The organism is Ochrobactrum sp. BTU1 (assembly GCA_018798825.1).
GTDB lineage: Bacteria > Pseudomonadota > Alphaproteobacteria > Rhizobiales > Rhizobiaceae > Brucella.
In genome coordinates, this window is sequence record CP076354.1 from 745,316 (window position 1) to 802,986 (window position 57,671).

A 57,671-nucleotide genomic window follows, 5' to 3' on the forward strand; every position below is an offset into this window, starting at 1 on the left:
ATCATGTCGGACGGTGCGATAACGTCTGCACCGGCTTCCGCCTGTGCGAGCGCACCGCGCACGACCATCGCAACCGATTCATCGTTGATGATTTCGCCATTGCGCAAAATGCCGTCATGACCGTGGGTTGTGAACGGATCGAGCGCTGCATCGGTAATGATACCGATTTCCGGCACTTCCTTCTTGATCGCACGCACGGCGCGGTTGATCAGATTGTCCGGGCTTGAAACGAAAGCGCCGTCCTCTGTCTTTACTTCTGCCTTTTCGCGCGGGAAGGGCGCAATCGCGGGAATGCCAAGCTTGGCAGCCTTTTCGGCCATGCGCACAGCCATATCGACCGAATAGCGCTCAACGCCCGGCATCGCGTCCACAGGCTCGCTGACATTGGTTCCGTAAGTCAGGAAGAATGGCAGGATCAGATCGTCCACCGTGAGATGTGTTTCCTGAACCAGTCTGCGTGACCAGTCGGCCTTGCGCATTCGGCGCAGACGACGCCCACCGGTCACGTCATCGACATAGCCTGAAATGTTGGCAGAAGAAATGTTGGACAAACGATCAGTCATATAAATGTTCCCGAGAGAAGAAAGCTTGGGAATCTAACGGTTCGGAAGCTTGTTATCAGATGAGCACGGTTTATCACGGGAAAAGTGGCTAATCCAAGCACAATGGCCTGCGCAGGATTGACGCGGGGCGTTTCACTTTCTACGCATTGAAAGCATTTCCAGCAAAAGTGCAAAGCAGTTTTGCTTAGGACAATGCGTAGATTAAAAGGGCATTTCCAGCAAAAGTGCGAAGCGGTTTTGCGTGGGATAATGCGCAAGAGGGAATGATTATAGTGGTTCCAACGTTCATTCTTATCCGGAACCGCTTTAATCGCACGGGAGAGACATGATGCAGATCGATTTCGGTGGTGGCGGTGAAATCAGCTTTGAACGCAAGGGAAAAGCGGGCCTCGTGAAGCTGACGCGCTCATCGGCGCTCAATGCTTTGACGCATAAAATGATTCTTGCGCTCGACCGTGCTTTGCAGGCCTGGGAAACCGATCCGGATGTCGCCTGTGTTATTCTGGAAGGCGAAGGCCGGGCGTTCTGCGCCGGTGGCGACGTGGTTGCAGCCTATAAGGCCGGACGCGAAGGCACACCCGCTTTTGATTTTTTCCGCGATGAATATCGACTGAATGCCCGCATCGGACGTTTTCCAAAGCCATATATCTCGCTGCTTAACGGCATCGTCATGGGCGGCGGCGCTGGCATTTCCGTACATGGTTCGCACCGGATCGTGACCGAAAATACGCTTTTTGCGATGCCCGAAACCGGCATCGGCTTCTTCCCGGATGTCGGTGGAAGCGCCTTCCTGCCGCATCTCCATGATAATTTCGGCTATTATCTTGCGCTCACCGGCAACCGAATTCGCTGGGGCGATTGCCTGCAGAGCGGCATCGCGACCCATGCAGTGGCCGCCAGCGATCTCGACGACCTTCGCGATGACCTGGTTGCAAAAGCTGACCTTGATGGTGCTTTGGCCAGTGCTCAGTATCCCGATTTTGAGACAGTCCCCGAAACCCGCAAAGTTATTGCGGAAAGTTTCGCACATGCGACGCTTGCCGAATGCCTAGACGCTTTGGAAAAAGCAGCAGCCACGGGCAATAAACCGGCAACGGATATTCTGAATGTTATCGCCACGCGTTCGCCAACCAGTGTCGCTGTCACATTCCGCCAGATTGCCGATGGTCGCGCACTGGATCTCGACGATTGTATGCGGATGGAATATCGCATCGCGTCGCGTATGCTTGCTGGGCATGATTTCTATGAAGGCGTACGCGCGGTTTTGATTGACAAGGATGGAGCACCTGTCTGGAAGCCAGCTTCGACTGATGAAGTGAAGCCGGAAATGGTCAATGCGTATTTTGCTAATCTTGGCGAGAGGGAACTGAGTTTTTGATGCGTCAGGATGAACTGCACCAGCATATACAACCCAGCGGCACTGAATGGTCCTTTGTCTGGTTTATACGGCTGATCGCTTTAGCTGCTCTTGCGAGCGGCGTTTATTACTGGATTAAGCTGATCGGCGTTTATCCAGGCTTGCTGTGGCGTTTCGACCTCATGCCGTGGCAATGGCAGACGGCTTGCGTGGCCCTTGCTCTGCTTATGCCGGTTGCGGCAACCGGGCTGTGGATGCGTGCGCAATGGGGACCGGTACTGTGGTTCGTGGCGGCTGTCGGTGAGATTGCCATCTATTCTGTCTTTGCGCGCCATTTTGAATACAGACCCCTTATCGTGGGGTTTAACGCCGTTTGTCTCCTCATTTATGTTGTGTTCCGCGTCCTGCTTTACCTCGAGAAAAGACGACTTTCTCGCGTTCGTATAACGGCCTGAAATCGCGCGCCGGTAACAAAACATTAAGTCTGAATCTGCATTTCGCTTGGTAAGCTACTGTTAAGGCTGACTTTTAAGTCGAATTTTATGGATCGCGTCTAAAGTCCTCTCAAGACACGGTGAGAAAATACACCGGACCAACAGGAAAGAGAGTGGCCTCATGTAAGGCTGCTCCGACAGAGAGGCAAAAGAAATGATCAATGCACAGCACAGAATGGATGCATCTGCTCCGCTTTTGAATCCCGAAGCAGCTCTCCGCACACTTTATCTCGAAGCATTGCAGCTGGTTGAACGCCTGCATCGTCGCCTCCTTGATGTCATCAAGGACGAATTCGACCGCGCCGGCCGTAGCGATATCAATGCGACGCAGGCACTGCTCCTGTTCAACATTGGCAATTCTGAATTGACCGCTGGTGAGCTGCGCTCGCGCGGTTATTATCTCGGATCGAATGTTTCCTATAATCTCAAGAAGCTGGTCGAGATGGGTTTTATCCATCACGAACGCTCGAATACGGACCGTCGTTCGGTTCGCGTCAGCCTGACAGACAAGGGCAACGAGATTGCTGATCAGGTACAGGCACTTTACCAGCGCCATATTGCTTCTATCGAGCAGGTTGGTGGTATTCAGGTTGAAGAATTCACCGCGATGAACAAGTCGCTGCAGCGTCTGGACCGCTTCTGGAACGACAGCATTGCTTACAGGCTTTGATATTGCGGATGCCGAAAGGCAGCCGACAACTTAGAAGTTTGTTGCAGAACGGTCACAATTGACCCGGTTTGTATGTTAAAGTTCATTATTGCGAGCTAATTCAGCGAGGCCTGGCTTGAAATCCGGGCTTTGCGACATGAATAAGCCATAAAAACCGACATAAGCGGTTTAATACAGCGCATAAATTAGAGCTATCTGCAGATGCGACGCATCTGGGCGAAACCGGTTAGCCTTTGGGACCAAAACTATGACCAAAACCGACAAGAATGCCGAAGCTTTCAATGTAGGCCGTCGCAGCTTCCTGCGTGGCGCAGCAACGGCCGGTTTGGCTGCTGCTGCAACTGCTATCGCTCCTGCGGCTTTTGCCCAGCAACAGGCTTTGAATGATATTCTTTCGGCGCCACGCCGCGGCAACTGGGATGACCAGTTCGATGCCCGCGCGACCGGCGGTCAGAAAGTGGCAACCAATCAGCCAGTGCTCAGCCAACAGACTGTGGGCAATCTTCAGTCCGCTATCGCACAATACGCCGATCTGGCAGGTCGCGGCGGCTGGCCACAGGTTCCGGGCAATGCGAAGCTGCAGCTTGGCGTTAATGATCCTTCGGTACAGGCTCTGCGCCAGCGTTTGATCGTTTCGGGCGATCTTCCGCGTGAAGCCGGTGTGTCCGGTGCGTTCGATACCTATGTCGATGCAGCGGTCAAGCGCTTCCAGTCGCGTCATGGCCTTCCGGCTGATGGTGTGATGGGCCAGTTTACCTATGCGGCAATGAATGTGGATGCCAATACGCGTCTTGGCCAGCTGCAGACCAACCTCCAGCGCCTGTCCGGCATGACATCTGCAACACAGTCTGAACAGCGCTTTGTGATGGTCAACATCCCGGCTGCTCGTATTGAAGCAGTGGAAGGCGGCAGCGTTTCGCAGCGCCATACAGCTGTTGTTGGCAAGATCGACCGCCAGACGCCGATCCTTGACTCCAAGATTCACGAAGTCATTCTTAATCCTTACTGGACCGCGCCAAAGTCGATCATCCAGAAGGATATTATTCCGCTGATGCGGAAGAACCCGCAATATCTCGCGAATAACAAGATCCGTCTCTACAACGCTCAGGGACAGGAAGTTCCGCCGGAAAGCGTAGACTGGAATACCGACGATGCTGTGAAGCTGATGTTCCGTCAGGATCCGGGCAAGATCAACGCCATGTCCTCGACAAAGATCAACTTCCACAATCAACATGCCGTTTACATGCACGATACGCCGCAGAAGAGCTATTTCAATAAGCTCATGCGCTTCGATTCGTCGGGCTGTGTCCGCGTGCAGAATGTCCGCGATCTTGATGTCTGGCTGTTGAAGAACACCGCTGGCTGGGATCGCCAGAACATTGAAGGCACCATTGCATCGGGTGTGAATACGCCTATTCAGGTTTCCGATCCTGTGCCGCTGCATTTCGTTTACATCACCGCCTGGTCAACAGGCGATGGCGTGGTGCAGTTCCGCGACGATATCTACAAGATGGATGGTGCAACCGCTTTGGCGCTCGGCACCGATACTTGATCCCAATTGACTTACTAAAAAGCCGCCCGAACTCGTTTCGGACGGCTTTTTTGTTTTGGGTGCTGATCCAAGCTACGTCATGCCGCATTTTGGAACATGCTTTTCGCTTAGCGGCCATTGGCCTTGCTAATCGAAGTGTGATACTGCGCCTCATACCATATAGCTATCACCGGCTAACCGGAGGGTGTGAAACATGTCGCAAGCCAATAACGCTTTTTTCAACGCAACTCTTGAAGAAATCGATGCCGATATTTTCGGTGCGATCCGTAATGAACTCGGTCGTCAGCGTCATGAAATCGAGCTGATCGCCTCGGAAAACATTGTTTCTCGCGCGGTTCTTGAAGCTCAGGGTTCCATCCTCACCAACAAATATGCCGAAGGTTATCCGGGCAAGCGCTATTACGGCGGCTGCCAGTATGTTGACGTTGTTGAAGAATTGGCAATTGAACGCGCCAAGAAGCTGTTTGGCGCAGAGTTCGCAAACGTACAGCCAAACTCCGGCAGCCAGATGAATCAGGCCGTGTTTCTTGCGCTTCTGCAGCCAGGCGACACCTTCATGGGCCTCGACCTCAATTCCGGTGGCCACCTGACACACGGTTCACCAGTCAACATGTCGGGCAAGTGGTTCAACGTTGTTTCCTATGGCGTTCGTGAAGACGATCACCTTCTGGATATGGAAGAAATTGCTCGCCTCGCACGCGAACACAAGCCAAAGCTGATTCTCGCTGGCGGTACCGCTTATTCCCGCATCTGGGATTGGAAGCGCTTCCGTGAGATCGCTGACGAAGTTGGCGCATATCTGATGGTCGATATGGCTCACATTGCTGGTCTGGTCGCCGGTGGCGTACACCCATCGCCAGTTCCACACGCCCATGTCTGCACCACGACGACTCACAAGTCGCTGCGCGGTCCACGCGGCGGTATGATCCTCACCAACGATCCTGATCTGGCGAAGAAGTTCAATTCGGCTGTCTTCCCAGGCCTGCAGGGCGGCCCGCTGATGCATGTGATTGCTGGTAAGGCAGTTGCTTTCGCGGAAGCTCTGAAGCCAGAATTCAAGGTCTATGCTCAGAACGTCGTCGACAATGCGCGTGCGCTTTCGGACGAACTGAAGTCGCAGGGTCTCGATATCGTTTCCGGCGGCACAGACAACCACCTGATGCTGGTCGATCTGCGTCCGAAGAATGCAACAGGCAAGCGCGCTGAAGCAGCTCTCGGTCGTGCGAACGTGACCTGTAACAAGAACGGCATTCCTTTCGACCCAGAAAAGCCATTTGTAACTTCTGGTGTTCGCCTTGGAACGCCTGCTGGCACGACCCGTGGTTTCGGCAAGGCTGAATTCAAGGAAATCGGCTCGCTGATCGCAGAAGTGCTCGATGGTCTCAAGGTTGCAAATTCCGATGAAGGCAATGCATCGGTTGAAGCAGCGGTTAAGGCAAAGGTCATTGCACTGACCGACCGCTTCCCAATGTACGGCTATCAGGGCTAAAATTGCTCACAATTTGATGAAGCCCCGCTCAACCCTGTTGAGTGGGGCTTTTTCAATTGTGCCCTAATTATGCATCAACTTAACGATGGGGTATGATCGTCAGGAATCAGTCAATCTAAGGCGTGCCTTTCAAATCGGCGCGCTTGGAAACAAAGAGTGAAGTGCGTCGCGTAAGCTATATGCAGATGCGCTTTCGTAAGTGAAAGAGTGCCATGCGTTGTCCCTATTGCCAGTCTGAAGATACGCAAGTTAAGGATTCCCGCCCGGCGGAGGATGGTGCCGTTATTCGCAGGCGCCGTGTTTGCTCGGTCTGTGGCGGACGTTTTACCACTTTTGAACGCGTACAGCTTCGCGACCTTATGGTCGTCAAGAAGAGCGGTCGCCGTGTACCTTTTGATCGCGAAAAGCTTGCCCGCTCCATCGATGTGGCATTGCGTAAGCGCGACGTGGACGAGGAGCGCGTAGAGCGCGCAATCTCCGGCATCGTGCGCCAGCTAGAGAGCTCGGGTGAGGCGGAAGTGACTTCAGACGAAATCGGTCGTCTCGCCATGGATGCTCTCAAGGGCGTCGATGATATTGCCTATATCCGCTTTGCTTCCGTTTATCGCAATTTCAGCAAGGCCGTTGATTTCCACAACGTCATTGATGAACTGACGGTAACTGAAACTGATCGTGATCCGGACGCATAAAATGAGCCGAATGGAATTCCCGCACGCAAATGTGACGTCGGATGACGTTCGCTTCATGGAAGCGACCATCCGGCTTGCCCGTCGTAACAAAGGCCTCACAGGCACAAACCCGTCAGTGGGTACTATCCTCGTTAAGGACGGCATCATCGTCGGACGTGGCGTCACCGCAATCGGTGGGCGTCCTCATGCGGAGCCTCAAGCGCTCGCAGATGCCGGTGAAGCTGCCCGCAGCGCTACGGCCTATGTCTCGCTGGAGCCCTGCGCCCATCATGGTCGCACCCCGCCATGTGCCGAAGCGTTGGTGCGGGCTGGTGTTGCGCGGGTGGTGGTTGCCGCAACCGATCCGGATGACCGGGTGAGCGGAAAAGGCTTCTCCATATTGCGGGACGCGGGCATTGAAGTGGTGCCGGGTGTTCTGTCGGACAAGGCGGCTGATGACCTTGCAGGCTATCTGAATCGATCTTCTAAAAAACGTCCGGAAGTGATTCTGAAACTTGCACTTTCTGCCGATGGCTACATTGGGAAAAAGGGCGAGGGGCAGGTTCCTATCACCGGTCCGATTGCGCGCGCCCAATCGCATATTCTGCGCTCGCAGACCGATGTGATCCTCATCGGAGTTGATACGGCCATCGCCGATGATCCTATCCTGAATTGCCGTCTTCCGGGGTTGGAACAACGTTCGCCAATTCGCCTTATATTGGACAGCGGATTGAAATTACCGCTCGATTCAAGGCTTATTCGCACTTCGGAAGCCATTCCTTTGTGGCTTTCCTGTTGTGAAAATGTGGCGCCGGAGAGGCGATACGAGATGCAAGCTGCAGGATGCCGCATCATTGCAGCGGAAAGCGATGAGGGACGCATCGCTTTGCCGGAGCTGATGGACGATCTTGCAGCACAGGGTATTTCGTCCGTTCTGGTCGAAGGTGGAGCCAGTGTTGCCACAAACTTCCTAAAAGAAAAGCTGGTTGACCGCCTTGTTCTGTTCCATTCGCCTGTGGAAATCGGCGCGACGAATGGGGTTGCCGTCACGGATCTGCAATCCCATATCGATAGTGAATTTACAATTTTGCGCAATGCGCAGTACGGCGACGATGCCTGTATCGAGTATGTAAGGAAAGCGTGATGTTTACTGGGATTGTCACCGATATCGGTAAAGTGGATCGTATCAAGCCTTTGAATGAAGGCGTTTTGCTGCGTATTGAAACAGCCTATGATCCTGAAACGATCGAGCTTGGTGCTTCGATTGCTTGCTCTGGTGTGTGCCTGACAGTCGTGGCGCTGCCGGAAAAAGGCACAAATGCCCGCTGGTTTGAAGTTGAAGCCTGGGAAGAAGCGCTGCGTCTGACCACGATTTCAAAATGGGAAAACGGCACCCGCATCAATCTTGAGCGCTCGCTCAAGCTTGGCGATGAAATGGGTGGTCATCTCGTTTCCGGTCACATTGACGGGCAAGCTGAAATCGTAGAGCGCAAGGAAGAGGGCGATGCTGTACGCTTTACCCTGCGCGCGCCGGAAGAACTTGCACCCTTTATTGCACAGAAGGGTTCCGTTGCGCTTGATGGCACTTCGCTGACGGTCAATGGCGTTAATGGCAACGAATTTGACGTTCTGCTCATTCGTCATTCGCTGGAAGTGACGACCTGGGGCGATCGCAAGGCTGGTGACAGGATCAATATTGAGATCGATCAGCTCGCACGGTATGCAGCAAGGCTTGCGCAATATCAGAAATAAGCTTAGAGCCTACACTCTAAAGCTATAACAGCATTTTCCGAATTTAGCGTTGACCGCAGGTTTTGCGGTCCGCGATTTCTGCCATGGAGTCTCTCATGTCGAAGCACGAGGCGCACGCGCCGCATTTGCTCATTGTTGAAGCGCGTTTCTATGAAGAACTGTCCGACGCGCTTCTTGACGGCGCGAAGGCTGCTCTCGATGCCGCTGGCGCAACATATGATGTTGTGACGGTACCCGGCGCGCTTGAAGTGCCAGCGACGATTTCTTTCGCACTGGATGGCGCGGAAAATGGTGGCACTTATTACGATGGTTATGTTGCCCTCGGCACAGTTATTCGTGGCGAAACCTATCATTTCGATATCGTTGCCAATGAATCCTGCCGTGCGCTGACTGATCTTTCGGTTGAAGAAGGTCTTGCTATCGGCAACGGCATTCTGACAGTTGAGAACGACGAGCAGGCTTGGGTCCGTGCGCGTCGCGAAGACAAGGACAAGGGTGGCTTCGCTGCCCGCGCTGCGCTCACAATGATTGATCTGCGTAAGAAATTCGGAGCCTGATACGATGACTTCTTCTTCTGAAGGCCGTTCTGCACCGAACGCGCCACGATCTGCAAACAAGCGTGGCGTTGCACGTCTTGCAGCCGTACAGGCGCTCTACCAGATGGATGTCGCCGGTACCGGCGTCATGGAAGTCGTGGCTGAATATGAGGCCCATCGTCTTGGCAAGGAAGTCGATGGCACACAGTATCTTGACGCCGATCCGCAGTGGTTCCGCGCCATTGTCGCGGGCGTTGTCGATAGCCAGCTCAAGCTCGACCCGATGATTCATCAGGCGCTCACAGAAGACTGGCCGCTGTCGCGTCTCGACTCGACACTGCGTGCCATCTTGCGTGCGGGTGCCTGGGAATTGCAGACCCGCAAGGACGTGCCGACAGCTGTCATCGTTTCGGAATATGTGGATATCGCAAAGGCGTTCTACACTGAAGATGAGCCAAAGCTTGTTAACGCCGTGCTGGATCGTCTGGCTTTTGAACTACGCGGCGAAAGCCGTGGTGCAAAGCCGCGTGGCCGATAAACCTTAGTCACTCAGTAAATACTCAAAAAGGCTGCGAGAAATCGCGGCCTTTTTTGCATTCTGGCACAATAAACTACGGCTTGACCTTTGCAGATAGCTTCCGCATGTTGGACATGCGGCATTGAGAATGCTGAAATGCAGAAACATCAGCCAATTATTTGATTTTTGGTCGATGTTTTCAGAATAACAACAAGCCGAAGAAGCCCGGTGAATGGTCGGTTTCAGGCACTTCCATGCCGCTGTTCTTAGGCCCGGGGAGGGGTTTTCGGGCCTTTCATGCGCTGATGTGTGCAGGCAATCGCCACCCTTGTGAGCGGTCTGCTTGTGACTGGCGCGAGCTCATGGGAGTTGGCCTAAATGGGAATTGGAGTTCTTCTTCTCGTCATTGCCTGTGGTGTGCTTTCCGTTCTTTTTGCCGTATGGGCGATCCGCTCTGTACTTGCGGCCGATCAGGGCACACCGCGTATGCAGGAAATCGCTGGTGCCATCCGTGAAGGTGCTGCAGCCTATCTCACCCGACAATATACGACCATTGCCATTGTTGGCGTCGTGGTCTTTCTGGCAGTCTGGTATCTGCTGTCTATTTCTGCCGCCGTGGGCTTCCTCATCGGGGCAGTGCTTTCCGGGCTGACCGGCTTCATCGGTATGCATGTTTCCGTTCGTGCAAATGTGCGAACCGCACAGGCGGCATCCTTGAGCCTCGCAGGTGGTTTGGAAATTGCTTTCAAATCCGGCGCTATCACCGGGATGCTGGTGGCGGGTCTCGCACTGCTGGGCGTCTCAGTCTATTATTTTATCCTGACTGTCTGGCTGGGTTATTCGCCTTCCGACCGCACGGTCATCGATGCTCTTGTGGCACTCGGCTTCGGCGCTTCGCTCATTTCAATCTTTGCGCGCCTTGGCGGCGGCATCTTCACAAAGGGTGCTGATGTCGGTGGCGATCTCGTGGGTAAGGTCGAAGCAGGCATTCCGGAGGATGATCCACGCAATCCTGCAACCATTGCCGATAATGTCGGCGACAATGTTGGTGACTGCGCAGGCATGGCAGCGGACTTGTTCGAGACCTATGCCGTTACAGTCGTTGCAACCATGGTTCTGGGCGCGATTTTCTTCACTGGCTCAGACGTTCTCTCAAGCGTGATGCTCTATCCGCTGGCGATTTGCGGCACTTGCGTCATCACTTCGATTGCTGGCACGTTCTTTGTCAAACTCGGCGTCAATGGCTCGATCATGGGCGCGCTTTACAAAGGCTTGATCGCAACCGGACTTTTGTCCGTGGTGGGTTTGGCGATTGCCAACACGCTCACCATTGGCTGGGGTGAAATCGGCACTGTCGCAGGCATGTCAATCACCGGCACCAATCTCTTCATCTGCGGGCTGATTGGTCTCGTCGTCACCGGTCTGATCGTGGTGATTACCGAATACTACACCGGAACCAACAAGCGTCCGGTCAATTCGATTGCTCAGGCTTCGGTCACTGGCCATGGCACCAATGTCATTCAGGGCTTGGCTGTTTCGCTTGAATCGACGGCTTTGCCAGCAATTGTCATTGTTGGCGGTATCATCGGCACATATCAGCTCGCGGGCCTCTTTGGCACAGCTATTGCTGTTACGGCCATGCTTGGCATTGCCGGTATGATCGTGGCCCTCGACGCTTTTGGCCCGGTTACGGATAATGCTGGCGGTATTGCTGAAATGGCTGGCCTTGATCCGGAAGTGCGCAAATCGACAGATGCTCTCGATGCCGTCGGTAACACGACCAAGGCCGTCACCAAGGGCTATGCGATCGGATCGGCGGGTTTGGGTGCGCTTGTGCTCTTCGCGGCCTATTCAAACGATCTGGCTTATTTTGCCGCCAACGGGGAAGCCTATCCATATTTTGCGGATATGGGGCCGGTGTCGTTCGAGCTCTCCAATCCCTATGTGGTTGCCGGTCTGATCTTTGGTGGTCTCATCCCCTATCTCTTCGGTGGTATGGCGATGACGGCTGTTGGTCGTGCGGGCAGTGCGGTGGTGCAGGAAGTGCGTCGTCAGTTCCGTGAGAAGCCGGGCATCATGACGGGCAAGGATCGTCCGGATTATGCGCGAGCTGTCGATCTTCTGACGAAAGCCGCCATTCGGGAAATGATTATTCCGTCGCTTCTGCCGGTTTTGGCGCCGCTTGTCGTCTATTTCGGCGTGTTGCTGATCTCAGGCTCCAAAGCCGCAGCCTTTGCAGCACTCGGTGCCTCGCTGCTGGGCGTTATCATCAACGGTTTGTTCGTGGCTATATCCATGACATCCGGCGGTGGCGCCTGGGATAATGCCAAGAAGAGCTTCGAAGATGGCTTTACGGATGCTGACGGCGTGAAGCATCTCAAGGGATCGGAAGCGCATAAAGCTTCCGTGACCGGCGATACCGTAGGCGATCCTTACAAGGATACGGCAGGTCCAGCCGTTAATCCTGCCATCAAGATCACCAACATCGTGGCACTCTTGCTTCTAGCGGTGCTGGCTCACATGGCTTGATGAAGCACCAACAAAAAAAGCCCCTCCAAAAGAGGGGCTTTTTTTAATTCTTTGTATTGGATCAGTTGTTCGCGCCGCCAGCAGCACCCGGCAATGATGTCGGAGCTTTGGAAACACCCTGAATAATCTGACCAATGAAGGTCTGGTCCTTGCCGCCAGTTGGTGTGGTGCGCGATACGAAATCGAACAGCTTGCCGTCCTGAAGGCCGTAATTGGCAATATTGCTGACCTTGCCGTCCTTGTCGAAGTAAACGGCAAGGATATGACGGTCGATAATTTTGGGCTTCATGAACTGAGCCGCACGATAACGCTTCTGCGAAATGTAATAAAACACTTCGTTATCGAAGGTCGCCGTAGTGGATGGCGTACCGAGTGCGAGAAGCACCTGTTCACGGCTGGAGCCAACCGGAACCGAATCAAGTGCCTCCTGATCGAGCACGTAACCCTCTGTAAGTGTTTCCGACGGGTTTAGCGTGGACGCAGTGTTGCATCCGGCGAGAGCCGCCGAAAAGAGAATTGCTGTGCCTGCGAGAAGGGCACGCTGTTTGCGTGCGCTTAGGAAAATTCGCTGCAACAAAGACCTCTCCATACATTCTATATCAGCGCGGCACTTTCGCCGTCGGGAGAACTTCGGTAAACCACCTTGCTTCTGGATGCAACAAGTACGGTCGTACGGGAATGATTCTTCGACTTTTTCGCCGCAAATCTAAAGCAAATGAGACAGTTGTGCTTCGCGTTTACGAGACGATCGTGGCGGCGGCGCGGCAAAAGCGTTTTTATGCACAATTTCAAGTGCCTGATACGCCTCTCGGTCGCTATGAAATGCTCTCAGTCCATATTTTTCTCGCTCTTCATCGCATGAAAGGCGAAAAATCTGCATTATTGCCGCTTGCGCAGGACATTGCAGACGAATTTTTCAAGGATGTCGATCATTCCTTGCGGGAATTGGGAATCGGTGATCAGGGCGTTCCCAAGCGCATGAAAAAGCTTGCACGCATGTTTTATGGTCGTGTCAGCTCTTATGGGACTGCATTGGATGCCGGTGATCGCGACATGCTGGCAACAGCTTTGACACGCAATATCCGCCCGGACCTCGAATTATGGCCGCATTCTCACTATTTGAGTGAATATCTGTTTGCTTGCCGTGATCGGCTGGCAAAAATTGAGGACAGTGCTTTGGCGGCAGGCGACATATCCTTTATGGATGCTGACGAGATGGCGTTTGCGCCAATATAGCACTTCCAGCAAAGGTGCGAAGCGCCTCCGCAGGGAAATCAGTTCGCTGGACTGATTTCTTTTCCTGCTGCGATGCGTCGGAAAATGCGTAAAAACAAACAGTTACAGCGGTTCAATATTAACTGGAGCCGCTGCAAATAACGAAACAAAGGCTAAAGAGAATGACTGATAAACCGGCGCTGACCTATCCCGTTCCGGTTCTGCATCTGCCCCCCAAGGGCATAACGGTGAAGATTGGGACCACTGACAAGGAAAGAGCTGCTTTGGCTGCCCAGCATGGCTTAGAGGCCGTGAATTCCTTTGCTGCAGAGTTTTTGCTGACGCCTTGGAAAAAGAGCGGCATTCGTTTGCGCGGAACCGTCAATGCGGAAATCGTGCAGTCATGCGTGGTTACACTTGAACCGCTTAATGCGACGATTGCGGAAGAAGTCGATACGATCTTCGTGCCAGAAAATTCACGCCTTGCCAAAATTCAGCTCGATGAGAGCGGAGAATTGCTGCTGGACGCCGATGGCGCGGATATTCCCGAGACTTTTGCTGGCGACAAAATTGATATTGGCGCTGTGGCTGAAGAATTTTTCGAACTGGCGCTCGATCCATACCCTCGCAAACCCGGCCTGCCTGACGATGCCGAGCCAGCCGTATTTGGCGATGTTGAAGAGGAAGAGAAGCCTGATTCGCCTTTTGCCAAGCTCTCGGAATGGTCCAAGAAGCCCTGATTTAACCGATGCTTGAGAGAATCTGGTTGTGCGCGACCGGAAAAACACTATTTTCGCGGAAAACCCCTATGTTTATAAAGAAGCAAATGGGGCAGGGATCGCACAGGAATAATCAATAGTGATAAAAATTTCGATTGACGCCATGGGCGGTGATTTTGGCCCTGAAGTGGTCATCCCTGGTGCTGCGAAGGCGCTTGAGCGTCATCCTGATATCCGGTTTATTTTCTTCGGTCTGGCTGGTCAGGTCGAGCCCATACTTGCGCGTTATCCAAAGCTACAAGCTGCTTCCGAGTTCCGCGCCAGTCAGGTTGCGATCAAGATGGATGACAAACCAAGTCAGGCGCTGCGCGCTGGTCGGGGCAAGTCTTCCATGTGGCAGGCGATTGAAGCGGTAAAGACCGGCGACGCCGATGTCTGCGTTTCTGCTGGTAATACCGGCGCACTGATGGCCATGTCCAAATTCTGCCTGCGTATGCTGTCTGATGTCGAGCGTCCGGCAATTGCCGGTATCTGGCCTACACTGCGCGGCGAGAGCATCGTTCTCGACGTTGGCGCAACGATTGGTGCCGATGCACGTCAGCTTGTCGATTACGCGGTTATGGGCGCGGGTATGGCGCGGGCGCTTTTTGAGGTTCGCAAGCCGACGGTCGGTCTCCTCAATGTCGGTACGGAAGAAGTCAAAGGTCTCGACGAGATTAAGGAAGCTGCCCAGATTCTGCGCGATACACCGCTGGAGGGTTTGCAATATACCGGCTTTGTCGAAGGAAATGATATCGGCAAAGGCACGGTCGATGTCGTCGTCACAGAAGGCTTTACCGGCAATATCGCTCTGAAGGCCGCCGAAGGCACTGCTCGTCAGATGGCAACGCTTCTGCGCCAAGCCATGAGCCGTACCTTGCTTGCCAAGATCGGTTATATTTTTGCCAAGGGTGCATTTGATCGTATTCGCGAGAAGATGGACCCGAACAAGGTGAATGGCGGCGTTCTTCTTGGATTGAGCGGTATTGTTATCAAGAGCCATGGCGGCGCAACGGCAGAAGGTTTCTGCTCGGCGGTCGAAGTCGGCTATGACATGGTGCGTAATAAGCTTCTTCAGAAGATTGAAGCGGATCTGGCGCATTTCCACCACAGTCATCCGCATTCTGCGTCTAATGACGGCAACGAAACAGCCAAATGATAATTAACCCATAACTGGGTATGAATTTTGACCGGCAGGCGTGGGTCTGCGATGGTCAGGCTAGGACAGGAAAACAAGATGATAAGATCTGTCGTAAGAGGTATTGGTTCGGCTCTGCCTAAGCGGATCATGAAGAATTCCGATTTTGAGGGCGTGGTTGAAACCTCTGACGAATGGATTGTCCAGCGTACAGGTATTCGTCAGCGTCACATTGCTGGCGAAGGTGAAACGACAGTATCGTTGGGTGCGGCTGCTGCCCGCGCTGCATTGGAAAATGCTGGCCTGCAGGCTTCTGATATCGATCTCGTTTTGGTCGCAACCTCGACGCCAAACCATACGTTTCCTGCAAGCGCAGTCGAAATTCAGCGCGAACTCGGCATCACGACCGGCTTTGCATTCGATCTGCAGGCGGTTTGCAGTGGCTTCATCTATGCCGTTACGACTGCTGACCTTTATATCCGTGGCGGACTTGCACGTCGTGTTCTGGTTATCGGCGCAGAAACCTTCTCGCGCATTCTCGACTGGAATGATCGCACCACCTGCGTTCTGTTTGGCGACGGTGCCGGTGCGCTGGTTCTCGAAGCCGGCGAAGGCAAGGGCTTGACCTCTGATCGCGGTATTCTAGCTGCCAACCTTCGTTCCGACGGCAATCACAAGGAAAAACTCTTTGTGGATGGCGGCCCGTCGACGACACAGACGGTCGGTCATCTGCGCATGGAGGGCCGTGAAGTCTTCAAACATGCCGTGGGCATGATCACGGACGTGATCGAAGCATCCTTTGCTGAAACGGGCCTTAGCGCCGACGATATCGACTGGTTTGTGCCGCATCAGGCCAACAAGCGCATTATCGATGCTTCGGCCAAGAAGCTGAATATAGCTGAGGAAAAGGTCGTTATAACCGTTGATAGACACGGCAACACCTCTGCTGCGTCGGTTCCGTTGGCTCTTGCTACGGCTGTCGCTGACGGTCGTATCAAGAAGGGCGACCTCGTTCTTCTGGAAGCTATGGGCGGTGGATTTACCTGGGGCGCAGTTTTATTGCGCTGGTAATAAAAAAATTGATGGGCCGCGAGGAAACTCGCGGCTTGACCACACCGCTTTTATTTGTGTAACCTCCTGTCACTTAAGGATATTATCTGTTCAAACACTAACCAGGTAGGTTCGGTTATGGGAGGTAAGACGGTCACACGCGCTGATCTGGCAGAGGCTGTTTACCGAAAGGTAGGCCTGTCCAGAACAGAATCGGCGGCTCTGGTCGAGATGATACTCGATGAAGTCTGTGACGCCATCGTCAACGGTGAAACTGTGAAGCTGTCGTCTTTCGCGACATTTCAAGTCCGTGACAAGAATGAGCGCATCGGCCGTAATCCGAAGACTGGCGAGGAAGTTCCTATTCTCCCACGCCGCGTCATGACGTTCAAAGCTTCTAACGTTCTCAAGCAGCGTATTCTGCAGGAACACCAGAAGCGTAGCGCAAAAGGCGCCAAGTAATCACCTCATATAGATAAAGAGAGATTTGTCTCTTTATCTCTTCGTCCTCACCGGACGAAGTATTTCCGCTTGCTTATTTATCCAGTGACATCTGTAAATCCGAAAACTGTGCCTCTTTCTGTAATATATGAAGGGGTGCTTATAAAGTTCTGATATTATATAATCGACGGATAAAGCGAGTCGTTTCGCTAATATAACAGACCGAAAAGTAGGGGCTTTTCATCCCAACTTTTTGTGTTAAACGCCGTTAGATTATTATGATATTATGGCTGGCGCTGATTGATGTGCCGATTGCCATTTGAACTATCTGGACTGGCAGGTTCGCCCAAAAGACGACCAAACCACTGGAAAGGGCAAGCAGATGGACAAAAGCCCTGATGCATTCAGGACTATTAGCGAAGTTGCCGAGGATCTCGATCTCCCTCAGCATGTACTGCGTTTCTGGGAAACGCGTTTCACCCAAATAAAGCCTATGAAGCGAGGCGGTGGTCGCCGCTATTATCGTCCGCTGGATGTTGAGCTTCTAAAGGGTATTCGCCATCTGCTTTATGATCAGGGTTACACCATCAAGGGTGTGCAGCGTCTGCTTCGCGAGAACAACGCACAGTTCATCATTGCCTTGGGTAATGGCGATGTGCAGGCTATTGAAGCGATCACGCGCCAGAAACAGGCTGCGGCAGAAAAGCAGGCAATGGAAAATGCCGCTGATCATGAAATGGCTTTGCCGAATGGCATTAAGGCACCACAACCTGCACGCAAGCTGTTCGGATTGCTGAAGGGTGAAGAAGACGGCCCGATCGGTGCCGATGGCAAGCGGCCATCGAAAGACAATCGGTCGCTGTTGCAGGAAGCGCTTTTTGATCTGCTTGAATGTAAGCGACTATTGGATCAGGTTCGCTAGAGCATTTTGCATTTAAGCTGAACCATTCGAAACGCATTATCTTTTTGTTTTACAAACGTCTTTGCCCGAAAACTGGTGTCCGGTTTTGAGAGACATGCTCAAAGAACGTAATTGAATTGAGATAATAAAAAGGGAGGCTTTTGCCTCCCTTTCTTTTTGGGTTATGTCGATGAGAGTTTGAGCCCGACGATGCCCGCGAGAATGAGCGAGACGCTTAAAATCCGGAAGAACGTCGCAGCTTCGCCCAGAATGACAATGCCCACCACGAATGCACCCAAGGCACCGATTCCGGTCCAGATTGCATAAGCTGTGCCCAACGGCAGGCTACGCATGGCAATTGAAAGCAGTGCAAAGCTGCCGATCATCGTTACGATGGTGATGATTGTCGGCGTCAGAAGAGAGAATCCTTCTGACTTTTTCATAAAATAGGCCCAGACGATTTCAAGGCCGCCCGCAAGTACGAGATAAATCCATGCCATTATAGTGCTCCTTGGGTATGGGCCGTCCCATATTTGAAGGAACGAAAGGTCGTCCTTTCGCTCTGGTATTGGGTTTCGAGCGCATCACGAAAAGTGTGAAACAGTTTTCAGATGAAGATGCGCGTTAAAGCTCTAGTGAGAAGGATGCAGGGCGTCGTTTAGATACATGCAGCTTAGCATGGTGAAAACATATGCCTGAATGATAGCCATAAGCAATTCGAGTGCGGTAAGTGCGACAGTCATGGCAAGTGGTAGAACTGCCGACAACAAGCCCATCGTGCCCAAACTGCCCAAGCCCACGACAAAGCCCGCAAAGACTTTAAGCGTGATGTGCCCCGCCAGCATGACGGCAAACAAGCGCACCGAATGGCTGATTGGCCGTGAAATATAGGACATCACCTCGATAGGTACGATAATCGGCGCGAGTATCATGGGGACACCTGCCGGCATAAACAGCTTGAAGAATTTAAAGCCGTGGCGGACCAGCCCATAAATAGTCACGGTGAGAAATACCAGCATCGCCAGCGCGAATGTCACAATGATGTGGCTTGTAACCGTAAAGGCATACGGAAACATCCCAATGAGATTTGCAACGAGGATGAACATGAAAAGCGAGAAAACCAGCGGGAAGAACTTCATCCCGTGTTCGCCTGCATTCTCGCGAATCGTTTTGGAAACAAACTCGTAGAGCATTTCGACTGACGACTGCCAGCGGCCAGGCACAACCCGATTCCGGCGTGAGGCTAAAAACAGAAAGCCAGCAGCAACTGTTACAGTCAGCAGCATGTAAAGCGCAGAATTTGTGAAGACAATCTGTTGGCCACCAAGTGTACCAAGCTCGACGATAGGTCGAATCGCAAATTGCTCAATAGGTCCAGCCACGGAACACCCCTCTTATGGGGCCGTCCCCTATGCGAACACAGACGCGGGTCGTCCCGCGCAACTTTCAGATAGAGACATTTTTTGCGGGCCGCAAGTCTCACTTAATTCAGAACCTACGAAAACTTGAATGGGCAGCTCTGGATCGAGACCGTTTTTGCGCTATTTTTAAAGTAACGCAACTCACTCTGGAGACTGATTGATGGCTATCTCACGGCGAAATTTCATTGTTGCTGCTTCTGCTGCGGGGGGCGGGGCAGCTCTGTCGCCATTCGATAGCTCTCAGGCTCAGGCACAAGGTCAGGCTTCGGTGTCAAAGGTCGAGAATCCAGGTTTTCATCGCTTTCAGTTTGGCGATTTTGAAATCACGACGCTTTCCGATGGGCGCAGAGCAGGCGAAGCGCCTGAAAAAACCTATGCAATCAATCAAGACCCGAAGGACGTGGCGGCACTTCTGGAGGAAAATCTCCTGCCGACTGATCGCTTTGTGAATAGTTTTACACCAGTTCTGATCAATACGGGCAAAGAGTTGGTGCTGTTTGATACCGGAATGGGCGCAGGGGCGCGCGAAGCCGGGCAGGGCAAATTAATCAGCGCTCTTGAGGCTTCGGGCTATAAGGCGGACGACGTATCACTCGTTGTGCTCAGCCATTTTCACCCCGATCATATTGGCGGCTTGATGGAAGATGGTAAGCCGGCTTTCGCGAATGCGCGTTACGCTGCAGGTCAGAAGGAATTTGACTTCTGGACTGATCCGGCGCGTCTTGAGACACCAGCTAAAACCGTTGCGCAAATGGTCGAAAAGAACGTGAAGCCATTCGCCGAAAAAACGACTTTCGTCGATGATGGCAAGGAGGTTGTCTCGGGCATTCATGCGGTGGGTGCTTATGGCCATACGCCAGGTCATCTGGCGTTCCGTGTGGAATCGGGTGGAAAGTCGCTGATGTTGATTTCCGATACGGCCAATCACTCTGTCATCACCTTACAGCGCCCCGACTGGCATGTTTCCTTTGATGTCGACAAGGAAATGGCGGTTGAAACCAGAAAACGTATCTTCGATATGCTCGCGACGGAACGTCTGCCATTCATTGGTTACCATATGCCTTTCCCATCTCTCGCCTACCTTCAGCGCGCAGGTGAGGGCTATCGTTACGTCCCGGAAACTTACCAGATCCGCGCAAGTTAAGTCCCCTTATCTACGGTGCAGGGCTGTTCATTTCTGCAATTGCAGAAATTAGACCTTGCGCCGTAACAGGTTATATTCTACGGCTTTTTCATGGTCCGGAGCGTAGCGCAGCCCGGTAGCGCACTTGACTGGGGGTCAAGGGGTCGTGGGTTCGAATCCCGCCGCTCCGACCATTAAATCAAGCCAATCAATAGAAATTTTTATGGTGCTTTTGCTGACGCTTTTCTTAAACTTCGGCTGAGAATTTCCATCATTTTGAAAATTGTTCTGTAGCGGAACTTAGGCACTCAGTGCCGTGCTACAGTCTGCACAAGCACAAAAAAGCCCCTGTATAGAACAGGGGAAATTTTGTTAACCTAATGCAATTTTGGATAAGAATACGTACGGGGGTAATACGATAAACTGATCCATAATGAAGTTAGTAAAAGAAGTTACGAAAATCTATTTCCACGTTAAATGAAAAAATGCCTGGTAATAGTATATCTTGATTAGATCGCAATTTTAGTTATTGAACAACCGCACTTGTTCGCTCACAATTATGAAGTGGGATTGTCTTATATGATGCAAGTTTGGTTGATTGATATTTTCCAAACGAAAAGAAATTTTACCATTTGGTTTAAAATATTTATTTGTATAATGCGGTGCTTCACGAATGTTATATTCAAGAGGAATCGTTCTTTCATTGCTGAAATTATTGCTGTTATCTGATCTCAAGCGGTATTTATTCGTCTTTTTCAGGTTGATGCTTGATGTGCGAGGCATGTAGTGATGAGTTTGATCATTGATTTCGTCAAATACGTTTCAATCGTCGTGATTGGTCTTTTGCCTATTATGAATCCCTTGACGACAATTCCCTTATATATGTCGCTGACCAAGCGCATGAGTGCTGAAAACAAACGTGTTCAGGCGCGAAAAGCATGTATTTATGCATTTTCGATTCTCACAGCATTTCTATTGCTCGGAAACGGGATCATCTCGCTTTTCAGCATATCCATGCCAGGTATTCGCGTCGCTGGCGGGCTGATCATCATGATCTTGGCGTTGCGGATGATTTTCTCAGGGGAGGATTCGTCATCAGAAGTAGATGCAGAGCCCGCCGATATCAAAAAAGCTGATCTGGATTATTCTTTCTCACCACTCGCAATGCCGAGCCTTGCTGGGCCGGGCTCTATTGCGGTTATTATGAGCTTTGGATCGCAGATTCCGTCTGAGCACACAATCATCGGCCATGGGATTGTCATTGTTGGTATCGCCATCACGATCTGCGTTGCTTATCTCGCACTCTCGTCTGCCTCACTGATTGAAAAGGTGCTCGGGGAACACGGTATGCAGGCTGTGACAAAGATCATGGGCTTTCTGCTGACCTGTGTGGCCGTGCAGTTTCTGGCGTCCGGTATCCGCGATTTCTACATCGAGTTCAGCAAAATCAGCTGATCCAATCAGGATCGTGGGACGAAGAGGATGATGCAGGTACCGACAAAGGCCGTTGCGGCACCAATGATATCCCAACGGTCTGGACGCATTCCTTCTGCAGCCCAAATCCAAACAATCGAAGCGATGATGTAAATACCGCCATAAGCGGCGTAAGCACGGCCAGCAGCGTCACTTTCAATCAGCGTGAGCAGGTAAGCAAAGAGCCCAAGGCAAACCAGCCCGGGAATGAGCCAGAGCGGGGACTTATCGAGTTTGAGCCACGCCCAGAATGTAAAACAGCCTGCGATTTCAAACAGAGCGGCGGCGACATAGATAAGAAGCTGCAAAGCGATTTTCCTAGAGACGGTTAGTTGCAAAAGGCTGAGGTTCAGCAGCTTTGCGTTGATACTTATACTCTAGCCCCGCGCACCCCCAAATAATGCCGAATAGCAAATAGAAATGTCGCCAGTGATCGGTATCAATGACATTGCCAATCAGCACATGCCCTAGATAGGCAGCATAGGCGCACATCAGAAATGGCTGCCACGGGCGGTTTCGAAACATCAGTTTGAAACCAATGCCGAGCGTTAGAAAAGTCAACGTCATAAAGCTTATGAAACCGATCCATCCATAGTCGAGTACCGCTTTTAGCCAGGTATTATGCGTGTCCTCACCAAACATAGGCCCAAACTCAAGCGGTCCAATGCCCAAGGGATGTTCGGTGGCTAACCACATGCCAAGCCAATGACGTGCAAAGCGGCCCAGCCGCGCGCTATCGTAGCTTTGTTCCAGCTGTGCGCGCTCGAGAAAGAAGGAGCGAACATCTGGGATCTGCAGCAACAGCAGCACAGTGAGAACAATCACGACAACAGAGAGGAGGCCAATCGTTATAAGCCGCAGCCGGAACTTGTTGCTTTCACTTTGCAAAAACAGAACTGCGAAAATGCAAATGAAGGAGAGGGGAACCATCCCCCATGCGGCGCGTGAGAACGATACCAATATGCCCAGCACAAGCACGCAACACAGCGGCATGTAAATCAGGAGATCGCGCATATTTCCGCGCATGATACGGTAAAGGCACCATGTAAAAGGCAGAACCAGAAACGGAGCGTAGACGTTAGAATCCTGAAATGCCCCTTTAGCACGATCATAACGCGTGAAGATTTCCGCACCGGGGAAAAGATTGAGATAGCCAGCAATTCCCAATAGCGAAGATACAAGACCGATGAGCAGATAGGCATTGAAGATCGTTTTCAGGCGCCGATAGTCGGCTTCGATGATTGCTGCATAGAAAACCGCTGTGAAGGCCAGGAAGAGCGACACAGCGATGTAAAGCGGCGCATCCTTGGTATCCGCCATCTGCATGACGGAAATCATGCCGCCGAAATTGAACATGGTGAAGATTGCAAGCAGCACCATACTGGTCCGCGTCAACCGCATCCCGAAAAGCAGCGCTACACTAATGAGCGCGACCATATAGAGTTCATACGGCGCGGGCTCGCTCATGACGAACCCAAGCAGAAATACACCGAACCCTATAGCGAAATTACTGATCAGCCTGTTCAGTGCGCGCTTGCCCGCAACATCGGCAGCAGGCAGGCTACGCCGATTTTGAGCCGCATCGTTGACGCTATGGGAAATCGCGCTCAATAAGCATTTTCCGTATTGAGAAGTCGGATCGGCGTGAGAAACAGGATCTTCAGGTCAAACCAAAGCGACCAGTTTTCGATATAAAACAGATCATATTCGGTGCGCATTCTGATCTTGTCGTCATTGTCGATTTCGCCACGCCAGCCATTGATCTGAGCCCAGCCTGTTACGCCTGGTTTCACGCGGTGGCGGGCGAAATAGCCGTCAACCACTTCGTTGTAGAGCACATTGTGCGAGTGAGCAGCCACTGCATGTGGGCGAGGTCCGACGAGGGACAGCGATCCGGTTAGCGAGTTGAAGAACTGCGGCAGCTCATCGATAGACGTTTTGCGGATAAAGCGGCCAACTCGAGTTACACGCGGATCATTTTTAGTGACGGCATTGCGCGCTGTCGGGTCGCTAAGCTCGGTGTACATCGAGCGGAACTTCCAGACATTGATCACTTCGTTGTTAAAGCCATGGCGCTTCTGCTTGAAGATTACAGGTCCCTTGCTGTCAAGCTTGATGGCAATGGCTGTGGCCAGCATGATCGGCGAAAGGAAAATGATGCCAAGCAGACTGAAGGTAATGTCGAAAATACGTTTCGCGACAGAATCCCAATCGTTGATCGGTTTGTCGAAAATATCCAGCATCGGCACGGTGCCGATGTAGGAATAAGCACGGGGACGGAAGCGAAGATGATTGTTGAGGGCCGAAAGACGAATATCGACCGGCAGGACCCAAAGCTTGTTCAGGATCATTAGAATACGCTCTTCAGCACTGATCGGCAGAGAGACGATCAGCATGTCGATATAGGCGATACGTGCAAATTCTATGAGTTCTTTGATGTTTCCAAGCTTGGGATAGCCAGCGACGATAGGTGGAGAGCGTTTATCATCGCGATCATCGAAAATGCCGCAAATGCGAATATCATTATCCGGCTGTTGCTCTAGCGAGCGGATCAGCGCTTCAGCGTTAGGGCCGCCACCGACGATTACGGCGCGACGCTCCATGATACCGTTTCGTGCCCAGCGGCGGATGCGCCATGAAACGAACAAACGGCAAATAATGAGAACAATCAGACCGCTCAAGGCCCAGATAAGAAACCAGGCACGCGAAAAGTCGGACGAAACTTTGAACAGAAAGCCAGCTACGGCGACTGTACCAAGAACCGTCGCCCAGCTGATGATGACGCGTTTCAAATGGCGGCTGGGGCTACGCAGAATATTGATCTGATAGCCGTTGTTTATTTCCATCGAAAGCACATACAAGCCACCGCCAGCGGCCATGATCAGGAAATAATAAAGCAGATGAGGAGTGTTGAAGCTTACATAATAAGCGAAACTGAATACGCCCGTCAGAAAAACAATGCCGAACTCAACGAGCCTGATGACCCCGCTCACCATGGTTGGTGACAATGTGTCACGAGCATATTGCTCGGCCATCTGGCGCGCCATCGGGTTCAGTTCTACCCGTTCGTTCTGCTTGGAATCCTTCGCACCGCTGGCATTGCTTGCCTCAAGGCTGTTTGGAGAAGGCGTATTATTATCCCGCACAGTTTTACCCCCTACTAATCAAAGTGCCGGGCTATCTTTAAAGGCAAATCCTAAGGAATTGCTGATTAAACGGCCTCCATCACGATAAGATCGTTAGGATCGTGCCTCACGGTAAACCAATTCTATAGAATGTGCCATTGTCTGGAGGCTGAAGCGCTCATGCAAGCGCGAGGCGTCGGGCATGGAAGCCTTGAAGCTGTCTTCGTCGTTCATGATGACAAGCAGCTTAGCTGCCAATTTCTCCACGTCGGGTTCGACGAGAGAAGGAGAGCTGGGGCCGAAGATTTCAGGGATACCACCGACATTGCTCGCGAGCACAGCCTTTCCAGCAGCCAAAGCTTCCAGAACGATATAGGGAAAAGCTTCTGCACGCGATGGCACGACCATGACTTTCCCGAGCGCAAAAGCTTCGCGTGCTGCCATTCCAGACATAAAACGGATTTGGTCCGCCATTCCCAGCTCATCTGAGAGCGCCAGAAATTCCGGCTTCTCGGCGCCGTCGCCTATGATTGTCGTGGTGAAGCGTTGGTTGTGTTTGTCGCGAAGGTCGGCGAGGGCGCGGATCAACAGATCAGGGCCCTTCAAGGCACGCATGGTTCCGACAAATAGAAAATCGGTGGCGTCTGGTGCGGTTGCCGTATGAACAAACTCTTCATCGGACAAACCATTATAGATGACCGCATGAAGATCATATGGTCGACCGACTTTCTCTTCATATGTTCGCTTCTCAAAATTTGAAACAAACAGAACAGCGTCGGTCAGCGGCGCCAGCAGTTTTTCGATGAGAAAGACAGCGCCACCGCGGCGTGTCTTTCTGTCGAAATGCAGGCTACCGCCATGCGGTGAATAGATACGGGCTACGCGAGACTTAAAAACCCGTAGGACTGAACCGAACAGACGTGCATAAACGCCACCTTTGGCGCCATGACCGTGCAGGATGTCCGGCTGCAATTTCTTGATGATACGATACGCTTTGAATGCCGCTTTGATATCGCCAGTGCCGATATGTCGTTGCATGGCGATACGGTGGATACCAAGCGTAAGGTACGGCTGTAACTCTTCGAGCAACGCTTCTTCACGCGGACCGCCGGTCGTAGCATCGCAGACGATGCCGACCAGATGTCCATTTTGAGCTTGCGTCGCGACGAGATCGCGCACATGGCGGAACAGCCCGCCGGTTGGCTCACGGAAACAATGGACGATCCGAAGTGGGGAAACGCTTTTTTCATCAGACATTTATCGCCATCAGAACAGACGTTCGCGGACATAGACTGTGTCGCCCGGCAGGATCGGATCAGAGATCAGAACCCGACCTGTCACCACTTCGCCGTTAACGGTGCGCGTGATGTCTACATTCTCCTGATTGGCACGAGGGCTGAAACCGCCAGCCGCAGCAATGGCTTTCTGAACAGTCATGCCCGGCACGTATGAATACTGACCGGAGCCACCGACTTCACCCATGATGAAGATTGGTCGATAGCGATCAACCTCGACACTTACATCTGGATCGCGCAGGTAGCCGCCGCGCAGTTTGGACGCGATAACGCCTTCAAGTTGCTTCACGGTTTTGCCGCTCGCAGGAACGCTGCCAATAAGCGGGAAAGCGATGTAGCCCGATTGATCGACGCTATAATTATTGGTGAGGCTTGCCTGCTCAAAAACGGTGACGCGCACGCGGTCGCCAGAATTGAGCATATAAGGCTCGTTCAGTGCTGCATGAAAAGCCGGAGGAGCAGGGCGATAGCTTGAACATGCGGAAAGCGTCATCGCCGCGAGGCCGAGCGCGATGAGGACCACGTGGCCCGAGCGCTTTTTATGAGTTTTCTGCATTGTCATTGTTGCCTCGGTCTCTTCCGAAAAGCCTGCCGCATTTAGAGATTCGGATCACGAATATCCGAATGCTTATGAGTGATGTTATCGTTTGATTAAGGTTAATGGCTGGTAAAGAACCGCCATTCGGATGAAAAATCTTTATACATGGGCAGCTTATACAGGGCGTATTGAATAAAACCCGTTTGTCCTCTGCTAATTCGAGCGGCGATCCGTGCTGCGTCAGCAATTTGAGCCTTGGTATTAACATTGCGATGCGTGTGTTTAACGGTCTGGTTACCTTGTTCGTTTACGTTTCCTTACAGAATTGGCTGTTTGCCTTTGTATGGGTGAGGGCGGTTGCTCGAGAACCGTTGTCTCGCGGAGTGTCGGAATGACTGAAGTCGATAGCCTGTCGAAAGACGCAGATATTGATATCGGTGCGCTCTTTGCGAGCCTGCGCCGCAATTGGCTTTTGATTATCAGTGGTGCAGCCATCATGGCTGTGCTGGCGTGGATTATTTGTCTGCTTATCACTCCGGACTATCGTGCAGAAACGCGCATTCTGATTGAATCGCGCGAGTCCGTTTTTACGCGCCCCAATGGTGAAGCTACGACTGAACGTCCGGTCATGGACCCCGAAGGCGTTAAAAGTCAGGTCGAGGTTCTAATCTCTGGCGATCTTTTGAAGCAGGTCGCAGACAGGCTCAAGCTTACCCAAAACGAGGCATTTACCTCAACGAATATAAGGCCTTGGACGCGTGTCTTGATTCTTCTTGGGATGCGTAACAACCCAGAAAATCTGACGCCGGAAGAGCGTGTGTTGCAGATTCTGCGTCAAAACCTGCAAGTCTTCAATGTTGCCGGTTCACGCGTGATCGTGGTTCAATATACGTCTGCCAGTGCGCAGGAAGCAGCTGATATCGCAAATGCGGTTGCAGACGCATATATCGCGCTTCAAGGTGCTGCAAAACTTCAATCCAATGACGATGCTACCGGCTGGCTTGCGCCTGAAATCGAGGATCTGCGCGGTAAGGTTCGCGATTCAGAAAAGAAAGTCGCTGATTATCGTGCGGCCCAAGGACTTCTGACCGGACAGACGAACACCACCATCGCCGCCCAGCAGCTCACAGAAGTTACAACCGAACTTACGCGTCTGCGCGCCAATCGTGCCGCTTCGGAAGCTCGTGCCGAGAGCGTCCGTCAGGCACTCGCTTCGGGTGCGCCGGTTGATACGCTGCCCGATGTGGTTGCGTCAGGCATGATGCAGCGCCTTGCTGAACGTCGCATTGAACTCAACGCGCAAATTGCTGATCTATCGGTGACGCTGCTTGAAGGTCATCCGCGTATTAAGGCTCTGCGTTCGCAGCTTGCCGATCTGGATCGTCAGATTAATGCGGAAGGGCGCAAATTGCTTGCGAGCCTCAATAATGAGGAGAACGCGGCGAAACTTCGCGAAGATGAGCTTAACCGCGAGCTTAACCGTGTCAAAGCACAGGCCGCACAGGCTGGTGCGCAGGAAGTGGAGTTGCGGGCTCTTGAGCGTGAAGCCGCGGCTCAGCGTCAGCTTCTGGAAACTTATCTGACGCGTTATCGCGAAGCTGCCTCGCGAACGGATCGCAATTATGTTCCTGCCGATGCGCGCATCTTCTCGCGTGCCGATGCACCTGCCGTTCCTTATTATCCGAAGATTTTGCCTATCGTCAGCGCAACCTTTGTTGCCGGACTTCTCATTCTTTCAATCTTCGTATTGCTACGTGAGCTGTTCAGCGGTCGGGCATTTGTAACTGCGGATGGAAGGCGCATTGCTTCGGTCGAAGAAATTGAAATGCCGGTCATTGAGGCTGCGACCGATATGGCTTTTGTTCCGCCTTCGGAAAATGAACTAGAAGGCGCTCACAGGCCGGTCCGGCATTGGACATCGCCATTCATGACGGAAGCTTTGGTCGAAATCGACCAGAATGCTCCAGCCGTTCCGGAAAACCCGAATGGTGTGAAAGCGGTTGCCGATAGGCTCGTGGCGAACAAATTGAAGCGCGTTATTGCGGTTTCGCCAGAAGGCGATACGGCTTCCGCGGGCACTGTTCGGTTGCTGCGCGAGCTGGCGGATCGTGGCAAGCGTGCCATTCTGATCGATATGACTGCCTATGGTACGTTGGGGCGGACAATGCTGGATGGCGGCAACCGTGCCGGCATTACAGAGCTTCTCGCGGGAGAACGCCGCTTCAATGACGTCATTCACACCGACCACTATTCTCAGGCGCATGTAATGCCGCTTGGTAAAGTTGAGCCGGAAAGCGCAATGCGTTCGGTTGATCGTCTGCCGTATATTCTTGACGCGCTGGAAACGGTTTATGATTTCGTCGTTGTCGAATGTGGTCCTTCGACCTCACGTCAGATACGCCGTATCGCAGATGGTCCGGCATTGGTTATCATGAATATTGTCGATCCTGACGACAACACTGTCGTTATGGCAGCCCTTGATATGGATCAGGGTGGCTATGAAGACGTCATCATTCTGATGGATAATCCGGCCCATGCTGCGGCTGCTTCCAGTTCTGAAACGCCACGGCCGACAGCCTGATTTCGATTCCCGATCAATGAGATAGCGCTTTCAACTGAATCAGATCGGGAAGCGCTTATCTTGAAATCTCAGCGTCGGGCCAATTTGCTCCGCATAGTCTTGGCTAATTGCCATAGGCGCGGATTGCCCTTGATTGCAGCAACCATCTTGCTTCTTGCTGATTGCAATACAGTGAATGCTTTGCCTTTTGCAGTCAACGGAATGATGGTGTCGTAGATGCTGGACTGGATATCGCACCATTCCCGCTTATAGGGCTCATCGCCGATACCGAAACTATAGATGTCTCGTCCGCTCTCGCAGTTTTTCTTGATATCTTCGTAGAACAAAAACTCGCCGGGGCTGGCGGTCATCAATTCATCATCGGCAATGGCGCTGAACTCGACGGTTGGCCCGGCTTTCGTGATGCTCTTGCCAATAAGCGAACGGATTTTGCCGTTCACCTCCAGAACCTGAAGTTCGAAATTTGGAGATTGTTGTTCTGCAGCATGGCTATACAGCTGTTTGAAGAAGGCCTGAATGTCTGCCTCTGCAAAAGGGTCGCTTATTCCCATTTGTTTAAAACGGTGGGCTTTGAGTGCAAAGAATGCGTCGAGCGCCTGCTCAGATTGCAGACGAGATTCAGGCCTATAAATCCGCCATCCGCCAGCTTCTTCATAGCGCCGACCATGCTGACGATGTTTTTTAAGTTTACGCTTGGCGTTGCTGCGCTCCAGCACGCTTTCAAAGCCGCAAGCGATAGATGCCGCAAGAACCGGATTAGGGTTCTCTGCGCTCTTAGTCTGTAGCAACGGATTATCGCGCCCGGATAAGGAGGGTAGCTGCCGCGTCAGTGAAAGCACATCCACGTCTGGGCGCGCTTTGCGTATAGCTGTCACAAGATTTTCGATTGATTTGTAATCAACCTGACCGTCAAGCCATGGGAAATTGCAATTCGCGTGGCTTCCACCGGGATAGCGCAGAACACGTGCGCCATTCATTCTTAGGGCTTCCAATGGCAATAGCATGATGGGCTCGTTGCCAGCAAAAAGACCCGCTACAAAGCTATCCGCATTAACTTGCCTGCGCCAGCAGTCGATCCAGTCAAAACTTTGAGCATTCCCGTGGACGGCATCCTGTTTTGACCAGATATCGCGCAACTGCTCATAATCGGTGATGAGCCGCGGTGTCAGGCTAACTGTTGCCTTGTCAGTCACGTTCGACCCGCCCCCGCAAAATAATCAGTGACGTTTTTGGCGCGGAGGTTGTGCCATCCACCAGATAATACCCATGGCTGGTAAAACCCATAAAAGACCTGTGAGAAGGAAGTAGAGCAGATGTACCCACGCCGGTGAATTGGCGAGCTGGGCTACAGCGATGATCGTTGCAAAAACTGCATAGATAATCACAAGGGCTACCAGCAGAAACGTGCCAATGAGTTTTTTCAGCCGAACGGGCATGTCTTTCTCCTCTGTCCTGTCTTCACTAGCTCGTGAGCACGCGCAAAGGAAGCGAAAACGCGTCGGCATGTCGCGTGAACCTGTCTTGTAACCGCTTCGCCTATGCGGCATGTATCCCTGACTAAATATTGAAGGAAGAGATGGCATGGCGGCAGTTTCCGTTCGACATGAAGGGCAGGGTGCAACAAGATCCCGCGATGATACAAATCGTCGGTTGATCCGGTATTGGCTCTATGCGGTTTTTGTCGTTCTGATCGCCATTGTCATGGTCGGCGGCGCCACCCGCATGACAGGCTCAGGACTGTCGATTACCGAGTGGAAGCCAATCCATGGCGTTATTCCGCCACTCAATCATGCAGAATGGCTGGAAGAATTCGATAAATACCGCCAGATTCCGCAATATCAGCAGATTAACAAGGGCATGGCCCTCGAAGAGTTTCAGTTCATCTTCTGGTGGGAATGGGCACATCGTATGCTGGCCCGCTTCGTGGGCTTTCTGGTAGCCGTGCCGCTTGCGTTCTTCTGGCTTACGGGCCGTCTTAGCACGACACTGAAATATCGTATGCTCGGACTGCTCGCATTGGGCGGTTTTCAGGGCGGAATCGGCTGGTGGATGGTTGCATCGGGCCTGAGCGAGCGCACAAGCGTCAGCCAGTATCGCCTGGCGATCCATCTGACCACAGCCTGCGTCATCATAACGGCAGTGTTCTACATCGCCCGCGGTTTAGTGAAATATACCGAACGCCCGGCGGAACGGTCTATCCAGCGTTTCGCTGGCTGGCTGGTATTTGCGGTGCTGATACAGATTTATCTTGGCGGTCTGGTTGCCGGTCTTCATGCCGGTCTGACTTATAACACCTGGCCATTGATGGACGGCGCGATCATTCCGTCAGATCTGTTCATACAATCGCCTTGGTGGCGTAACCTGTTTGAAAATCCAAAGACCGTGCAGTTCGTTCACCGGATGTTTGCCTATACGGTGCTGGTTCTGGCTGTGCTTCATGCTGTGCAGGTCTGGAAAGACGCAGCTGCAACCACCCATGCGCGCCGGACCATCGTTCTGCTGGGTCTGATACTGGTACAGGCAGCCATCGGCATTGCAACACTTCTGATGAGCGTTCCTCTTGATCTCGGTCTCACACACCAGTTTGTTGCGCTGATGGTGCTGGCCTTTGCTGTGGCACATTGGCGCGCAACGAAGGGCGCTTACGAGGGATAGGCTTCGGGCCTATTATGAATGGGTCCTGACCCTAAGCCATCAGGCGCAGGCTTCGTAGCGCGGAGGCTATTTTCAGCTCCCGCGCTTCATCGGCATCATTGCCGTCTTCACGGTGCCACGCCGCCGAAAGGCAGCCATAAGCAAAAGCATAATCCAGAACATAGGCTGGATCGCATTTGAGGATTGGCGCGAAATGCTCGGCCATGTGCTTTGCGCGTTGAAGATCAAGGCACAGATCATCGCGATCAAGCGGATTGTAGAAGATATTGGCGGCATCGAATGCTGCATCACCTATCAATCCATGTGGATCGATCACCAGCCACCCGCGCGGCCCAAAAATGACGTTCTCGTGGTGAATATCACCATGCAGCGGAATGACGCTATGTGGCGATGACAGAAGGCGTTGGGCAAGGGATGCGGCTTCCGCATAGACCGGGCTTTCATTGGCGACTGCAAACAGACCTGCGAAATGCTTATCCAAAGGCTGCAGATCAGTGGGAACGGCAGCGGGAGAAGGCTGATGCAGTGCAGCCAGACCCTCACCGAAAACTGTCAGGCACTCGCCGTCTTTACCGTTCTTCAGGTGCTGATCAAGATGATAGCTGCCCGCATATTCGAGCAGCATCGACGTGCCCTTGAGATCGTAAAGCTTTGCAGCGCCGTGACCGTCACGCCATGAAAGATAATGCGCGCCACGCAATTCTTCTATGCCTGCAGGCTTCAGCTGCTTGATAACAAAAACGTCGTCTGGATAATCGTTGCGTTCGACTTTCCAGACGAGGCTTGAATGTGTATCAGCCAGTGGCTCAAAAGAGCCGATATTCCATTCGGCAGGGAATATCGGCCTTTCCGTCATTAGGCTTTTCCAAGCATCAGGTTCATGTTCTGAACAGCGGCACCCGAAGCACCCTTGCCGAGATTGTCGAGCAGCGCCACGAGATTGACCTGATTGTCACCTTCCGTGCCAAACACGAACAGCTTCATGCCATCCTTGCCTGCAAGCTCCTCAGCATCGACGCGCGCAAGCTTGCTGCTTTCATCAAGCGAAACCACTTCCACAATATCCTGACCGGCGTAATGTGCAGTCAGAGCGGCATGAATATCCTTGAGCGATGGAGTGCCTTCAAGCTCGGTAACAAATAGCGGAACCTGAACGATCATACCCTGCGGGAAACGGCCCACGCTTGGGCTGAAAATCGGACGACGATCCAGACGGCCATGCAACTGAAGTTCCGGCACATGCTTGTGGTGTAGCGACAAGCCATAAAGAAAATTATTGGCTGCGAGATGCTCTGGATGGTTCTTGTCTTCCATCTGCGCGATCATTTGCTTGCCACCACCCGTATAGCCGGAAACCGCGTTGACGCTGATCGGATAATCCGCAGCCAGCAGGCCAGCGTCGCGCAATGGGCGCACCAGCGCGATTGCACCCGTCGGATAGCAGCCGGGATTGGCAACGAGCCGTGCCTCAGAGATCCGTTCACGCTGTCCTTTTGCAAGCTCTGCAAAACCATAGGCCCAGTCGGCATGTACCCGATGTGCGGTCGAGGTATCGATGATGCGGGTCGAGTTGTGACCTTCCAGCAGCGTGACAGCTTCCTTGGAAGCATCGTCCGGCAGGCAGAGGATCGCGATATCGGCAGCGCGCAGATAGTCGGCGCGCAAATCCTTGTTGCGTCGCTCGGCTTCCGGGATGGAAATAACTTCAAGATCGTCGCGCTCGGCAAGGCGGCTGCGGATTTGCAGACCAGTTGTGCCGTGTTCGCCGTCGATGAAGATTTTCGGTTTCATGCGCTTTGCCTTTAGATTTCAGAAAGTTACATCAATATTCGGAATCGATTTTTCAGCCACTTGAATCAGTTTCTGAGCTTTATCTATCGTCGTCGTGCTTTTTGTTCAGCCAGCAATCCAAGATAATACATTGCGATTGTGGCACCTGCGATTGCCGTTATATCAGCATGATCATAAGCCGGTGCAACCTCAACAACGTCCGCACCCACAAAATCAAGCGAAGTGAGCTTACGAAGCACGGAAAGCATTTTTGCAGACGAAGGGCCACCGGCAACAGGTGTGCCTGTTCCTGGCGCAAAGGCCGGGTCGAGGCAATCAATGTCGAAAGTCAGATAGGTCTTCTTGCCAGCGGTACGCTTGAGAATTTCGTCAGCAATTGCCTGCGCGGACATATCCTCGACTTCGTGACCATAAATGATCTTGATGCCGCAATCTTCCGGCGCATGTGTGCGAATACCGATCTGGATCGAATGTTCGGGGTCGATAATCCCGTCACGAACGGCACGCGCGACGAAAGAGCCGTGATCGATGCGTTTGCCATCGTCGAACCACGTATCCTGATGTGCGTCAAACTGAACGAGCGCCAGCGGGCCATATTTTGCCGCGTGGGCTTTAAGCAGGGGCCACGTCACGAAATGATCGCCGCCAAGCGTTAGCAAAAATGCATCTGATTTGAGGATTTTTGCGGCTTCCCGCTCGATAGTCGCTGGTGTCTTATAGTGATTGCCATAATCAAGCAGGCAATCACCGTAGTCGATGACAGCAAGGTCTTCGAACAGATCGCGCTCGAATGGATATTGCGGATCATTGTCGAAAATTGCCGATGCACGCCGAATGGCCTGCGGACCAAACCGTGCGCCCGGACGATTAGAGACCGCCGCATCGAACGGAATACCCCAGACCACGGCTTCAGCATCTTTCAGCGATTTACTGTAAAGACGCCGCATAAACGACAGCACACCCGCATGGGTGGGGTCGGTGGCAGCACTTGTCAGACTGCGAGCGGTGAAAGCATGGTCAATCGTCTTAGAAGGCATGGCCGGCTCCCGGATGGTGTCTCAACTCTCATAGCGCTTCACGAAGCAAAATGGGAGATTGCTTTATGCGGTTTTAAAGCATGTCGCGGAAAAGTGGGAACCGGTTTTCCGATAACGATATGCTAAAATCAAAAAAGATGGAGCGATCATAATGATTACGATTAAGTGCGACGCGCTCTATCTTCAAACCCGTAAGCACGTTCTACACGCGCAATGCGAACGCAATAAGTTTCATACCACTGCTGGCGACCAAGCTTTTGCGCCACAAGATGATCAACGTCGCGCTTCCATGCGCGGATGCTGTCTTCATCCACCCAGAATGAATTGGTGATTCCGAAACCTTCTGCATCGCGCGCACTCTCAACGCCAATATAGCCGGGCTGCTTTGCAGCAAGCTCCGCCATGCGGTCGGCCATTTGACCATAGCTATCATCATCGCCCAGACGTTGCGACGAAAACGAAACAACGAAGTAGGGCGGTTGGGGTGTATGAGCGAAGCGGTCAGATGTGGTCGTGGACATAGGCATAATCCGTTGGCGAAAAATCTCGGGCTTCCTTCTTCATGACGGCAGAGCCGATTGCTTTCAACTGCGGCGAAGACGCGCTCCTGACAAGATATTGCCCCCGCACAACCATGATTGTTGGAACTCAACGGCTCGTAGCTAATGCCTTCTTTTGAAGAGGGACATTATGAAAAAAGTGATTCTACCGGTTTCAATTATATTTGCTTGCTCTGCGGTCTTATCCGGATGTGTGACCGAGCAGCGTGCGGCGCGCGTACAGCTTGAGCAGCAAAATGTGAGTGCTGTGAACTGGATGCAACAATCTGGCGAATACGAGGCGCTTGCCTATCAGGCCTTTAACAGTGCGCGCAAAGCGTTCGATACGGCAAAGGTTCGCAAGGGTTACAGGAAAGCCGTGATCGTTGATCTCGATGAGACGATGATCGATAATTCAGCTTATGCGGGATGGCGTATCCAACATAATTTGCCTTACACAGAGAAGACCTGGGCGCGCTGGATGGCTGCTGAACAGGCAAGGCCACTCGCCGGTGCTGTCGAGTTTGCACGTTATGTAAACGCGCATGGTGGCACGATGATTTATGTGACAAACCGTGATACAAGATCGTTTGAACATACGACAGAAAACATCAAGAAGCTGGGCTTTCCCGGTGTGTCGGCAAAAACTCTGCTTCTGAATAATGGTCAATCCAACAAACAGGCGCGCTTTGATGCTGTGAAGGCAGCAGGTTTTGATGTCGTGATCTATATCGGCGACAATCTCAACGATTTCGGAACTGCGACTTATCATAAGAGCAATCAGCAGCGCCGCGCATTCGTCGCAGCTAACCGCGAAGCCTTTGGTACAAAGTTCTTCATGTTGCCCAATCCGAGTTATGGTGATTGGGTTTCTGGAATGGCACCCGACTACTACAAACTGCCTGTCGCAAAACAGTTGGACGTCAACCGTAAAGCCATTCGTGCTTGGGCAGGCTAATGCGATTGGCTTTAGCCAACCATCAAAACAAAAAAGCGGACCCGAAGGCCCGCTTTTCTGTAATTCCAAAGCGATAAATATGAATGCTTCGAGAACTGGCCTGAAGCGTATTAACGCTTCGAGAACTGGAACGAACGGCGAGCCTTGGCCTTACCGTACTTCTTACGTTCAACAACGCGGCTATCGCGAGTAAGGAAGCCACCCTTCTTGAGAACCGTGCGAAGGCCTGGTTCGTAGTAGGTGAGTGCCTTGGAGATGCCGTGACGAACAGCACCGGCCTGACCGGAAAGACCGCCGCCAACAACAGTTGCGACAACGTCGAACTGACCAGCGCGGTTCGAAGCAACGATTGGCTGCTGCAGGATCATCTGCAGAACCGGACGTGCGAAGTATGCAGCAAATTCTTTGCCGTTGACTGTGATCTTGCCAGAACCTGGCTTGACCCAAACGCGAGCAATCGCGTCTTTACGCTTGCCGGTCGCATAAGCGCGGCCCTGAGCGTCGATCTTCTGAACGTGAACCGGAGCGGCCTGTTCAGCGGCTACGCTGCCGAGTTCTTCGAGCGAGTTGAGCTGCTCAGCCATGATTATGCATTCCCTTTGTTCTTGCGGTTCAGCGCTGCTACGTCCAGAATTTCTGGCTGCTGAGCTTCATGCTGATGTTCTGCACCTGCGTAAACGCGCAGGTTCTTCATCTGGCGACGGCCAAGAGGACCGCGTGGGATCATGCGCTCGATAGCCTTTTCAAGAACGCGTTCCGGGAAACGGCCTTCGAGAATCTGGCGAGCAGTACGTTCCTTGATGCCACCTGGATGGCCAGTGTGCCAGTAGTAAACCTTGTCGGTGTACTTTTTGCCGGTCAGAACAACCTTGTCTGCATTGATGATGATGACATTGTCGCCATCGTCAACGTGCGGGGTGAAGGTTGCTTTGTGCTTACCGCGCAGGCGATTGGCGACGAGGGATGCGAGACGACCGACGACGAGACCTTCTGCGTCGATCAGAATCCACTTCTTCACCACTTCGGCTGGCTTCTGAGAAAAAGTTGCCATTGAAGTCTTCCTTGACTTAATCCCCGATCTTGCGATCCGGGCTTTTCTTGTTGCTTGTGTTGGTCGTACCAATCGTGACGACGGCCAACCGTAAGAACGTATAAAAGCGGACTTCCATACGTGCTGGGCGGGTCGATACACAAACTCTGACAGGCCGTCAAGCGCTGTTTTTACGGCAATCTTTTAAAAACTCAATAAAAACAATAAGTTATGATATTGGTATTATAATACCGTATCTTTTTATCGTGGTGGAATGGAATAAGTCGCGGTTGCGTGTGCAATAAGCTCACCTGTTGTGGCGCTTGTAAGACTTATATCCAAAACGGCCAAACGCTTTCCGAGCTTGAGAATCCGTGCCACGGCTTCGACTATGCCCGGATCGGCTTTGCGGAGAAAATTGATGTTGAGGTTGGTCGTGACCGCCAGCGCTACAGGCCCGATATGACCTAAAATCGCCGCATAAGCGGCCACATCAGCCAGAGCACAGAGAGAAGGGCCGGATACAGTGCCGCCCGGGCGTAAATGTTGTTTGTCAGCATGAAGATGCATGATCGCAGCACCTTCACTGACCGAGACGATCTTAAAGCTTTCACCAAGCTGCGGAAATTCGCGCCCCATGAAGGTTTGCAAATCTTCAATGCTCATGACGGGACTCAAGCCGGTATGGTGCGGTGCTGATGTTCATCTTCTCTCCCTTGCAATAAGAAATAGGGGGAGTGTGGCCGGTCTTGCAAGCCTGTGTTTCTGTATGCTTACAATAAAAGCCGCAATGGCATTGGAGGAACGTTATGCAGATGTCTTCAGATAACGAGATTCGCGATATTCTGCAGTCCGTCAAAACGATTGCTTTGCTTGGTGCTTCGCCAAAACCAGAGCGGCCGAGCAACGGTGTCATGAAATTTCTGTTGGATCGTGGCTATCACGTCATTCCCGTTAATCCGGGGCAGGTGGGAAAGACCATCCACGGGCAGCAAGTCGTAGCCGAGCTTGCCGACATCAACGAGCCGATTGATATGGTGGACGTGTTTCGCGCGTCCTATTCACTTCCCGGTATTGTGGATGAAATTCTCGCCTTAAAACATCGTCCGGCCGTTCTTTGGACACAGCTTGATGTGGTGCATGAAGAGGCTGCAAAAAAGGCTGAAGAAGCTGGCATGAAGGTTGTGATGGATCGTTGTCCAGCTATCGAGTACCCGCGTCTTATTGGTTGACCGTAAACCACGGAATTAATTTCTTTAATTGTGTCGCTCGGAGCAAATTCCTCCTTTGCTTTCTTTCAAGCAAGGCCTAACGTCCGGACACATTATTTGGCATAGGCTGTCAGGAGGAACTCATGTCTAAGCGCTCACCAGGGATCGAAACACTCGCAGTTCACGCAGGCGCAAAGCCTGACCCAACCACGGGCGCGCGGGCCACACCGATCTATCAGACGACTTCGTTTGTGTTTAACGACGCAGATCATGCCGCATCTCTGTTTGGCCTGCAGGCTTTTGGCAATATCTATACGCGCATCACAAACCCAACTACAGCCGTTCTGGAAGAGCGCATTGCGGCACTTGAAGGTGGTACGGCGGCTGTTGCTACGGCTTCCGGTCATGCTGCACAGCTGCTTGTTTTCCATACACTGCTGCAGCCGGGTGATAATTTCATCGCAGCGCGCCAGCTTTACGGCGGTTCGATCAACCAGTTCGGTCAGTCGTTCAAATCTTTCGGCTGGCAGGTTCGTTGGGCTGATGCGACCAACCCGACCGATTTCGCAAAGCAGATCGATAGCAAGACACGCGCAATCTTCATTGAAAGCTTTGCCAATCCGGGCGGGATCGTCGTCGATATCGAAGCGATTGCCGAAATCGCGCATAAGCATGGCCTGCCACTGATCGTAGATAACACGCTGGCATCGCCTTATCTGGTGCGCCCGATTGAGCATGGCGCGGATATCGTCGTGCATTCGCTGACCAAGTTCATCGGCGGTCATGGCAATTCGATGGGGGGCATTCTGGTTGACGCAGGCACATTTGATTGGGCCAAGTCCGGCAATTATCCGCTTCTGACTGAACCCCGCCCAGACTATGCCGGGCTCGAATTGCATAAGACCTTTGGCAATATCTCGTTTGCCATTGCGGCGCGCGTGCTCGGTCTGCGCGATTTTGGCCCAGCCATTTCACCGTTCAATGCATTCCAGATCCTGACAGGCGTTGAAACATTGCCACTGCGTATGCAGCGCCACGCGGATAACGCATTGAAGGTTGCGTCATGGCTGCATGGGCACGAAAAAGTGTCCTGGGTGAATTATGCGGGACTGCCGCATGACAAATATCATGCGCTGCAGCAGAAATATTCGCCGAAGGGCGCTGGCTCGGTTTTCACCTTCGGTCTGAAGAGCGGTTATGAAGCGGGCGTCAAGTTTGTTGATAGCCTTGAGCTGTTCTCGCTTCTGGCCAATATCGGTGACACGCGTTCGCTGGTCATTCACCCGGCATCAACAACGCATCGTCAGCTGACTGACGAACAGAAGGTTGCGGCGGGCGCAGGTCCTGATGTTGTTCGTCTGTCCATTGGCATTGAAGACGCCGATGACATTATCGCTGATATCGAACAGGCACTCGCCAAGGTTTGATGCGATGAGCCGATTCCTCAGCTTTGATATCGGTGGTGTGGAACCAGAAGAAAGCGCTCCTTTGCCGGAGCGCGTTCTTTCTGGCGATCCGCGGTTTCTTACGTGGAACTTCGAGGAAAGTACCGACGGCAAGCTATTCGCAGGCATATGGGAGAGCTCACCCGGAAAATGGCGCGTAGAATATGACGAATGGGAGTTTTGTCATATTTTGGCAGGCCACTCGGTTCTGACGGAAGAGGGTGGTGAAGCACGCACGCTTAAAGCGGGCGATAGTTTTGTTATTCAACCGGGTTTCAAAGGTACCTGGGACGTTATTGAAACTACGCGCAAGGAATATGTAATCCGGCTTTGAAAGTACCGCTCGATTGTCTGAAACTGAAAGGCCCGGTCGATTGACCGGGCCTTTCTTTTTAAGCACCGTATGGCACCCAAATGTTTTTGACCTGAACAGCTTTTCGCAAATAATCGCGACCTTGCGCTTCGCTGGTATTGTTCCAGTTAGGCAGGCGGCCATTGCTGACCCATGTGGCCTTGAGATTTCCAGCAGAAGCCTTTTCAACCATCGCGCTGCCTTCCTTAGAACCGAAGTACCAAAGGGCTGCCACTTCATCATGTTCAGCCAATGTCTTGGCTAAGACATCACGCTCGCCGGTGACAATGTTGATTACACCACCCGGCACATCCGATGTGTCGAGCACCTGATAGAAATCGCCAGCAATTAGTGGATGACGGCTTGATGGCACGACAACTGCGCGATTACCCATCGCAATGGCAGGCAGCACAAGCGAGACCAGCGATAGAAACGGAGCTTCATCCGGGCAAACAATGCCCATCACACCCCATGGCTCGTTCATGGCGAGCGTCACATGGCGCGACTTGGTGGAATGTACCGCGCCGTCGAACTTGTCGGCCTGTGCCGCATAATAGAAAATGCGGCGCAGTGATGCTTCGACTTCTTCGGTAGCTTTCTTTTCGCTGACGCCGGCGCTCTCAACAAGGCGAGCCACAAATTCGTCGCGGCGTGCATCGAGGTTTTCACCCAGATAATAAAGCACCTGTGCCCGGTTATGGGCGGTGGCGCTGCCCCAGCTTGTTGCTTTAGCCGCAGCTTCAACTGCATTGCGAATATCTTTGCGGTTGCCAATGCCAGCCTGACCGATAACTGCGCCGCCTTTGCCTGTAACCGAATAGCTATAACCACCATCCGGACGAGCCTGCTTGCCGCCAATATAGTTCTTGATCGTGCGGTCAATGCCATCGATGACGATCTTGTCTTCACCCGATGGCGCAGCAGACGGTGCGAAATTTTCGACAGCCTTTGGAGAAGTCAGCGTCTTTTCCCAATCGGCTGCAAGATACTCGTAAAGGCCTTCGCGTGCGCCTTCACGGCCGTATCCGCTTTCGCGATAGCCACCAAAGCCTGCGCCTGCATCCAGCATATTGGTGCAGTTGATCCAGACAACACCGGCCTTCACGCGAGCTGCGAGATCAAGCGCAACATTGATGTTTTCCGACCAGATGGATGCGGCAAGGCCGTAACGCGTGTTGTTGGCGAGTGCCACAGCCTCATCTGGCGTACGGAATGTTGTGGCGGCGGCGATTGGTCCGAAGATTTCCACCTGGCAGACCGTTGCGGCCTGATCAACCTCAGTGAAAAAACCGGGCGCAATGTAATTGCCCTTGGCAGGCAGTGGATTAGGTGTCTGCCAGAGTTGGCCACCTTCATCGATACCTTTCTGGATCAGATCGGATATCCGTTTCACCTGAGTAGGCGAGACAATGGCGCCAACATCGGTGGATTTATCGAGCGGATCACCGACGCGCAGGCTTTCAAGCCGCTTTTTCAGTTTGGCATAAAAGCGATCGGCAATACCTTCCTGCACCAGAAGGCGTGAACCCGCGCAGCAGACTTCGCCCTGGTTAAACCAGATGGCATCGACGACACCTTCAACAGCGGCATCGAGATCAGCATCTTCAAATACGATGAAGGGCGACTTGCCGCCAAGCTCCAGCGAAAGCTTCTTGCCGGAACCTGCAATCTGTTCGCGGATGATGCGGCCCACTTGTGTCGAGCCGGTGAAAGCAACCTTGTCGACGCCGTCATGACCGCAGACGCTCGCACCCGTTGTACCGTCGCCCTGCACGATATTGACTACACCGGCAGGCAGGCCAACTTCGTGGCAGATTTCTGCAAAGGCGATAGCGGTCAGTGGTGTGAGATCAGCAGGCTTCAGCACAACCGTATTGCCAGCAGCCAAGGCCGGCGCGATCTTCCACGCCAGCATCAACAATGGGAAGTTCCAAGGGATCACCTGACCACAAACGCCAACCGGCGAGAAGCCCTTGAACTCATCTTCAATCATCTCCGCCCAACCGGCATGATGGTAGAAATGACGAACTGCCAGCGGAATATCGATGTCGCGGGTTTCACGCAGCGGTTTGCCATTATCCATGGTTTCCAGAACCGAGAGGAAGCGTTCGCGCTTCTGGATATGACGGGCGATTGCATAAAGATATTTTGCACGCTCATGGCCGGATAACTTCGACCATTTCCCAAAGGCACCACGGGCAGCTTTCACAGCCTGATCGACGTCTTCCTGCGTTCCAAGTGTGATCTCGGCAAGCTTGTCACCATTGGCAGGATTGGCCACGGCAATGGTTTTGCGACCTTCCGGTTTGACGAAAGCGCCGTTGATATAGTGACCGAAAGAATGGCCATGCTGTTCCAGCCACTGCTTCACATCGCCGTTTGCTTCAGGGGAAGGTCCATATTCCATGGTCTTCAGAATATCCTTGATGGGTTGCATTTTATGTTCCTTACGAGCATTTCCACCAAAACTGCGTGAGTTTTTTCAATAGGAGAATGCGAAATGCCAAGTTTAAGCAGCGGCGTGACGATTGGCGCTCGAATAGCGTCCGGTCACGAAGTGCTCTAATTGTCGTTCAATATCGCCGAGCATCGATGATGCGCCGATGCGGAAAAGATCGGGTTCAAGCCAGCGATTGCCGAGTTCTTCTTTCATGAGTGTGAGCCAAGCGAGTGCGTCCTTGGCGGTCTTGAGACCACCGGCAGGCTTGAACCCGACGATCTGCCCGGATAGCTCGCCGTAATCCCGCAATGCCCGCACCATGGTAAGGCTGACGGGCAGCGTCGCGTTGACATCTTCCTTGCCGGTTGAGGTCTTGATGAAATCAGAACCCGCCTGCATGGCAACCATCGAAGCGCGATAAACATTGGTGAGCGTGTTGAGATCACCGGTTGCGAGAATGGCCTTCATATGCGCCTCGCCACAGGCTTCGCGCATGGCGGCAATTTCGTCATAAAGCGCGGACCAGTTTTGTGTCAGCACATGCTCGCGGGTAATGACGATGTCGATTTCATGCGCACCCTGCTCAACCGCATAGGTGATTTCTGCAAGGCGCAATGGCAAAGGTGTCAGGCCTGCCGGAAAACCTGTTGCCACAGAGGCAACAGGAACGCCGGAGCCCTCCAGTGCTTTGACTGCATGGGACACCATGGTCGGATAAACACAGACTGCGCCGGTGGTTATGCCTGCATCGAGCAGGCCGAGGGCTTCAAGAATGTCATCGCGCACGGGGCGGCGCGCTTTGGCACAAAGTCTGCGCACCCGTCCGGCAGTATCATCCCCGGCGAGCGTCGTCAGGTCGATGCACTGGATTGCACGGATAAGCCATGCTGCCTGATATTCTTTTTTGATCGAACGTCGCGCTGGCAGCGTTGCAGCGCGACGTTCCGAGGCGCTGCGGTTTACGACAACATCTTCAAACCATTCAGGCTTGAGCGGTGTGCCATTATTGCGGGGAAGGGCTTCGGTCATTGTATTGTCCGTCTGTGAGGTTTGTTGACGTTCAAGAGCACTTAGGCGCGTTCGATCAAAGGCGCGTGGTCACGGCAGAACGTTTCAAATTCATCGGCACTGGCATAAGCCTTTTGAGTGCCGGGTCGGGTGATGGAATGAGCGGCATAAAGGGAGGCTTTGCGAAGGGCCGCTTCCACATCGCCGGTCTCGGCATAAAAGCGTGCAAACGAGCCGATAAAAGCATCGCCCGCACCTGTCGTATCTTTCGGTGTGACTTTGACCGGCGGGATATTGACGATCTCAGTTGCGGTAATCATGCGTGCACCACGTCCGCCCAGTGTCACGATGACCGTGCGGATACCACGCGCAATCAGCGAGCGGGCGGCAACGACAATCTCATCATCCGTGCTGGTCGGAAGGCCAGACAAAAGAGCAAGCTCGCTCTCGTTGGGCACGAGGAAGGTCACTTGTCGGATAAGCTCAGGATCAAGATCCGCCGCCGCAGGTGCGGGGTTCAAAATGGTTTCGATACCATTTTCAGCGGCAAAAGCGATTGTGTGGTAGACGGTCTCGACAGGCACTTCCATCTGCAGGAGGATCAGGCCGCATTCCTTCAGATCATCGGCAGCCTTGTCGACTTCGGCGGGCAGGAGGTCTGCATTGGCACCTTTGACGATCAGGATCGAGTTTTCGCCTGAAGGTTCGACGAAGATAGGGGCTACACCGCTCGACTTGCCCGATACTTTGAGAACGTGTCGCGTATCGACGCCAAAGCTATTGAGATTGCGGATCGTATTATCGGCAAAGACGTCGTCGCCAACGCGCGTTACCATCATCACATCGGCACCGAGGCGTGCAGCTGCAACAGCCTGATTTGCCCCCTTGCCGCCGCAGCCAATTTCGAACGTTGGTGCTTCAAGCGTCTCGCCGGGGCCAGGCATACGGTTCACATAGGTGATGAGATCCACCATGTTGGAGCCGACCACTCCGATCTTTCTGGTCATGAGAAGTTCCTTTGAAATTTCAGAGTGCCCTGATCTTGGCTTCAAATTGTTCGGCGGCAGGCTGATCGAGATAGCCAACGCGCACGGGGAAGATGGCGCGCTCACCCGACGCCAGTATCCGCACATTTTTTTTGGTTTTTTCGGCGAGATAGCCTTCCGGCTCACAAGTGGATGGCAGGGCAAAGGCTGCAACCTGCGCATCACCGTTGACGAGAATCCACCGCACGGTTTTCGGGAAAGCCTCAACCGGATAGGAGATCGCGAAGCCGTCGCCATCGGCTAACTGCATCATCTGATGCGTCTTGCCATCGGCATCGGTTGGTAAGCCACGAATGTAGAAAACCTGCTCGGGATCGTAGCGCTCCGGCTCATCCAACACTTCCATCACGGAAGGATCTGCGGCCAGTTCATCAATCAAGGAGAGGTAATCGTCATTGGGTGTCACATGGCCCGGAACGGCTGTGCGAACCTGCACCTGATCTGGTGTAAAGGCGACCGGCTGCACAATGCGCGCGTCTTCGTCATAGGCGAAATTGACGTGGCACATATACATCAGCTCCATCGGAGCCGATGACAGGTTTTCAACATCCATGGTGATGTCGAAGAGCGTTTCCTTCGCATGAAGCCGAACGCTTGGCCGAGCGAGATAATGCGCGCCAAAGCCCATGACATATTCATATTCGCCAGTGACTTCGACAAAGCTGCCATGTTCATCGGCGCCGAATAAAAGCCCCGCCTTGTCCATCTTTGCGCAGGCCATCTCACCATGCAGAAGGTGATTATCCTGCGGCGAAGGGCAACCATTGCGCAAGATTCCGCTGTGAAAAGCAAAGCATCCATAAGTCTCGACGATGGTGGTTGCCGGACGCGGCATGGAGAAGCTGTTGCCCATGGTTAGATCAATGCTGTCGAACTCTGCGCCCCATACCATCTGCCCCATGAATGGAAGCACAATGATATTGCCGCGCTCGTTTTCGATCAGCAGAGCTTCGATACCGCTTGGATAGCGAAATGCCGTCACACTCAGTCCGTCTGCACTGGCAATGACATGCGGCTGTTCGACAAAGTCCTGACGACGAAGATGAAATTCAATATCCTGCATTTGGGATCACCTGCCTTGATTGCGCGAAGCATTGATCGCTATGACGAGGATGAGGAACGCACCCCAGATGAAGTCGATCAGGTGATTGGAGAACCGCATCATCTGAAAACCGGAGGAAAGAAGCATGAGAGCGATCAGCGCGATGGCGATGCCCAGCACGCGCCCTTTGCCACCAGCCGGATTCGTGCCGCCAAGCACGGCGATCAAAACCGCTTGCAACAGATAGGATGCGCCATAATCCGATTTAGCCGCATTGGTACGTCCCGACAAAATGATCCCCGCAAGCGAGGCTAGAACGCCTGTCAGCATGTAGGAATAAAGGATCATGCGTTCTTTGCGGATGCCAGCAAACACGGCTGCGCGCGGGTTGGTGCCGATCAGCATCAGATTGATACCAAGCGTGGTGCGGGTCAGCAAAATTCCGACGAGAATGCAGACCACGATGAATAGAAGGAAAGGCGTGGCGATGCCCATGATCTTGCCATTGCCTACCCAGTTCCAAGCATCCGGGAAACCAACGATGGCAGGCCCACCGGTAAGCACCAGTGCCAGTCCCATCAGAACCTGGCCTGTGCCAAGTGTTGCGAGGATCGGAGTTATGCGCAGCTTGGCGATCAGCAGCCCGTTCACAAGGCCTGATAGAAGCCCGATAAGTATCGCAAGCAGGATACCAATGACAGTGTAGAACAACATTCCAGAGCCTGAAGTCTGGGCTGCCTGCACCATGGATGAGTGGAAATAGACGCCAGCGACGATACCCGCCAGATTGGCAATGCCGACCACCGAAAGATCAATGCCGCCCGTCAACATCGCAATCATCATGGCGATGGAAAGAATGCCCAGCTCCGGCATGATGTAGCTGATTGATTCAAAGTTGTAGTAACGCAGAAACTTGTCCGGGTTCATCCAGGTCATCAGCGCAAACACAAGCACGGTAATAACGACGAGTTGGATGATATTGTTGTCTCCGCCAAGGATGCGGCGCATGTCGAAAGACTGTTTCATGTCGCTTTCTCCCTTCAGGCGATGCTTTTGCGATCGCGCCACGCCGTGATGGCGGTTGCTGCGATGATAATGAGGCCCACAACGACACGCTGCCATGTGGTATCGACCTTCATGATGATGAGCGAGTTTTTGACCATCACGAGCATGAAGACGCCCATGAGTGTGCCAAGCACTGTTCCGCGACCACCGAAAATCGACGCGCCACCGAGAACTACGGCTGCGATCACATCGAGTTCGAGGCCTACAAAATCACGCGGATTGGCAAGCCAGATCATGGATGAATGCAGCAGCCCCGCAAAACCTGCCAAGGCACCCGCCACGCAATAAACGAAGAAGATCGTGCGGCGCGTGTTGAAGCCGACGCGCTTTGCGGCTTCCGGCGAGCCGCCATAGGCATAAACACTGCGTCCGATCATCGTATGGCTGAGGATCAGGTGGATCAGCAATGCAAGCGTGAGATAGACGAGGAACATCGCGGTAAGACCAAAGGCTGTACCGGAAGCTGAGGTGAGCGAAATTACGTCCGTCTTGCCAAACTCGATCAGCTCTTTTGGCATCTTGTTGATATTGACGATGCTGGTGCCAACGAGACCTAGCACAAGGCCGCGCACAATGGAGCCGGTGCCGAGCGTCACGATCAGCGGGATCATCTTGAAGCGGTGGATGATGAAGCCGTTAAAGGCACCGAGCAACAAGCCGATCAACGTTGCCGCGACAAACGGAATGAATACACCATCATAGCCAAGGTAAACCATAGCGCGGACGGTCAGATACATTGCCGCAATAGCAAAGGCCGTAAACGACACGTCGATGCCTCCGGAAATCATCACCAGCAGAACGCCAAGTGCCATGATGCCGATCACGACATTGGAACGTAGAAGCCCGAAAATATTATCCAGTGACCAGAAGGCGGGGTTGATAAGACCAATGATAATCATTGCGGCGAGAAGCACACAGGCAATGATGAATTCGGTACTGCGAAAGAATTTCATGTGCCGGTTCCTCAATTCAATGTCTTGAGCCGGTCATTGACGGCGTCTTCTGTCATGTTTTCACCGGAGAGTTCATCGACGAAACGTCCACGATGCATCACCAGTACACGATTGCAGTTTTGAACCAGCTCCGGCACATCATCGGAAATCATCAGAACGGCCAGACCTTCATCCTGTGCGAGTTTGCGGATGATGTTGTGAATCTGAGCCTTTGAACCCACATCAACGCCAACCGTTGGCCCGTTGAGGATCAGGATTTTAGCGCCAGTCAAAAGCCATCGCGCCAACACAACGCGTTGCGCGTTGCCGCCGGAGAGATGGTTGACGGGTGTATGCGGGCCGGGCGCAACAATATTCATTGCCGAAAACATATCGCGCGTCGTCGCATCTGCCTTTTTGCGATTGATGAACAAGCCGCGTACGAATTTCTCAATCGACGTCACAATGATATTGCGCTCAATCGACTGGGTGAGGAACAGCCCTTCCGTAAGACGATCTTCCGGCACATAAGCAACGCCGCAGGCAATACCTTCCTGCACGGTTTTGGGATGAACGGGCTTGCCGTCGATCCGCATATTACCGGTAAAGTCAGGCTTCATTCCGAAGAGGGCTAATGCGAGCTCGGTACGGCCGGAACCGATCAGGCCGGAAATGCCAACAATCTCGCCTGCATGAAGCGTGAGGCTGGCTTTTTCCACCGAACCGGGAACGGAGAGATTGTCGACCTCAAGGCTCGGGACACTGGTGGCGCCTTCACGGGCAACCCATTGGTAGCTGTGTGCCGTCAGTTCCTGACCGGTCATGGCGCGGGTAATCGCCGGTTCGTCAAATTCGTTAATCGGGCCTTCCGCGACTTTCTTGCCGTTGCGGAAAACAGTCAGCCGCTCGCTGATTTCCAGCATTTCGCGCATCTTGTGGCTGACGAACAGTACGGCGATGCCCTGTGCCTGAATATCGCGCACGATCTTGAACAGCGCGTCGACTTCATGTCTGGTAAGCGCGGTGGTTGGTTCATCCATGATCAGAAGCCGCGCATCAGCCATAACGGCGCGCGCTATTGCAACGATCTGCTTGCCGGATGTTGGCAGGCTGTCCACTTCGGCATCCAGATCCATCTGAACGCCGAGACGATCAAGAGCCTGCTGCGCAAGTTCGCGCACGCGCTTCCAATCGACAGCCTTACGACCTTCCATGAGAAATGTATTGATCGCGAGATTCTCCGCGACCGTCAGGTTCCCGAACAGCGAGAAATCCTGATAAATCACCTGAATGCCATGATGTACGGATTTGACAGGATCGAGCTTGCCGACCGTCTTGCCGTCGATCAGAATTTCGCCGTCTTCGGGTGTGTAAACACCGGACATGATCTTGATTACAGTGGATTTGCCAGAGCCGTTTTCGCCGGCAAGGCAGTGAATTTCGCCGGGCTTGATGGCAAAGGACACGTCGTCCAGCGCTTTCACGCCGCCAAAGCGCTTCCCGATATGGCGCAATTCGATCAGATTTTCAGTCATAGAGGCCTCGTGCAAGGCTGCAAATGCAGATGGAATGGGGAGAAAGAGGCGGGGGCCTCTTTCTCCTGTTCAGCAACGATTAGAAATCGTACTGATCCATGTTTTCCTTGGTCACGCCGACCCAGCCTGCGCCGTAGAGCAGGTTTGGCTTGGAAGCGTCGGGAGCGATCAGGCTTTCATAGCCAGGCAGACCGAGATTGAGGCCAGCCTTGATTTGCTCATTCTTCTTTTCAAGGGCTGCAACGGCCAGCATGTTCATGGCATAGCCAGCAACTGCCGGGTCCCAGAACTGAATATACTGAACATCGTCATTCTTGATGTATTCACCTGCAACCGACACAAGACCGGTGCCAGCGAAGAATACCTTGCCCTTGAGGCCACCTTCAGCAATCAGGCGGCCAGCACCAGCAGAAGTCGGCATTGGAGCGCCGAGAATGCCGGTGATGTCCGGATAGGCGGTCATCGCTTCTTTAAGCTTGGTGTAATCGGTATTTGCATCGTCATAGGTTTCAAGGCGTTCAGTTGCCTGCGACATTTCCGGGAAATTGGCCTTCTGGTACTCAATAGCACCGTCGATCCAATCCATCTGTGACTTTGAGGTCAGGCTGCCGACGGTAGCAACATATTTGCCCTTGCCGCCCATCGACTTGCCGAGTTCCTTCATAAGGTTGGCGCCGTAGGCCTTATTGTCGAAAGCTTCAATGTCATAGTCGACGTTTTGAATATTGGACGCTTCGTGGCTGATAACGACGATGCCGCGATCACGTGCTTTCTTCAAGACTGGTTCCACCGCTTCAACCGAAAATGGAACAATGGCAATAGCGTCAACGCCTTGTGCAATAAGGTTTTCGACGATCTGTACCTGGGCGGCCGCATCTGCCTGACTTGGACCAACCATCCAGACGTCATTGCCGGTATCGGCCTTGAACTGCTCAACGCCGTCACGCATACGGTCGAACCAGGCAATGCCGTCAACCTTCACAACTGTCGCGATCGTGTATTTCTTGTCGTTTGCCGTCGTGATCAGGTCTTTATTGATTTTGGACGTATCGACGACGCCTTCCGCAAAAGCATGTGGCACGGCAACAGACATCGTAACAGACGCGGCAATAGCCATAGACGCGATAAACTTCTTCACCGGTATTTCCTCCCTGGAAACGAATAGCCCCCGCCAAAAGCGCTTCCGCGCAGGCGAGATTGGTGACTACTGATTTTTACGCTGATGCTTTGCAGACTGCTGCTGACACCAGTGTCTCCTCCATTGCGACCATCAACACTGGATAAGTCGCAAATTCCTCTTTCTTGGCGCAGGCTGCCTGAAGCGTTGTGGCCTGCTGCAAATTCCTATTGTCAGATCCTCCCGATAATGCGAACTATAATGTTATAATCCGATCATTATGTTTGGATCGTTTCATATTTCTGTTTGACCTGTCAAGTATGCACCATCGCAATTGCACCAATTGATGTGGCAAGCTAAACGGGGGTGAACCGCAACCGAAATGGGGAATCAGTGAGCAGGATCAGTCGTAAAGACGAACGGATTGCCGAACTTGCGGCTCTTGTTGAGGAAGCGGGAGTGCTGCGTCTTCGCGATGCGGCAACGCGGCTGGGCGTTTCGGAAATGACAATTCGCCGCGATATCGGGACAGATTCCGGGCCGCTCAATTGTTTGGGTGGTTACATTATTCCTGTGCAGGATAACGGTAACGGCAGCGATTATGTCTTTGATCTTGAAAAAGATTGCCATGCCAATGCAAAAGCGCAGGCCTGCGCGGCAGCTGCAGCACTTATAGAAGCGCATGACACCGTTTTTATCGATTGTGGCACCACAACGCCATATCTCGCGCAGCAAATACCGCAAAACCAGCACATCACCGTGGTCTGTTATTCACTGAATATCGCCGAGATTCTGTCGCGCCGGGATGATGTCCGGCTCATCGTGCTCGGTGGGGTTTACCACCCGGAAGCCGCGTCTTTCTCAAGTGATGAAGGCATCGAAGTTCTCAAGCGCGTCAATATCAACAAGGCTTTCTTGTCGGCAGGCGGTGTTGATGAGCAACACGGAGTAACCTGCTCCCATTTTCATGAGGTGCCGGTAAAGCAGATGGCGATGCAGCGCGCGCTGCAAAAACATCTGGTTGTTGATGAAAGCAAATTCGGCAAAGTCCGCGCTGCACGCTTTGCCGGAATGGTAGATTTCGATTCTATCGTTTCAGGTTGAAATACACGTCCGTCGTCCCGCTGTTAGGAAGCTTTGGTGCAGTTCAAATTTTCGAAATCGGCGCTGGTCATCACGATCGTGATCTTCTTTGGTCTTTTGCTGTTGGCGACCGCAGGCGCTGGTCTTGGCTGGATAAGAAGCTTCTTAGGCGATGTTATTGCTGTAATCTTCGTCTATTTTGCATTCCGTACGGTTCTTGACGGAAACCGAGTTTTGTTGGCTCTGGCGGCATTTTTTGTAGGCGTGGCGGTTGAGGCCGGGCAATATCTGTCCGAAATATTCGGTATTGAAATCAGCAACAGAGCGCTGCGGATCATTCTGGGAGCAACGCCGGATTGGCTCGATGTTCTGGCTTATGGAATCGGCGGGTTGCTGATTATCGCGTGCCTTGGAGCCGGCGCTTTATTGAAGCGGGATCAAAGAATGTGATTTTTCAGCAAGCGGACTTTCTTTGAACACAATGCTCTCTTATACCTCTGTTTATAGGCATTGCTAATGAGCGCTGGAACGCGTCTGTCGCTCGCAATAGCCTTCATCAATTCAAGCTTTTGACCACGGATGTACTGGCACTGGTAGACATTGATGATCAGGAAGGTCGGTGCATTTTTGCCCCGGCCTTTTTTGTTGCGTAAAATTCGATTGAATACGCGCACAGTACTTCAAGGGCGAAGATCGACCAGCTCATCTACCGACGTTGATGCTACGAGCATGTTTGCTTGGATTGTCCGCGCATATGCACATTCTTAACGAAGAATAGCACGCAAACTACCGGCGAAGGTCGCTTCGCACACTCGACGAATTTTGAGAGAAAAACTTTTTAGAGGATTGTTGGTCTACAGGGCCAGGCGAGGTTTATTGAACCTAAAGTAAACTTCATATTTTCGATCTAAGTGATTGGAAAATATGGTGGGCGATGAGAGACTCGAACTCCCGACATCTTCGGTGTAAACGAAGCGCTCTACCAACTGAGCTAATCGCCCGACTGACTTGTCAGCCGCTGTGAGAGCCGTTTAGGCTGTTCGTTTCGAGAGTGCAAGCGGAAAAATTAGAAAAATGCATTTTTTTAGTTCTCCGGCTAAAATCGATAGGCCTGCTGGGGATAACTCAAATCGGCGCTCTTATAAGAACTACGTGTGAGAGCCTGATTCATGCACTTGATCATGCAACGCGATTCTATTTTCCATTTAATTTGAATGCGTTCGGGCGATACATGCAGAGATGTGGATAAAAGCTCCCCTATAAGAAAGCCCGCAAAATGGGGGCTTTTAAAATAAAATCGAATTTCTTCTTTTTTCTTCAGACCACTCGCTTGACACTCGTGAGAGAACCCCTTAAACGACCGCTCACACCGAACGGAAACGCCGGTGACTATCCAGCCAAACGGCTGAAAATGAAATGCGCGGGTGTAGCTCAGTTGGTTAGAGTGCCGGCCTGTCACGCCGGAGGTCGCGGGTTCGAGCCCCGTCACTCGCGCCATTTTCTTTCAAGAATTCGATCATAAAATCTTGAAGAAAATGGCGCTTCTCGCGTTTTTATTCCCATGATGAAACATTCAAATCTTATGCCTCAGTCATGCCTGATCGAGAGCTTTATCTCGCCGCATGCTTAGCCGCGCAAGCGAACTGGCGTCATCATTCATATTGTCAGGGTGGGGCTATTTCGCTTTACTCTTCCAGGAGAGATAGGCGACAGACAAAATCCCGGCCAGAATGACCAGAACGTCGCCACTTGTGAGCAGATATGTGCTCAAATCTCTCTCCTTTTATTAAGCTCAGACTCTGATGCCGAAGCGATGGGGTGTTCGTACCTGCAGTTTCGTCAGCATTTGATTCTTATGCCAATGCGAAAGCGCTACGATCCTGAGGGGCAATTTTAAAAAATACTGGCTGATTGCTGAAGGCACGCGAAACCACTCATTGAATCGCTGGCGCTAATTCATTTCAAGAATCGTGGTCATGACGATGAGAATTTTCCGCCGGTAGCGACAGGTCGGCAGAAGTGAGGAGGGGGCTGTTTTGCACTTTATATATAAGTGTGATTTTCACTCGCTATATATAAAGAGTGCTCAGCGACTTTCCTGAAGCGAAGCTGCGTCTCAATTTATTCCGTATTCGAAAGCAAGCGAGTGAATCGCATCCCGGTTTGCGCTTCGCAATGAATGTGAGCAATAGAAATGAATCGGAGGCATTTGCGGTGAATGACAGGTGCGAACTTGATTGAAAATCCGCCGTCAGTTTTGTCGCTCGCATCTAAATCGATTGATTCTATTCGCCTCAAAATGGCGAAAGACGGTTTGTCTCTAAATACTCACGAAATTATGATGTTTTCGTGCTATACGAAAATAGGGTGGCATATATGGGCTTGATGTTGCCTCTTATTAAGCATCTTGACCGGACTATACCCGCCTGATCGCGTTGGAGGGCTTGCGCTTGCGCGCATGCTGCGCTAACCGTCCCCGCGAAATGAACTAAGTTCGCACGGCATGCCTTTTGAAGCTGCTTGAGGCGACGAGGTCGCAATAGATGCAATGTGTCGCATGGTGGTAAGCTTCAAAAAGCTTATGACAGGCGGCGCAGCCTCGTATTCAAGCCGGATAAGGATCATGAACGAGCTTTTAAGTTCCTATTTGCCGATTGTCATCTTTCTCGGCATCGCAATGGTAATCGGTGTAGCCCTTCTGGTTGCGCCGTTTCTAGTCGCGTACAGACAGCCCGACCCGGAAAAGCTTTCAGCTTACGAGTGCGGCTTCAATGCCTTTGATGACGCCCGTATGAAATTCGACATCCGTTTCTATCTGGTGTCGATTCTCTTTATCATCTTCGATCTCGAAGTCGCCTTCCTGTTCCCGTGGGCAGTGTCCTTCGGTGCAATCGGCTGGTTTGGTTTCCTGTCGATGATGTTGTTCCTTGGTGTTCTGACCATCGGCTTCATCTATGAATGGAAGAAGGGAGCGCTGGAATGGGATTGACCGGCACAAATCAGTCGTCGGGTTCGACGCTCATTGCTCCGCAGCCAAAGGGTATTCTTGACCCTCGCACGGGCAAGCCTGTTGGCTCCGACGATGCGTTTTTCAACGATCTGAACAGTGAACTGTCCGACAAAGGTTTCATCGTCACATCTGCTGACGCTCTGATCACCTGGGCACGTACAGGCTCACTGATGTGGATGACCTTCGGTCTCGCATGTTGCGCTGTGGAAATGATGCACATTTCCATGCCGCGCTATGACGCCGAGCGTTTCGGTATCGCGCCGCGCGCATCTCCACGTCAGTCCGACGTTATGATCGTTGCAGGTACGCTGACCAACAAGATGGCTCCAGCTCTCCGCAAGGTCTACGACCAGATGCCTGAGCCACGTTACGTCATTTCGATGGGTTCATGCGCCAACGGCGGCGGCTATTACCACTACTCTTATTCTGTAGTGCGTGGCTGCGACCGCGTTGTTCCGGTCGATATTTATGTTCCAGGCTGCCCGCCAACGGCGGAAGCTCTGCTCTACGGCATTCTGATGCTGCAGAAGAAAATACGTCGTACAGGTACGATCGAGCGTTAACAGGGCTTTCGCAGTCCCGTTGGTGCAAGAGGGTTTATTAGAGTTCGATCCATTTTCCCAAGGATGGGTCGAAATCTAAAAGAGGAAGTTAGAGATATGAGCGAAGAAGCTCTTGGTGAACTTTCCGGCTATATCAAAGAACGTCTCGGCGATGCGATCGAAGAGGCGAAGCTGGCCTATGGCGAGCTTACTCTTAATGTTCCGGTTACGAGCCTGATCAGCGTTCTGACGTTTCTGCGCGATGACGTGCAGTGCCAGTTCGTGAACCTGACGGATATTTCCGGCGTAGACTATCCGCAGCGCGTTCAGCGCTTCGATGTTGTCTATCAGCTCATGTCTCCACGCCAGAACCTCCGCATTCGTGTGAAGGTTAAGGCTGATGAAGATACGCTGGTCCCTTCAGCTGTCGGCGTTTACGTCGGTGCTGAGTGGTTTGAACGTGAAACCTACGACATGTATGGCGTTCTGTTCTCTGGCCATCCGGATCTGCGTCGCATTCTGACCGATTACGGTTTTGAAGGTCATCCGCTGCGCAAGGACTTCCCAACGACTGGTTTTGTTGAAGTTCGCTATAGCGATGAAGCAAAGCGCGTCGTTTATGAGCCTGTCATGCTGCGACAGGAATTCCGCAATTTTGATTTTCTCTCGCCATGGGAAGGGACGGATTACGTCCTGCCGGGCGATGAGAAAGCCAAGACGAACTGAGCGACAGGAAGCTGAACATGGCTGAGACTCAGGTCCGCAACTTTAATATCAACTTCGGTCCGCAGCATCCTGCTGCGCACGGCGTTTTGCGTCTTGTTCTTGAACTCGACGGCGAAGTCGTGGAACGCGTCGATCCGCATATCGGTCTGCTGCATCGCGGCACTGAAAAGCTGATGGAAACGAAGACCTATCTTCAGGCACTTCCTTACCTCGACCGCCTCGATTACGTGGCGCCGATGAACCAGGAACACGCCTACGCTTTGGCTGTTGAGCGTCTGCTCGGCATCACAGTGCCGAAGCGTGGCCAGCTGATCCGCGTTCTCTTTTCGGAAATCGGCCGTATCCTGAACCACATTCTGAACGTGACCACGCAGGCCATGGACGTTGGCGCACTGACGCCGCCGCTCTGGGGCTTCGAAGAGCGTGAAAAGCTGATGGTGTTCTACGAGCGCGCTTGTGGCGCACGTATGCACGCAGCTTACTTCCGCCCAGGTGGTGTGCATCAGGATCTGCCTGATCAGCTCATTGAAGATATCGGCAAGTGGATTGATCCATTTTTGTCGACGACGCTTACGAACCTCGATGATCTGATTACGCCAAACCGTATTTTCAAGCAGCGTAACGTCGATATTGGCGTTGTTTCGCTCGAAGATGCATGGGCATGGGGCTTCTCGGGCGTCATGGTTCGCGGTTCGGGTGCAGCATGGGATCTGCGCAAGTCGCAGCCTTATGAATGCTACAACGAAATGGAATTCGATATTCCTATCGGCAAGAACGGCGACTGCTATGACCGTTACCTGATCCGTATGGAAGAAATGCGCCAGTCGGCTCGCATCATGCGCCAGTGCGTAGATCTTCTGCTTGGCAAGGAACGCGTCGGTCCTGTTTCGAACACCGACAACAAGATCGTGCCGCCGAAGCGCGGCGAGATGAAGCGCTCGATGGAAGCCCTCATCCATCACTTCAAGCTTTACACGGAAGGCTACCATGTGCCTGCCGGTGAAGTTTACGCAGCAGTTGAAGCACCAAAGGGTGAATTTGGCGTCTTCCTCGTATCGGATGGCTCCAACAAGCCTTACCGCTGCAAGCTGCGCGCACCGGGCTTTGCCCATCTTCAGGCTATGGATTTCCTGTGCCGCGGCCACATGTTGGCTGACGTGTCGGCAATTCTTGGCTCGCTCGATATCGTGTTTGGTGAGGTTGACCGCTGATGTCCGTTCGCCGTCTCGCAGATGATGCCGTCCAGCCGGCTGGTTTCGCTTTCAACGCGGAAAACCAGGCCTGGGCGCACAAGACGATCGCAAAATATCCGGAAGGCCGTCAGCAGTCGGCTGTTATTCCGCTGCTCATGCGTGCGCAGGAACAGGATGGCTGGGTCACGAAAGCCGCTATTGAACATGTCGCTGATATGCTCGATATGCCTCTGATCCGCGTTCTTGAAGTTGCGACTTTCTATACGCAGTTCCAGCTCAAGCCAGTTGGAACGCGCGCGCACATTCAGGTTTGCGGCACCACGCCTTGCATGTTGCGTGGTTCGGAAGCCCTGATGGATGTTTGCCGTCATAAAATCCACCACGATCCTTTCGAGCTTAATGCCGAAGGCACGCTGTCGTGGGAAGAAGTCGAATGCCAGGGCGCTTGTGTCAATGCACCGATGGTCATGATCTTCAAGGACGCCTATGAAGACCTGACGCCAGAACGTCTGGCTGAAATCATCGATACATTCGAAGCAGGCAAGGGCGACACTGTTAAGCCAGGTCCACAGGATGGCCGTATCACGTCTGAGCCTATGGGCGGACTGACGGCTCTGACCGAAGATCTGGACTACAGAAAAGTTGGTCTGGAAACCCGTAAGGCATCGGATGCCGCAGTTGCCAAAGCCAAGGCGGAAGCCGAAGCAAAGGCAAAGGCGGAAGCTGAA

The 57,671-nt window shown here is 52.7% G+C and carries 58 protein-coding genes and 3 tRNA genes (2 of these 61 running past the window's edge); 34 read left to right on the forward strand and 27 right to left on the reverse strand.

Annotation, left to right across the window (positions count from 1 at the left end):
- Positions 1–563, reverse strand: the 5' portion of a protein-coding gene (gene hemB, locus KMS41_03575) for a porphobilinogen synthase (protein ID QWK78334.1). The gene continues 481 nt to the left of window position 1, outside the view; only the first 563 of its 1,044 coding nucleotides appear in the window; its start codon is at positions 561–563; the stop codon falls past the left edge of the window.
- A 328-nt stretch (positions 564–891) separates the two neighbouring features.
- On the opposite strand from hemB, the gene KMS41_03580 reads away from it, so the two are divergent.
- The 11 genes from KMS41_03580 to KMS41_03630 all read left to right on the forward strand — a co-directional run bounded on the left by KMS41_03580 (position 892) and on the right by KMS41_03630 (position 12,127).
- Positions 892–1,941: an enoyl-CoA hydratase/isomerase family protein gene (locus tag KMS41_03580; GenBank protein ID QWK78761.1), complete on the forward strand. Its 1,050-nt coding sequence runs from the start codon at positions 892–894 to the stop codon at positions 1,939–1,941.
- A complete protein-coding gene (locus KMS41_03585) occupies positions 1,941–2,375 on the forward strand; it encodes a hypothetical protein (GenBank protein ID QWK78335.1) in 435 nt (144 codons plus the stop codon). Before KMS41_03580 ends, KMS41_03585 begins: the two co-directional genes overlap by 1 nt.
- 193 nt (positions 2,376–2,568) lie before the next feature.
- Positions 2,569–3,084 (forward strand): winged helix DNA-binding protein, encoded by a 516-nt coding sequence (locus tag KMS41_03590; protein ID QWK78336.1) that lies wholly within the window; start codon positions 2,569–2,571, stop codon positions 3,082–3,084.
- Between the two features lie 247 nt (positions 3,085–3,331).
- Positions 3,332–4,636, forward strand: a complete 1,305-nt coding sequence (locus KMS41_03595; protein QWK78337.1) for a L,D-transpeptidase family protein — start codon at positions 3,332–3,334, stop codon at positions 4,634–4,636.
- A 193-nt stretch (positions 4,637–4,829) separates the two neighbouring features.
- A complete protein-coding gene (locus tag KMS41_03600) occupies positions 4,830–6,125 on the forward strand; it encodes a serine hydroxymethyltransferase (protein ID QWK78338.1) in 1,296 nt (431 codons plus the stop codon).
- Between the two features lie 212 nt (positions 6,126–6,337).
- Complete coding sequence (gene nrdR, locus KMS41_03605) at positions 6,338–6,814, forward strand: transcriptional regulator NrdR (protein QWK78339.1); 477 nt, start codon at positions 6,338–6,340, stop codon at positions 6,812–6,814.
- Between the two features lies 1 nt (position 6,815).
- Positions 6,816–7,937, forward strand: coding sequence for a bifunctional diaminohydroxyphosphoribosylaminopyrimidine deaminase/5-amino-6-(5-phosphoribosylamino)uracil reductase RibD (ribD, locus tag KMS41_03610; protein ID QWK78340.1), 1,122 nt, complete (start codon positions 6,816–6,818; stop codon positions 7,935–7,937).
- Positions 7,937–8,545 (forward strand): riboflavin synthase, encoded by a 609-nt coding sequence (locus KMS41_03615; protein ID QWK78341.1) that lies wholly within the window; start codon positions 7,937–7,939, stop codon positions 8,543–8,545. Before ribD ends, KMS41_03615 begins: the two co-directional genes overlap by 1 nt.
- Before the next feature lie 95 nt (positions 8,546–8,640).
- On the forward strand, positions 8,641–9,102 hold the full coding sequence (locus KMS41_03620; GenBank protein ID QWK78342.1) for a 6,7-dimethyl-8-ribityllumazine synthase: 462 nt from the start codon (positions 8,641–8,643) through the stop codon (positions 9,100–9,102).
- Between the two features lie 4 nt (positions 9,103–9,106).
- Positions 9,107–9,619 (forward strand): transcription antitermination factor NusB, encoded by a 513-nt coding sequence (gene nusB, locus KMS41_03625; protein QWK78343.1) that lies wholly within the window; start codon positions 9,107–9,109, stop codon positions 9,617–9,619.
- Between the two features lie 357 nt (positions 9,620–9,976).
- Positions 9,977–12,127: a sodium-translocating pyrophosphatase gene (locus KMS41_03630; protein ID QWK78344.1), complete on the forward strand. Its 2,151-nt coding sequence runs from the start codon at positions 9,977–9,979 to the stop codon at positions 12,125–12,127.
- Between the two features lie 61 nt (positions 12,128–12,188).
- Here KMS41_03630 and KMS41_03635 read toward each other — a convergent pair whose 3' ends face one another.
- Positions 12,189–12,704, reverse strand: coding sequence for an outer membrane protein assembly factor BamE (locus KMS41_03635; protein ID QWK78345.1), 516 nt, complete (start codon positions 12,702–12,704; stop codon positions 12,189–12,191).
- Positions 12,705–12,805: 101 nt separating this feature from the next.
- On the opposite strand from KMS41_03635, the gene KMS41_03640 reads away from it, so the two are divergent.
- The 6 genes from KMS41_03640 to KMS41_03665 all read left to right on the forward strand — a co-directional run bounded on the left by KMS41_03640 (position 12,806) and on the right by KMS41_03665 (position 17,651).
- A complete protein-coding gene (locus KMS41_03640) occupies positions 12,806–13,363 on the forward strand; it encodes a ubiquinol-cytochrome C chaperone family protein (protein QWK78346.1) in 558 nt (185 codons plus the stop codon).
- A gap of 161 nt (positions 13,364–13,524) precedes the next feature.
- Positions 13,525–14,082, forward strand: a complete 558-nt coding sequence (locus KMS41_03645) for a DUF177 domain-containing protein (protein ID QWK78347.1) — start codon at positions 13,525–13,527, stop codon at positions 14,080–14,082.
- 118 nt (positions 14,083–14,200) lie between these two features.
- Positions 14,201–15,259 carry a phosphate acyltransferase PlsX gene (gene plsX / locus KMS41_03650; protein ID QWK78348.1) on the forward strand — a complete coding sequence of 353 codons (1,059 nt, stop codon included), beginning with the start codon at positions 14,201–14,203 and terminating at the stop codon, positions 15,257–15,259.
- A gap of 78 nt (positions 15,260–15,337) precedes the next feature.
- On the forward strand, positions 15,338–16,309 hold the full coding sequence (locus KMS41_03655; protein ID QWK78349.1) for a ketoacyl-ACP synthase III: 972 nt from the start codon (positions 15,338–15,340) through the stop codon (positions 16,307–16,309).
- A gap of 117 nt (positions 16,310–16,426) precedes the next feature.
- Entirely contained in the window at positions 16,427–16,750 is a 324-nt protein-coding gene (locus KMS41_03660; GenBank protein QWK78350.1) for an integration host factor subunit alpha, read from the forward strand.
- Positions 16,751–17,111: 361 nt separating this feature from the next.
- Positions 17,112–17,651: a MerR family transcriptional regulator gene (locus KMS41_03665; GenBank protein ID QWK78762.1), complete on the forward strand. Its 540-nt coding sequence runs from the start codon at positions 17,112–17,114 to the stop codon at positions 17,649–17,651.
- 161 nt (positions 17,652–17,812) lie between these two features.
- On the opposite strand, the gene sugE is transcribed toward KMS41_03665, so the two are convergent.
- The gene (gene sugE / locus KMS41_03670) at positions 17,813–18,130 is read right to left on the reverse strand and encodes a quaternary ammonium compound efflux SMR transporter SugE (GenBank protein ID QWK78351.1); all 318 of its coding nucleotides are present in this window, start codon (positions 18,128–18,130) and stop codon (positions 17,813–17,815) included.
- A 132-nt stretch (positions 18,131–18,262) separates the two neighbouring features.
- Complete coding sequence (locus KMS41_03675) at positions 18,263–19,012, reverse strand: F0F1 ATP synthase subunit A (protein QWK78352.1); 750 nt, start codon at positions 19,010–19,012, stop codon at positions 18,263–18,265.
- A 199-nt stretch (positions 19,013–19,211) separates the two neighbouring features.
- Here KMS41_03675 and KMS41_03680 point away from each other — a divergent pair, with 199 nt between their 5' ends.
- From KMS41_03680 to KMS41_03690, 3 genes are all read left to right on the forward strand, one after another.
- The gene (locus tag KMS41_03680; GenBank protein QWK78353.1) at positions 19,212–20,195 is read left to right on the forward strand and encodes an MBL fold metallo-hydrolase; all 984 of its coding nucleotides are present in this window, start codon (positions 19,212–19,214) and stop codon (positions 20,193–20,195) included.
- Between the two features lie 96 nt (positions 20,196–20,291).
- A tRNA-Pro gene (locus tag KMS41_03685) sits at positions 20,292–20,368 on the forward strand.
- 595 nt (positions 20,369–20,963) lie between these two features.
- Positions 20,964–21,629: a MarC family NAAT transporter gene (locus tag KMS41_03690; protein ID QWK78354.1), complete on the forward strand. Its 666-nt coding sequence runs from the start codon at positions 20,964–20,966 to the stop codon at positions 21,627–21,629.
- A gap of 5 nt (positions 21,630–21,634) precedes the next feature.
- Here KMS41_03690 and KMS41_03695 read toward each other — a convergent pair whose 3' ends face one another.
- From KMS41_03695 to KMS41_03715, 5 genes are all read right to left on the reverse strand, one after another.
- Entirely contained in the window at positions 21,635–21,955 is a 321-nt protein-coding gene (locus tag KMS41_03695) for a YnfA family protein (protein QWK78355.1), read from the reverse strand.
- 10 nt (positions 21,956–21,965) lie between these two features.
- Entirely contained in the window at positions 21,966–23,258 is a 1,293-nt protein-coding gene (locus KMS41_03700) for a hypothetical protein (GenBank protein ID QWK78356.1), read from the reverse strand.
- Entirely contained in the window at positions 23,255–24,793 is a 1,539-nt protein-coding gene (locus tag KMS41_03705; GenBank protein ID QWK78357.1) for an undecaprenyl-phosphate glucose phosphotransferase, read from the reverse strand. The genes KMS41_03700 and KMS41_03705 overlap by 4 nt, the downstream gene beginning before the upstream one ends.
- Positions 24,794–24,886: 93 nt before the next feature.
- Positions 24,887–26,029: a glycosyltransferase gene (locus KMS41_03710; protein ID QWK78358.1), complete on the reverse strand. Its 1,143-nt coding sequence runs from the start codon at positions 26,027–26,029 to the stop codon at positions 24,887–24,889.
- 9 nt (positions 26,030–26,038) lie between these two features.
- The gene (locus KMS41_03715; protein QWK78359.1) at positions 26,039–26,623 is read right to left on the reverse strand and encodes a polysaccharide export protein; all 585 of its coding nucleotides are present in this window, start codon (positions 26,621–26,623) and stop codon (positions 26,039–26,041) included.
- A 373-nt stretch (positions 26,624–26,996) separates the two neighbouring features.
- Here KMS41_03715 and KMS41_03720 point away from each other — a divergent pair, with 373 nt between their 5' ends.
- Positions 26,997–29,186, forward strand: coding sequence for an exopolysaccharide transport family protein (locus tag KMS41_03720; protein ID QWK78360.1), 2,190 nt, complete (start codon positions 26,997–26,999; stop codon positions 29,184–29,186).
- Positions 29,187–29,254: 68 nt separating this feature from the next.
- Here KMS41_03720 and KMS41_03725 read toward each other — a convergent pair whose 3' ends face one another.
- Positions 29,255–30,379 carry a GNAT family N-acetyltransferase gene (locus KMS41_03725; GenBank protein QWK78361.1) on the reverse strand — a complete coding sequence of 375 codons (1,125 nt, stop codon included), beginning with the start codon at positions 30,377–30,379 and terminating at the stop codon, positions 29,255–29,257.
- A gap of 24 nt (positions 30,380–30,403) precedes the next feature.
- A complete protein-coding gene (locus KMS41_03730; GenBank protein QWK78362.1) occupies positions 30,404–30,622 on the reverse strand; it encodes a DUF2842 domain-containing protein in 219 nt (72 codons plus the stop codon).
- 145 nt (positions 30,623–30,767) lie between these two features.
- On the opposite strand from KMS41_03730, the gene KMS41_03735 reads away from it, so the two are divergent.
- Positions 30,768–31,841, forward strand: coding sequence for a COX15/CtaA family protein (locus tag KMS41_03735; protein QWK78363.1), 1,074 nt, complete (start codon positions 30,768–30,770; stop codon positions 31,839–31,841).
- Between the two features lie 31 nt (positions 31,842–31,872).
- Here KMS41_03735 and KMS41_03740 read toward each other — a convergent pair whose 3' ends face one another.
- The 4 genes from KMS41_03740 to KMS41_03755 form a co-directional block, all read right to left on the reverse strand.
- On the reverse strand, positions 31,873–32,697 hold the full coding sequence (locus tag KMS41_03740; protein ID QWK78364.1) for a phosphotransferase: 825 nt from the start codon (positions 32,695–32,697) through the stop codon (positions 31,873–31,875).
- Positions 32,697–33,632: an N-acetyl-gamma-glutamyl-phosphate reductase gene (argC, locus tag KMS41_03745; GenBank protein QWK78365.1), complete on the reverse strand. Its 936-nt coding sequence runs from the start codon at positions 33,630–33,632 to the stop codon at positions 32,697–32,699. The genes KMS41_03740 and argC overlap by 1 nt, the downstream gene beginning before the upstream one ends.
- 83 nt (positions 33,633–33,715) lie before the next feature.
- Positions 33,716–34,669, reverse strand: a complete 954-nt coding sequence (gene speB / locus KMS41_03750; GenBank protein ID QWK78366.1) for an agmatinase — start codon at positions 34,667–34,669, stop codon at positions 33,716–33,718.
- Between the two features lie 161 nt (positions 34,670–34,830).
- On the reverse strand, positions 34,831–35,190 hold the full coding sequence (locus KMS41_03755; GenBank protein ID QWK78367.1) for an antibiotic biosynthesis monooxygenase: 360 nt from the start codon (positions 35,188–35,190) through the stop codon (positions 34,831–34,833).
- Positions 35,191–35,359: 169 nt separating this feature from the next.
- Between KMS41_03755 and KMS41_03760 the strand changes: the two genes are divergently transcribed.
- Complete coding sequence (locus KMS41_03760; protein ID QWK78368.1) at positions 35,360–36,166, forward strand: 5'-nucleotidase, lipoprotein e(P4) family; 807 nt, start codon at positions 35,360–35,362, stop codon at positions 36,164–36,166.
- A gap of 110 nt (positions 36,167–36,276) precedes the next feature.
- Here KMS41_03760 and rpsI read toward each other — a convergent pair whose 3' ends face one another.
- From rpsI to KMS41_03775, 3 genes are all read right to left on the reverse strand, one after another.
- Positions 36,277–36,750: a 30S ribosomal protein S9 gene (gene rpsI / locus KMS41_03765; GenBank protein ID QWK78369.1), complete on the reverse strand. Its 474-nt coding sequence runs from the start codon at positions 36,748–36,750 to the stop codon at positions 36,277–36,279.
- 2 nt (positions 36,751–36,752) lie between these two features.
- On the reverse strand, positions 36,753–37,217 hold the full coding sequence (gene rplM / locus KMS41_03770; GenBank protein QWK78370.1) for a 50S ribosomal protein L13: 465 nt from the start codon (positions 37,215–37,217) through the stop codon (positions 36,753–36,755).
- Positions 37,218–37,457: 240 nt separating this feature from the next.
- Positions 37,458–37,862 carry a PaaI family thioesterase gene (locus KMS41_03775; GenBank protein ID QWK78371.1) on the reverse strand — a complete coding sequence of 135 codons (405 nt, stop codon included), beginning with the start codon at positions 37,860–37,862 and terminating at the stop codon, positions 37,458–37,460.
- 143 nt (positions 37,863–38,005) lie between these two features.
- Between KMS41_03775 and KMS41_03780 the strand changes: the two genes are divergently transcribed.
- From KMS41_03780 to KMS41_03790, 3 genes are all read left to right on the forward strand, one after another.
- Positions 38,006–38,428: a CoA-binding protein gene (locus KMS41_03780; protein QWK78372.1), complete on the forward strand. Its 423-nt coding sequence runs from the start codon at positions 38,006–38,008 to the stop codon at positions 38,426–38,428.
- 122 nt (positions 38,429–38,550) lie between these two features.
- Positions 38,551–39,834 carry an O-acetylhomoserine aminocarboxypropyltransferase gene (locus KMS41_03785; protein ID QWK78373.1) on the forward strand — a complete coding sequence of 428 codons (1,284 nt, stop codon included), beginning with the start codon at positions 38,551–38,553 and terminating at the stop codon, positions 39,832–39,834.
- A gap of 4 nt (positions 39,835–39,838) precedes the next feature.
- Positions 39,839–40,186 carry a cupin domain-containing protein gene (locus tag KMS41_03790; GenBank protein QWK78374.1) on the forward strand — a complete coding sequence of 116 codons (348 nt, stop codon included), beginning with the start codon at positions 39,839–39,841 and terminating at the stop codon, positions 40,184–40,186.
- A gap of 58 nt (positions 40,187–40,244) precedes the next feature.
- Here KMS41_03790 and KMS41_03795 read toward each other — a convergent pair whose 3' ends face one another.
- The 8 genes from KMS41_03795 to KMS41_03830 all read right to left on the reverse strand — a co-directional run bounded on the left by KMS41_03795 (position 40,245) and on the right by KMS41_03830 (position 50,410).
- A complete protein-coding gene (locus tag KMS41_03795; protein QWK78375.1) occupies positions 40,245–42,641 on the reverse strand; it encodes an aldehyde dehydrogenase family protein in 2,397 nt (798 codons plus the stop codon).
- 72 nt (positions 42,642–42,713) lie between these two features.
- Positions 42,714–43,673: a deoxyribose-phosphate aldolase gene (gene deoC, locus KMS41_03800; protein ID QWK78376.1), complete on the reverse strand. Its 960-nt coding sequence runs from the start codon at positions 43,671–43,673 to the stop codon at positions 42,714–42,716.
- Between the two features lie 41 nt (positions 43,674–43,714).
- Entirely contained in the window at positions 43,715–44,659 is a 945-nt protein-coding gene (gene rbsK, locus KMS41_03805; protein QWK78377.1) for a ribokinase, read from the reverse strand.
- 19 nt (positions 44,660–44,678) lie between these two features.
- Positions 44,679–45,761 carry an aldose 1-epimerase family protein gene (locus KMS41_03810; protein QWK78378.1) on the reverse strand — a complete coding sequence of 361 codons (1,083 nt, stop codon included), beginning with the start codon at positions 45,759–45,761 and terminating at the stop codon, positions 44,679–44,681.
- Between the two features lie 6 nt (positions 45,762–45,767).
- Positions 45,768–46,766, reverse strand: coding sequence for an ABC transporter permease (locus KMS41_03815; GenBank protein ID QWK78379.1), 999 nt, complete (start codon positions 46,764–46,766; stop codon positions 45,768–45,770).
- Positions 46,767–46,780: 14 nt separating this feature from the next.
- Complete coding sequence (locus KMS41_03820; protein QWK78380.1) at positions 46,781–47,758, reverse strand: ABC transporter permease; 978 nt, start codon at positions 47,756–47,758, stop codon at positions 46,781–46,783.
- Positions 47,759–47,769: 11 nt separating this feature from the next.
- A complete protein-coding gene (locus tag KMS41_03825) occupies positions 47,770–49,272 on the reverse strand; it encodes a sugar ABC transporter ATP-binding protein (GenBank protein ID QWK78381.1) in 1,503 nt (500 codons plus the stop codon).
- Positions 49,273–49,351: 79 nt separating this feature from the next.
- Positions 49,352–50,410: an autoinducer 2 ABC transporter substrate-binding protein gene (locus tag KMS41_03830; protein QWK78382.1), complete on the reverse strand. Its 1,059-nt coding sequence runs from the start codon at positions 50,408–50,410 to the stop codon at positions 49,352–49,354.
- Between the two features lie 372 nt (positions 50,411–50,782).
- On the opposite strand from KMS41_03830, the gene KMS41_03835 reads away from it, so the two are divergent.
- Together KMS41_03835 and KMS41_03840 are read left to right on the forward strand one after the other, a co-directional pair.
- Positions 50,783–51,493, forward strand: a complete 711-nt coding sequence (locus KMS41_03835; protein QWK78383.1) for a DeoR/GlpR family DNA-binding transcription regulator — start codon at positions 50,783–50,785, stop codon at positions 51,491–51,493.
- 36 nt (positions 51,494–51,529) lie between these two features.
- Positions 51,530–51,922 (forward strand): DUF2809 domain-containing protein, encoded by a 393-nt coding sequence (locus tag KMS41_03840; protein ID QWK78384.1) that lies wholly within the window; start codon positions 51,530–51,532, stop codon positions 51,920–51,922.
- A 475-nt stretch (positions 51,923–52,397) separates the two neighbouring features.
- Here KMS41_03840 and KMS41_03845 read toward each other — a convergent pair.
- Positions 52,398–52,473 (reverse strand) — tRNA-Val (locus KMS41_03845).
- Between the two features lie 419 nt (positions 52,474–52,892).
- On the opposite strand from KMS41_03845, the gene KMS41_03850 reads away from it, so the two are divergent.
- From KMS41_03850 to nuoE, 6 genes are all read left to right on the forward strand, one after another.
- Positions 52,893–52,969: transfer RNA gene (locus KMS41_03850), tRNA-Asp, on the forward strand.
- A gap of 1,126 nt (positions 52,970–54,095) precedes the next feature.
- Positions 54,096–54,461 (forward strand): NADH-quinone oxidoreductase subunit A, encoded by a 366-nt coding sequence (locus KMS41_03855; protein ID QWK78385.1) that lies wholly within the window; start codon positions 54,096–54,098, stop codon positions 54,459–54,461.
- Positions 54,452–55,045 carry an NADH-quinone oxidoreductase subunit B gene (locus KMS41_03860; protein ID QWK78386.1) on the forward strand — a complete coding sequence of 198 codons (594 nt, stop codon included), beginning with the start codon at positions 54,452–54,454 and terminating at the stop codon, positions 55,043–55,045. The genes KMS41_03855 and KMS41_03860 overlap by 10 nt, the downstream gene beginning before the upstream one ends.
- Positions 55,046–55,141: 96 nt before the next feature.
- The gene (locus KMS41_03865) at positions 55,142–55,750 is read left to right on the forward strand and encodes an NADH-quinone oxidoreductase subunit C (protein ID QWK78387.1); all 609 of its coding nucleotides are present in this window, start codon (positions 55,142–55,144) and stop codon (positions 55,748–55,750) included.
- A 17-nt stretch (positions 55,751–55,767) separates the two neighbouring features.
- On the forward strand, positions 55,768–56,961 hold the full coding sequence (locus KMS41_03870; protein ID QWK78388.1) for an NADH-quinone oxidoreductase subunit D: 1,194 nt from the start codon (positions 55,768–55,770) through the stop codon (positions 56,959–56,961).
- A protein-coding gene (nuoE, locus tag KMS41_03875) for an NADH-quinone oxidoreductase subunit NuoE (protein QWK78389.1) crosses the window boundary here: on the forward strand, positions 56,961–57,671 show its 5' portion. It continues 27 nt past the right edge of the window; the window shows 711 of its 738 coding nt (coding positions 1–711); the start codon lies at positions 56,961–56,963; its stop codon lies off the right edge, out of view. The genes KMS41_03870 and nuoE overlap by 1 nt, the downstream gene beginning before the upstream one ends.

Coding starts and splice junctions, on each gene's coding strand:
- argC (QWK78365.1), bottom strand. CDS start 33,632: ATGAAACCGAAAATCTTCATCGACGGCGAACACGGCACAACTGGTCTG.
- KMS41_03615 (QWK78341.1), top strand. CDS start 7,937: ATGTTTACTGGGATTGTCACCGATATCGGTAAAGTGGATCGTATCAAG.
- KMS41_03735 (QWK78363.1), top strand. CDS start 30,768: ATGGCGGCAGTTTCCGTTCGACATGAAGGGCAGGGTGCAACAAGATCC.
- KMS41_03865 (QWK78387.1), top strand. CDS start 55,142: ATGAGCGAAGAAGCTCTTGGTGAACTTTCCGGCTATATCAAAGAACGT.
- ribD (QWK78340.1), top strand. CDS start 6,816: ATGAGCCGAATGGAATTCCCGCACGCAAATGTGACGTCGGATGACGTT.
- rbsK (QWK78377.1), bottom strand. CDS start 44,659: ATGACCAGAAAGATCGGAGTGGTCGGCTCCAACATGGTGGATCTCATC.
- rplM (QWK78370.1), bottom strand. CDS start 37,217: ATGGCAACTTTTTCTCAGAAGCCAGCCGAAGTGGTGAAGAAGTGGATT.
- KMS41_03715 (QWK78359.1), bottom strand. CDS start 26,623: ATGCAGAAAACTCATAAAAAGCGCTCGGGCCACGTGGTCCTCATCGCG.
- KMS41_03860 (QWK78386.1), top strand. CDS start 54,452: ATGGGATTGACCGGCACAAATCAGTCGTCGGGTTCGACGCTCATTGCT.
- rpsI (QWK78369.1), bottom strand. CDS start 36,750: ATGGCTGAGCAGCTCAACTCGCTCGAAGAACTCGGCAGCGTAGCCGCT.
- KMS41_03590 (QWK78336.1), top strand. CDS start 2,569: ATGATCAATGCACAGCACAGAATGGATGCATCTGCTCCGCTTTTGAAT.
- KMS41_03640 (QWK78346.1), top strand. CDS start 12,806: ATGATTCTTCGACTTTTTCGCCGCAAATCTAAAGCAAATGAGACAGTT.
- KMS41_03645 (QWK78347.1), top strand. CDS start 13,525: ATGACTGATAAACCGGCGCTGACCTATCCCGTTCCGGTTCTGCATCTG.
- KMS41_03630 (QWK78344.1), top strand. CDS start 9,977: ATGGGAATTGGAGTTCTTCTTCTCGTCATTGCCTGTGGTGTGCTTTCC.
- KMS41_03720 (QWK78360.1), top strand. CDS start 26,997: ATGACTGAAGTCGATAGCCTGTCGAAAGACGCAGATATTGATATCGGT.
- KMS41_03820 (QWK78380.1), bottom strand. CDS start 47,758: ATGAAATTCTTTCGCAGTACCGAATTCATCATTGCCTGTGTGCTTCTC.
- KMS41_03760 (QWK78368.1), top strand. CDS start 35,360: ATGAAAAAAGTGATTCTACCGGTTTCAATTATATTTGCTTGCTCTGCG.
- nrdR (QWK78339.1), top strand. CDS start 6,338: ATGCGTTGTCCCTATTGCCAGTCTGAAGATACGCAAGTTAAGGATTCC.
- KMS41_03825 (QWK78381.1), bottom strand. CDS start 49,272: ATGACTGAAAATCTGATCGAATTGCGCCATATCGGGAAGCGCTTTGGC.
- KMS41_03620 (QWK78342.1), top strand. CDS start 8,641: ATGTCGAAGCACGAGGCGCACGCGCCGCATTTGCTCATTGTTGAAGCG.
- KMS41_03810 (QWK78378.1), bottom strand. CDS start 45,761: ATGCAGGATATTGAATTTCATCTTCGTCGTCAGGACTTTGTCGAACAG.
- KMS41_03710 (QWK78358.1), bottom strand. CDS start 26,029: ATGTCTGATGAAAAAAGCGTTTCCCCACTTCGGATCGTCCATTGTTTC.
- KMS41_03795 (QWK78375.1), bottom strand. CDS start 42,641: ATGCAACCCATCAAGGATATTCTGAAGACCATGGAATATGGACCTTCC.
- KMS41_03690 (QWK78354.1), top strand. CDS start 20,964: ATGAGTTTGATCATTGATTTCGTCAAATACGTTTCAATCGTCGTGATT.
- KMS41_03595 (QWK78337.1), top strand. CDS start 3,332: ATGACCAAAACCGACAAGAATGCCGAAGCTTTCAATGTAGGCCGTCGC.
- KMS41_03655 (QWK78349.1), top strand. CDS start 15,338: ATGATAAGATCTGTCGTAAGAGGTATTGGTTCGGCTCTGCCTAAGCGG.
- KMS41_03790 (QWK78374.1), top strand. CDS start 39,839: ATGAGCCGATTCCTCAGCTTTGATATCGGTGGTGTGGAACCAGAAGAA.
- KMS41_03680 (QWK78353.1), top strand. CDS start 19,212: ATGGCTATCTCACGGCGAAATTTCATTGTTGCTGCTTCTGCTGCGGGG.
- KMS41_03660 (QWK78350.1), top strand. CDS start 16,427: ATGGGAGGTAAGACGGTCACACGCGCTGATCTGGCAGAGGCTGTTTAC.
- nusB (QWK78343.1), top strand. CDS start 9,107: ATGACTTCTTCTTCTGAAGGCCGTTCTGCACCGAACGCGCCACGATCT.
- KMS41_03870 (QWK78388.1), top strand. CDS start 55,768: ATGGCTGAGACTCAGGTCCGCAACTTTAATATCAACTTCGGTCCGCAG.
- KMS41_03580 (QWK78761.1), top strand. CDS start 892: ATGCAGATCGATTTCGGTGGTGGCGGTGAAATCAGCTTTGAACGCAAG.
- deoC (QWK78376.1), bottom strand. CDS start 43,673: ATGACCGAAGCCCTTCCCCGCAATAATGGCACACCGCTCAAGCCTGAA.
- KMS41_03585 (QWK78335.1), top strand. CDS start 1,941: ATGCGTCAGGATGAACTGCACCAGCATATACAACCCAGCGGCACTGAA.
- KMS41_03855 (QWK78385.1), top strand. CDS start 54,096: ATGAACGAGCTTTTAAGTTCCTATTTGCCGATTGTCATCTTTCTCGGC.
- KMS41_03740 (QWK78364.1), bottom strand. CDS start 32,697: ATGACGGAAAGGCCGATATTCCCTGCCGAATGGAATATCGGCTCTTTT.
- KMS41_03665 (QWK78762.1), top strand. CDS start 17,112: ATGGACAAAAGCCCTGATGCATTCAGGACTATTAGCGAAGTTGCCGAG.
- sugE (QWK78351.1), bottom strand. CDS start 18,130: ATGGCATGGATTTATCTCGTACTTGCGGGCGGCCTTGAAATCGTCTGG.
- KMS41_03600 (QWK78338.1), top strand. CDS start 4,830: ATGTCGCAAGCCAATAACGCTTTTTTCAACGCAACTCTTGAAGAAATC.
- KMS41_03780 (QWK78372.1), top strand. CDS start 38,006: ATGCAGATGTCTTCAGATAACGAGATTCGCGATATTCTGCAGTCCGTC.
- KMS41_03815 (QWK78379.1), bottom strand. CDS start 46,766: ATGAAACAGTCTTTCGACATGCGCCGCATCCTTGGCGGAGACAACAAT.
- KMS41_03730 (QWK78362.1), bottom strand. CDS start 30,622: ATGCCCGTTCGGCTGAAAAAACTCATTGGCACGTTTCTGCTGGTAGCC.
- KMS41_03755 (QWK78367.1), bottom strand. CDS start 35,190: ATGTCCACGACCACATCTGACCGCTTCGCTCATACACCCCAACCGCCC.
- KMS41_03775 (QWK78371.1), bottom strand. CDS start 37,862: ATGAGCATTGAAGATTTGCAAACCTTCATGGGGCGCGAATTTCCGCAG.
- KMS41_03785 (QWK78373.1), top strand. CDS start 38,551: ATGTCTAAGCGCTCACCAGGGATCGAAACACTCGCAGTTCACGCAGGC.
- speB (QWK78366.1), bottom strand. CDS start 34,669: ATGCCTTCTAAGACGATTGACCATGCTTTCACCGCTCGCAGTCTGACA.